47 protein-coding genes and 1 pseudogene (2 of these 48 only partly in view) are annotated in these 57,104 nt (G+C 73.1%); 14 read left to right on the forward strand and 34 right to left on the reverse strand.

Annotated elements, in window-relative coordinates:
* Positions 1-1,428, reverse strand: the 5' portion of a protein-coding gene (locus ACFYQQ_RS12190) for a hypothetical protein (protein WP_355782646.1). 186 nt of this gene lie to the left of the window's left edge; the window shows 1,428 of its 1,614 coding nt (coding positions 1-1,428); it begins with the start codon at positions 1,426-1,428; its stop codon lies beyond the left edge, outside the window.
* 255 nt (positions 1,429-1,683) lie between these two features.
* On the opposite strand from ACFYQQ_RS12190, the pseudogene ACFYQQ_RS12195 reads away from it, so the two are divergent.
* A pseudogene (locus ACFYQQ_RS12195) lies at positions 1,684-2,575 on the forward strand (DUF4429 domain-containing protein).
* 155 nt (positions 2,576-2,730) lie between these two features.
* On the opposite strand, the gene ACFYQQ_RS12200 reads toward ACFYQQ_RS12195, so the two are convergent.
* The gene (locus ACFYQQ_RS12200; protein WP_355782643.1) at positions 2,731-3,525 is read right to left on the reverse strand and encodes a class II aldolase/adducin family protein; all 795 of its coding nucleotides are present in this window, start codon (positions 3,523-3,525) and stop codon (positions 2,731-2,733) included.
* Positions 3,526-3,710: 185 nt separating this feature from the next.
* Between ACFYQQ_RS12200 and ACFYQQ_RS12205 the strand changes: the two genes are divergently transcribed.
* Positions 3,711-4,199 carry a pyridoxamine 5'-phosphate oxidase family protein gene (locus tag ACFYQQ_RS12205; protein WP_355782640.1) on the forward strand — a complete coding sequence of 163 codons (489 nt, stop codon included), beginning with the start codon at positions 3,711-3,713 and terminating at the stop codon, positions 4,197-4,199.
* 252 nt (positions 4,200-4,451) lie between these two features.
* Here ACFYQQ_RS12205 and guaA read toward each other — a convergent pair whose 3' ends face one another.
* Complete coding sequence (guaA, locus tag ACFYQQ_RS12210) at positions 4,452-6,038, reverse strand: glutamine-hydrolyzing GMP synthase (protein WP_355782637.1); 1,587 nt, start codon at positions 6,036-6,038, stop codon at positions 4,452-4,454.
* Positions 6,039-6,403: 365 nt separating this feature from the next.
* Between guaA and ACFYQQ_RS12215 the strand changes: the two genes are divergently transcribed.
* Positions 6,404-6,688 (forward strand): chorismate mutase, encoded by a 285-nt coding sequence (locus ACFYQQ_RS12215; protein ID WP_355782634.1) that lies wholly within the window; start codon positions 6,404-6,406, stop codon positions 6,686-6,688.
* A gap of 520 nt (positions 6,689-7,208) precedes the next feature.
* Here the strand turns inward: ACFYQQ_RS12215 and ACFYQQ_RS12220 are convergent.
* A complete protein-coding gene (locus tag ACFYQQ_RS12220; protein WP_355782631.1) occupies positions 7,209-8,012 on the reverse strand; it encodes a hypothetical protein in 804 nt (267 codons plus the stop codon).
* A 288-nt stretch (positions 8,013-8,300) separates the two neighbouring features.
* Between ACFYQQ_RS12220 and ACFYQQ_RS12225 the strand changes: the two genes are divergently transcribed.
* Entirely contained in the window at positions 8,301-9,293 is a 993-nt protein-coding gene (locus ACFYQQ_RS12225) for an LAETG motif-containing sortase-dependent surface protein (RefSeq protein WP_355786980.1), read from the forward strand.
* A gap of 104 nt (positions 9,294-9,397) precedes the next feature.
* Here ACFYQQ_RS12225 and ACFYQQ_RS12230 read toward each other — a convergent pair whose 3' ends face one another.
* The 7 genes from ACFYQQ_RS12230 to ACFYQQ_RS12260 all read right to left on the reverse strand — a co-directional run bounded on the left by ACFYQQ_RS12230 (position 9,398) and on the right by ACFYQQ_RS12260 (position 24,452).
* Entirely contained in the window at positions 9,398-11,263 is a 1,866-nt protein-coding gene (locus tag ACFYQQ_RS12230; protein WP_355786983.1) for a GMC family oxidoreductase, read from the reverse strand.
* 48 nt (positions 11,264-11,311) lie between these two features.
* Positions 11,312-12,973 (reverse strand): succinic semialdehyde dehydrogenase, encoded by a 1,662-nt coding sequence (locus ACFYQQ_RS12235; protein ID WP_355786986.1) that lies wholly within the window; start codon positions 12,971-12,973, stop codon positions 11,312-11,314.
* 156 nt (positions 12,974-13,129) lie between these two features.
* Positions 13,130-14,845, reverse strand: coding sequence for a serine/threonine-protein kinase (locus tag ACFYQQ_RS12240; RefSeq protein ID WP_388904361.1), 1,716 nt, complete (start codon positions 14,843-14,845; stop codon positions 13,130-13,132).
* Between the two features lie 157 nt (positions 14,846-15,002).
* Positions 15,003-16,670, reverse strand: a complete 1,668-nt coding sequence (locus ACFYQQ_RS12245; protein ID WP_356243061.1) for a serine/threonine-protein kinase — start codon at positions 16,668-16,670, stop codon at positions 15,003-15,005.
* Between the two features lie 154 nt (positions 16,671-16,824).
* Positions 16,825-18,681 (reverse strand): serine/threonine-protein kinase, encoded by a 1,857-nt coding sequence (locus tag ACFYQQ_RS12250; RefSeq protein ID WP_388904417.1) that lies wholly within the window; start codon positions 18,679-18,681, stop codon positions 16,825-16,827.
* Positions 18,682-18,958: 277 nt separating this feature from the next.
* The gene (locus ACFYQQ_RS12255) at positions 18,959-22,060 is read right to left on the reverse strand and encodes a protein kinase (RefSeq protein ID WP_388904364.1); all 3,102 of its coding nucleotides are present in this window, start codon (positions 22,058-22,060) and stop codon (positions 18,959-18,961) included.
* Positions 22,061-22,265: 205 nt separating this feature from the next.
* Complete coding sequence (locus tag ACFYQQ_RS12260) at positions 22,266-24,452, reverse strand: serine/threonine-protein kinase (RefSeq protein WP_388904419.1); 2,187 nt, start codon at positions 24,450-24,452, stop codon at positions 22,266-22,268.
* Between the two features lie 213 nt (positions 24,453-24,665).
* Between ACFYQQ_RS12260 and ACFYQQ_RS12265 the strand changes: the two genes are divergently transcribed.
* Positions 24,666-26,018 carry a serine hydrolase domain-containing protein gene (locus ACFYQQ_RS12265; protein WP_388904366.1) on the forward strand — a complete coding sequence of 451 codons (1,353 nt, stop codon included), beginning with the start codon at positions 24,666-24,668 and terminating at the stop codon, positions 26,016-26,018.
* Between the two features lie 666 nt (positions 26,019-26,684).
* Here the strand turns inward: ACFYQQ_RS12265 and ACFYQQ_RS12270 are convergent.
* Positions 26,685-28,391 (reverse strand): glycerol-3-phosphate dehydrogenase/oxidase, encoded by a 1,707-nt coding sequence (locus ACFYQQ_RS12270; protein WP_355790412.1) that lies wholly within the window; start codon positions 28,389-28,391, stop codon positions 26,685-26,687.
* A 272-nt stretch (positions 28,392-28,663) separates the two neighbouring features.
* Here ACFYQQ_RS12270 and ACFYQQ_RS12275 point away from each other — a divergent pair, with 272 nt between their 5' ends.
* Both ACFYQQ_RS12275 and ACFYQQ_RS12280 read left to right on the forward strand, forming a co-directional pair.
* Positions 28,664-29,872 (forward strand): nucleotide sugar dehydrogenase, encoded by a 1,209-nt coding sequence (locus tag ACFYQQ_RS12275; RefSeq protein ID WP_356170029.1) that lies wholly within the window; start codon positions 28,664-28,666, stop codon positions 29,870-29,872.
* A 122-nt stretch (positions 29,873-29,994) separates the two neighbouring features.
* Positions 29,995-30,561 carry a hypothetical protein gene (locus tag ACFYQQ_RS12280; RefSeq protein WP_355794078.1) on the forward strand — a complete coding sequence of 189 codons (567 nt, stop codon included), beginning with the start codon at positions 29,995-29,997 and terminating at the stop codon, positions 30,559-30,561.
* Positions 30,562-30,626: 65 nt separating this feature from the next.
* On the opposite strand, the gene ACFYQQ_RS12285 is transcribed toward ACFYQQ_RS12280, so the two are convergent.
* The 4 genes from ACFYQQ_RS12285 to ACFYQQ_RS12300 all read right to left on the reverse strand — a co-directional run bounded on the left by ACFYQQ_RS12285 (position 30,627) and on the right by ACFYQQ_RS12300 (position 35,230).
* Entirely contained in the window at positions 30,627-31,751 is a 1,125-nt protein-coding gene (locus ACFYQQ_RS12285) for a GuaB3 family IMP dehydrogenase-related protein (RefSeq protein ID WP_355794079.1), read from the reverse strand.
* A 128-nt stretch (positions 31,752-31,879) separates the two neighbouring features.
* Positions 31,880-33,382 (reverse strand): IMP dehydrogenase, encoded by a 1,503-nt coding sequence (gene guaB / locus ACFYQQ_RS12290; protein ID WP_356170024.1) that lies wholly within the window; start codon positions 33,380-33,382, stop codon positions 31,880-31,882.
* A 368-nt stretch (positions 33,383-33,750) separates the two neighbouring features.
* Positions 33,751-34,338 (reverse strand): sigma-70 family RNA polymerase sigma factor, encoded by a 588-nt coding sequence (locus ACFYQQ_RS12295; RefSeq protein WP_355793823.1) that lies wholly within the window; start codon positions 34,336-34,338, stop codon positions 33,751-33,753.
* Positions 34,339-34,618: 280 nt separating this feature from the next.
* Positions 34,619-35,230, reverse strand: coding sequence for a response regulator transcription factor (locus ACFYQQ_RS12300; RefSeq protein ID WP_003948568.1), 612 nt, complete (start codon positions 35,228-35,230; stop codon positions 34,619-34,621).
* A 387-nt stretch (positions 35,231-35,617) separates the two neighbouring features.
* Between ACFYQQ_RS12300 and ACFYQQ_RS12305 the strand changes: the two genes are divergently transcribed.
* On the forward strand, positions 35,618-35,950 hold the full coding sequence (locus ACFYQQ_RS12305; protein ID WP_355789683.1) for a WhiB family transcriptional regulator: 333 nt from the start codon (positions 35,618-35,620) through the stop codon (positions 35,948-35,950).
* 87 nt (positions 35,951-36,037) lie between these two features.
* Here ACFYQQ_RS12305 and ACFYQQ_RS12310 read toward each other — a convergent pair whose 3' ends face one another.
* On the reverse strand, positions 36,038-36,934 hold the full coding sequence (locus tag ACFYQQ_RS12310; protein ID WP_355789680.1) for a LysR family transcriptional regulator: 897 nt from the start codon (positions 36,932-36,934) through the stop codon (positions 36,038-36,040).
* Between the two features lie 80 nt (positions 36,935-37,014).
* On the opposite strand from ACFYQQ_RS12310, the gene ACFYQQ_RS12315 reads away from it, so the two are divergent.
* From ACFYQQ_RS12315 to ACFYQQ_RS12325, 3 genes are all read left to right on the forward strand, one after another.
* Positions 37,015-37,683: an MOSC domain-containing protein gene (locus ACFYQQ_RS12315; protein ID WP_355789677.1), complete on the forward strand. Its 669-nt coding sequence runs from the start codon at positions 37,015-37,017 to the stop codon at positions 37,681-37,683.
* Positions 37,684-37,788: 105 nt separating this feature from the next.
* Complete coding sequence (locus tag ACFYQQ_RS12320; RefSeq protein WP_355789674.1) at positions 37,789-38,562, forward strand: SDR family oxidoreductase; 774 nt, start codon at positions 37,789-37,791, stop codon at positions 38,560-38,562.
* A gap of 126 nt (positions 38,563-38,688) precedes the next feature.
* Entirely contained in the window at positions 38,689-39,396 is a 708-nt protein-coding gene (locus tag ACFYQQ_RS12325) for an ester cyclase (protein WP_355789671.1), read from the forward strand.
* Here ACFYQQ_RS12325 and ACFYQQ_RS12330 read toward each other — a convergent pair.
* Entirely contained in the window at positions 39,393-40,301 is a 909-nt protein-coding gene (locus ACFYQQ_RS12330) for a helix-turn-helix transcriptional regulator (protein ID WP_355789668.1), read from the reverse strand. The genes ACFYQQ_RS12325 and ACFYQQ_RS12330 overlap by 4 nt on opposite strands.
* A gap of 114 nt (positions 40,302-40,415) precedes the next feature.
* Here ACFYQQ_RS12330 and ACFYQQ_RS12335 point away from each other — a divergent pair, with 114 nt between their 5' ends.
* Positions 40,416-41,114: an SDR family NAD(P)-dependent oxidoreductase gene (locus tag ACFYQQ_RS12335; protein ID WP_356170008.1), complete on the forward strand. Its 699-nt coding sequence runs from the start codon at positions 40,416-40,418 to the stop codon at positions 41,112-41,114.
* A 127-nt stretch (positions 41,115-41,241) separates the two neighbouring features.
* Here the strand turns inward: ACFYQQ_RS12335 and groL are convergent, their stop codons facing one another.
* The 4 genes from groL to ACFYQQ_RS12355 form a co-directional block, all read right to left on the reverse strand.
* Positions 41,242-42,870: a chaperonin GroEL gene (groL, locus tag ACFYQQ_RS12340; protein WP_356170005.1), complete on the reverse strand. Its 1,629-nt coding sequence runs from the start codon at positions 42,868-42,870 to the stop codon at positions 41,242-41,244.
* Between the two features lie 111 nt (positions 42,871-42,981).
* Entirely contained in the window at positions 42,982-43,290 is a 309-nt protein-coding gene (groES, locus tag ACFYQQ_RS12345) for a co-chaperone GroES (RefSeq protein ID WP_019066754.1), read from the reverse strand.
* Between the two features lie 225 nt (positions 43,291-43,515).
* Complete coding sequence (locus tag ACFYQQ_RS12350; RefSeq protein WP_388904374.1) at positions 43,516-44,292, reverse strand: polysaccharide deacetylase family protein; 777 nt, start codon at positions 44,290-44,292, stop codon at positions 43,516-43,518.
* 49 nt (positions 44,293-44,341) lie between these two features.
* Positions 44,342-45,313, reverse strand: coding sequence for a polysaccharide deacetylase family protein (locus ACFYQQ_RS12355; protein ID WP_355794891.1), 972 nt, complete (start codon positions 45,311-45,313; stop codon positions 44,342-44,344).
* A gap of 90 nt (positions 45,314-45,403) precedes the next feature.
* On the opposite strand from ACFYQQ_RS12355, the gene ACFYQQ_RS12360 reads away from it, so the two are divergent.
* Positions 45,404-46,582: a class I SAM-dependent methyltransferase gene (locus tag ACFYQQ_RS12360; protein ID WP_356170001.1), complete on the forward strand. Its 1,179-nt coding sequence runs from the start codon at positions 45,404-45,406 to the stop codon at positions 46,580-46,582.
* Positions 46,583-47,175: 593 nt separating this feature from the next.
* Here ACFYQQ_RS12360 and ACFYQQ_RS12365 read toward each other — a convergent pair.
* From ACFYQQ_RS12365 to tsaB, 10 genes are all read right to left on the reverse strand, one after another.
* The gene (locus ACFYQQ_RS12365; RefSeq protein WP_355780656.1) at positions 47,176-48,384 is read right to left on the reverse strand and encodes an RNA polymerase sigma factor; all 1,209 of its coding nucleotides are present in this window, start codon (positions 48,382-48,384) and stop codon (positions 47,176-47,178) included.
* Positions 48,385-48,488: 104 nt separating this feature from the next.
* A complete protein-coding gene (locus ACFYQQ_RS12370; protein ID WP_355780647.1) occupies positions 48,489-48,845 on the reverse strand; it encodes a YciI family protein in 357 nt (118 codons plus the stop codon).
* Between the two features lie 169 nt (positions 48,846-49,014).
* Positions 49,015-50,085 (reverse strand): LCP family protein, encoded by a 1,071-nt coding sequence (locus tag ACFYQQ_RS12375; RefSeq protein WP_388904377.1) that lies wholly within the window; start codon positions 50,083-50,085, stop codon positions 49,015-49,017.
* A gap of 112 nt (positions 50,086-50,197) precedes the next feature.
* Positions 50,198-51,430: a sigma-70 family RNA polymerase sigma factor gene (locus tag ACFYQQ_RS12380; protein ID WP_356169998.1), complete on the reverse strand. Its 1,233-nt coding sequence runs from the start codon at positions 51,428-51,430 to the stop codon at positions 50,198-50,200.
* Between the two features lie 13 nt (positions 51,431-51,443).
* Entirely contained in the window at positions 51,444-51,845 is a 402-nt protein-coding gene (locus tag ACFYQQ_RS12385) for a YciI family protein (RefSeq protein ID WP_356169995.1), read from the reverse strand.
* A gap of 180 nt (positions 51,846-52,025) precedes the next feature.
* A complete protein-coding gene (locus ACFYQQ_RS12390) occupies positions 52,026-53,081 on the reverse strand; it encodes a LacI family DNA-binding transcriptional regulator (RefSeq protein ID WP_388904380.1) in 1,056 nt (351 codons plus the stop codon).
* A gap of 135 nt (positions 53,082-53,216) precedes the next feature.
* A complete protein-coding gene (locus ACFYQQ_RS12395) occupies positions 53,217-53,480 on the reverse strand; it encodes a hypothetical protein (protein WP_355787111.1) in 264 nt (87 codons plus the stop codon).
* On the reverse strand, positions 53,477-54,583 hold the full coding sequence (gene tsaD / locus ACFYQQ_RS12400; RefSeq protein ID WP_355787114.1) for a tRNA (adenosine(37)-N6)-threonylcarbamoyltransferase complex transferase subunit TsaD: 1,107 nt from the start codon (positions 54,581-54,583) through the stop codon (positions 53,477-53,479). The genes ACFYQQ_RS12395 and tsaD overlap by 4 nt, the downstream gene beginning before the upstream one ends.
* Positions 54,576-55,082 (reverse strand): ribosomal protein S18-alanine N-acetyltransferase, encoded by a 507-nt coding sequence (gene rimI / locus ACFYQQ_RS12405; RefSeq protein WP_355787125.1) that lies wholly within the window; start codon positions 55,080-55,082, stop codon positions 54,576-54,578. Before rimI ends, tsaD begins: the two co-directional genes overlap by 8 nt.
* Before the next feature lie 17 nt (positions 55,083-55,099).
* A complete protein-coding gene (gene tsaB / locus ACFYQQ_RS12410; RefSeq protein ID WP_355787117.1) occupies positions 55,100-55,753 on the reverse strand; it encodes a tRNA (adenosine(37)-N6)-threonylcarbamoyltransferase complex dimerization subunit type 1 TsaB in 654 nt (217 codons plus the stop codon).
* Positions 55,754-55,875: 122 nt separating this feature from the next.
* Here tsaB and ACFYQQ_RS12415 point away from each other — a divergent pair, with 122 nt between their 5' ends.
* Positions 55,876-56,430 carry a L,D-transpeptidase gene (locus ACFYQQ_RS12415; protein ID WP_355787120.1) on the forward strand — a complete coding sequence of 185 codons (555 nt, stop codon included), beginning with the start codon at positions 55,876-55,878 and terminating at the stop codon, positions 56,428-56,430.
* A 42-nt stretch (positions 56,431-56,472) separates the two neighbouring features.
* On the opposite strand, the gene ACFYQQ_RS12420 is transcribed toward ACFYQQ_RS12415, so the two are convergent.
* Together ACFYQQ_RS12420 and tsaE are read right to left on the reverse strand one after the other, a co-directional pair.
* Positions 56,473-56,640: a hypothetical protein gene (locus ACFYQQ_RS12420; protein ID WP_356169988.1), complete on the reverse strand. Its 168-nt coding sequence runs from the start codon at positions 56,638-56,640 to the stop codon at positions 56,473-56,475.
* Positions 56,641-56,800: 160 nt separating this feature from the next.
* Positions 56,801-57,104 carry the 3' portion of a tRNA (adenosine(37)-N6)-threonylcarbamoyltransferase complex ATPase subunit type 1 TsaE gene (gene tsaE / locus ACFYQQ_RS12425; protein WP_355785348.1) on the reverse strand. It continues 230 nt past the right edge of the window, so only the last 304 of its 534 coding nucleotides appear in the window; the start codon falls outside the window, past its right edge; its stop codon occupies positions 56,801-56,803.

The raw sequence follows: 57,104 nt of genomic DNA on the forward strand, positions 1-57,104 counted from the left end.
GACCATCCGGGACAGCCGGTCCGCCGTCCCCGCCCCCGGCGGCACGAACCCGGCCCCGCGGATCTCGATGTCGTCCCCCGTACGGATCGGCGCGTCCAGATCCCCCGCCTCCCGCGCACGGACGACCGACAGAATCACCGGGCGCCCACCCTCCGCGTACTTCCCCGCGACATACGTCGCCGCCGAGACGAGCACCAGCACCGCCAGCCCCCACGGCAGATCGGGCAACTGCTCCGGCCGCCGGGCCAGCCGTACCACCGCGAAGACCAGCGCGACGGCACCGACGACCACGTACTGGATGTCGGCGAAGCTCCCGCGCCCCGAGTCGTCGGTGAGCAGATCGGCGGCCCGGGGACGATCGGCCCGCACCTTCTGCAGACGCTGCCCGAGCACCCGCAGCCCCACCACACGCCGCACGAGCACAGCGATCCCGCACACCACGGCGACGACGGTCACCACACCCGCGCCCCGGGCGAGTTCGAGCCCGGAGATGAGCCGGTCCCGCTCGGCGTGCCCGGACGCGAGGGCCAGCTGCCCCACGAGGACGAGAACGGCGTACACCACGAGGACGACCCAACTCGCGGCCACCGCACGGGAGGTGGAGAGCCGGTTGTCCTCGCCGACGACAGGGGCGAGGACCCCGCCCCGCGCCCGGTGGAAATACCCCGCACCGGTCAGCAGCCCGCCCACGAGAACCGCGGCCACCAGCCCTGAGGTCCGCGCGGGCGACCACCCCGCGCCGATCGCGGTCAGCGCCTGCCCAAGGAGCAGTACGCCGACGACACCCCAGACGGCGAACGCGGTACGGCGCCACAGCCGCGCCAGCCAGGCCTCGCCCTCGACGCGTCCGCGCTCGGCGACGAGGGCCGCCGACTGGGTCAGCTCGTCCGAGACCCACTGCCGGGACGCGGTGACGGAGTGCGCGACCGCGGCGGGCAGCCCCTGCCCGGCCGCGAACTCGTCGCGCTTGGCGAGGAATTCGGCGACCGCGCGCCGGTGCCCCTCGCGGGCGCCGTGCGGACAGTCCCCGCACGTGCAGCCACCGTCGTGGCCCTCGCGCCCGGAAACCGGCCCCGACCCCCACCCGGACCGGAACCCGGAACCCGCCCCGGCGCCGTGCCCGGACCCGGAACCCGAACCAGCCCCGTACCCGTACCCAGAACCCGCCCCGGCGCCGTACCCAGCCCCAGAACCCGCCCCGTACCCGGCGCCCGACCCGGCCCCAGAACCCGCACCAGACCGCGAGCCCGTACCGGCCCCGCCCCCCGAACCAGCTCCCGAGCCGGCCCCCGCGCCGGCCCCCGAACCCGCGCCGGCGCTCGCCCCCGAGCCGGCCCCGACCCCGGCCCCGGCCCCGGAACCCGACCCCGACCCCGACCCGGTTCCGTCGCCGCGCTCCCCGCCCTGTCTCGCCTCCTGCACCGCCACGCCCGCTGCCGCCTTCCCCGCAACAAAGAGAGGTCCCGCAGGTTCCTGCGAGTCCCACGAGATCCCCGAGGACCTCGCGTCACATGCTCCCGCGTCGCCGGGCCTCCCGTACGCCTGACTGCCGTACAACTGCGTGACAACTGCCCCGCGACGACGACGCATTGTGCCGCACGGAACACGGTCCGCGTTCGCCGGGTGTGGTCAGCGAGGGTGAGACGCCGGGCTCCGTGTTGACCCGGCTGGGAGAATTTCCGTATGGCCGAGATCATCCAGCGCGACGGGACCTGGGCGTTCGACGGCAGCACGGTCCGCATCACCCCGGGACTGCACCGCTCCGTGCCGCTGTTCCGGCAGACGTACGGAGAGATCACGGTGCCGCTGGAGGCGGTCGCCGGGATCGTCCTCGAACCGGAACGCAGGCGCGGGCGGCTCCGGTTGAGGCTGCGCGAGGGCGCCGACCCCCTGCTCCAGGCGACGGGGGGCCGGCTCCCGGAGACGGCGGACCCGTACCGCCTGGCCGTGGACGTCGACCGGGCGGGCATCGCGGAGTACCTCGCCGAGGAGATCCGCCGGGCCCTGCTGCTGGAGCAGATCCCGAAGGAACCGGCCGAGGCGTACCTGCTGCCGGGGCCGCAGGTCCCGGTGTCCGTCCGTTCCAGCGACGGCACGGTCTCCTTCGACGGCGGCCGGGTGCGGATCGACTGGGCGGACACGTCCGACCGGGTCAAACGGGCGACGGGCCCCAGGATCATCGGGGTCGGGGACGTCGTCCAGGTCGAGTGGCTGCCCAACTCCGGTCACGGGGACGGCTTCCTGCGGTTCGTGACCCGTGAGGCGGTGTACTCGAAGCTGCCGCCGGAGAAGGACCCGTACGCGCTCGACCTGTGGGGCAGCACGCGCCGGGACTGCTCACGGCCTTGGTGGCGGCCGCGGTCACCGCGCGGTTGCCGCACCCCTCCACGCACCCCTCCACCCACGAGGGCGAGCACACGGGCCACCCCCGGCCGGCGACCGTCTTCCCGCCCTCGGCGGATCACCACGACGTACTCCTGCGCAGGCTGCGGGAGTTGGGCGAGCTGTACCGCGACGGCGTGCTGACGGACGAGGAGTTCGCGGCGACGGGGCGGCCGTACTCCGGGACTTCTAGCCCACCCCCGGTGTCTCCCCGCCCCACCTCGCGCAGCCCGACCACACGCCCCCGCACCACCTCGCCCCGCGCAGCCCCAGTACCCGCGGTCGCCCCCTGCCCGCAGCGCCCCGCGCAGCCCGACTACGCCCGCCCCTGCCCGCAGCGCCCCGCCGCTAACTCAGCAGATCCGGCTCGCTGCGGCTGATGTCCGTCCACAGGGGTTGGTAGTTGATCCAGGCCACCAGGTCGCCGCCGAGCTGCTCGCGGGTCGCGACCGCCTGCCTGTGGTCGATGACGATCGGCCGTCCCGCCGCCCGCGCGGTGAGCTGGACCTGGCAGGACCGCTCCATGGACAGGAACCACCAGGCCGCCGCGTCCACGGAGTCGCCGACGGTCAGCAGGCCGTGGTTGCGCAGGACGAGCGCCTTGCGGCTGCCGAGCGCGGAGGCGATCCGGCGGCCCTCCTCGGCGTCGACGGCGACGCCGGTGTAGCTGTCGTACAGCGCGTGGTCCTCGTAGAAGGCGCAGGACTCCTGCGTGATGGGGTCGAGCAGGTCGCCGAGCGCGGCCACGGCCCGTCCGTGCACGGAGTGGCAGTGGGCGACGGCGACCACGTCCGGGCGGGCGGCGTGCACCTGGGCGTGGACGGTGAACGCCGCCTGGTTCACGTGGTACCTGCCCTCGATCACCTGCCCGTCCTGGTTGGCGAGGACCAGGTCGCTCACGGTGACGTGCTTGAAGGGCATCCCGAACGGGTTGACCCAGAAGCAGTCGCTGTACTCCGGGTCGCGGGCGGTGATGTGGCCGGAGACCCCGTCCTCGAATCCGAACCGCCCGAAGATCCGCAGCGCGCCCGCCAGCCGCTCCTTGCGGTGGCGCCGCTCGTCCTCCAGCGACTCGTGCATCGGCGGCATGGCGAACCGCAGCCGGTCGGTGGGTACGGGCAGGGGCGGCTTGGGCCCGTGCATATGTCCTCCAGCACTGGCGTGTTCGGTACGGAGCGGAAGTTACCCGCGGTCAGCGCAGGAGAACAGGGCCGTTCCGGGAAGAGAGTGCACAACCGTTACGCGAGATGTCCCGACCGTCGGGTACCCGCGCGGCGACCCCCGAATACCCGACAGCAGGTGTCCGGTATGGGGACGAGACTTGTCGTATGACAGGTACCACGTCGAACTGGGCGGCCTTCGCCGCCGCCGAACCCGAACTCGCCCGGACGGCGGAGGCCCGCTTCGGAGCCTTCACCCACCACATCCTGGCCACCCTCCGCAAGGACGGTTCGCCCCGCACCACCGGGATCGAGGTGCGCTTCCTGGACGGCGAGCTGTGGCTCGGCATGATGCCGGGCTCGCTCAAGGCGCTCGACCTGCGCCGCGACCCGCGCTTCGCGCTCCAGGCGAACCCGGGGCCGGGGACGGACATGGCAGGCGGCGACGTGCGGGTCGCCGGTCGGGCCGTCGAGGTGCGGGACCCCGAGGTCGTGGGGCGCTACACCGAGGCGGTGAACCCGCCGGGCCCGGAGGCGTTCCACCTCTTCCGCACCGAGCTGACCGAGGTCGTGCGGACGTGCGTGGAGGACGACACGTACCTGGTGGTGCGGATCTGGCGGCCGGATTCTCCGCTGCGGACCTTCAAACGCACCTGACCACCGCGGACCACCGGACGCCGCAACCGCCACGGACCGTCCGACGCCCCGACCACTGCGGACCGTCCGACGCCCTCGCCCCGTCGCGGACCGTCAGAAGCCCCCAACCGCCACGGACCGCAGACGCACCTGACCGCGCCGGTCCGCACCCGGACGCACGAGAAGGGGCGCCGTCCGGTCCGGACGGCGCCCCTTCTCAGCTCTCCCCCGGCACGCCGGGCGCTCACGCCGGCCGGTGGCCGACGGGGAGGGCTACTCCCACTCGATGGTGCCCGGCGGCTTGGAGGTCACGTCGAGGACGACACGATTGACGTCCGCGACCTCGTTCGTGATCCGGGTCGAGATCTTCGCCAGGACGTCGTACGGCAGCCGCGACCAGTCCGCCGTCATGGCGTCCTCGGAGGAGACGGGGCGCAGCACGATCGGGTGGCCGTAGGTCCGGCCGTCGCCCTGGACGCCGACGGAGCGGACGTCCGCGAGCAGGACCACCGGGCACTGCCAGATGTCGCGGTCGAGGCCCGCCTTGGTGAGCTCCTCGCGGGCGATGGCGTCGGCGTGCCGGAGCAGGTCGAGCCGCTCCTTGTTGACCTCGCCGACGATGCGGATGCCGAGGCCCGGGCCGGGGAACGGCTGCCGCTGGACGATCTCGTCAGGCAGGCCGAGCTCCTGGCCGACCATGCGGACCTCGTCCTTGAACAGCTTGCGCAGCGGCTCGACGAGCTGGAACTCGATGTCCTCGGGGAGGCCGCCCACGTTGTGGTGGGACTTGATGTTGGCGGTGCCGGTGCCGCCGCCGGACTCGACGACGTCCGGGTAGAGGGTGCCCTGCACCAGGAAGGCGACGTCCTCGCCCTCCGCGGCCTCGGCGATGATCTCCGCCTGGGCCTGCTCGAAGACCCGGATGAACTCGCGGCCGATGATCTTCCGCTTCTCCTCGGGGTCCGAGACACCCTTGAGTGCGGTGAGGAAGCGCTCCTCGGCGTCGACGACCTTCAGCTGGACGCCGGTGGCCGCGACGAAGTCCTTCTCGACCTGCTCGGTCTCGCCCTGGCGCATCAGGCCGTGGTCGACGTACACACAGGTCAGCTGGGAGCCGATGGCCTTCTGCACGAGGGCCGCGGCGACCGCGGAGTCCACGCCGCCGGACAGGCCGCAGATGGCGCGCTTGGTGCCGACCTGCTCGCGGATGAGCGCGACCTGCTCCTCGATCACGTTGCCGGTCGTCCAGCTCGGCGTGAGGCCCGCGCCGCGGTACAGGAAGTGCTCCAGCACCTGCTGGCCGTGCGTGGAGTGCATGACCTCGGGGTGGTACTGGACCCCGTACAGCTTCTTCTCGTCGTTCTCGAAGGCCGCGACCGGGACGACGTCCGTGGAGCCCGTGACCGTGAAGCCCTCGGGGGCGGCGGAGCAGGCGTCACCGTGGGACATCCAGACCGACTGCTCGTCCGGGGTGCCCTCGAAGAGGGTGGAGCCGGACTTCGAGACGTGCAGCGGGGTGCGGCCGTACTCGCGGGCGCCGGTGTTGTCGACGGTGCCGCCGAGGGTCGTGGCCATCAGCTGGAAGCCGTAGCACATGCCGAAGACGGGGACCCCGGCCTCGAAGATCGCGCGGTCGAGGCGGGGGGCGCCCTCCGCGTACACCGACGAGGGACCGCCGGACAGGATGATCGCCGCCGGGTTCTTGGCGAGGATCTCCTCGACCGGCATGGTGCTCGGCACGATCTCGCTGTAGACCCGGGCCTCGCGGACGCGGCGGGCGATGAGCTGGGCGTACTGCGCGCCGAAGTCGACGACCAGGACGGTGTCGGGGCTGGCGGCAGCGGAGGGTGCTGATGGCACGGTTTGCCTTCCGGCGGTCTACGGGGTCTGTACCTCCGATTCTAACGGGCCCGCGGAGAACCCCTCCCGTCCCCGGAAGCACCGCCCAAGCCCCCCGTTCCGGGCCCGTGACGCCCGGTCTCGCGAGCTGAGATCCCGCCCGGCCGGGCTTGGACCGCCGTGTTCCCGGGGTGCATACTGCACGCATGCTCTCGCACCAGACCTTCGTCTTTACCTATGGCAACCGGCCCACCGGCTGCCATGGTCGTGCTGCTTGAGCCACTGACAAGCGACATCCCAGGCGCCCCGGGCCGACAAGGCCCGGGGCGTCTGGCGTTTCCGGGTCCTGCCGCCCCGGGGCACCTCTTCCGAGAAGGAGCCCCACCATGGCCGACGTACTGGACAGGACCGGCGCCCGCACCGACGAGGCCGCCGGTGTCATCACCGGTGCCCGTGAACGCATCGACGCCCTGGACGACCGGATCATCGGGCTCGTCCAGGAGCGGATGGCCGTCTCCGCGGTGATCCAGGAGGCGCGGATCACCTCCGGCGGCCGCCGGGTGAATCTCTCCCGCGAGATGGAGATCCTCGGTCACTACAGGGACGCGCTGGGCAAGCCCGGCACCTCACTGGCGATGCTGCTGCTGGAGCTGTGCCGGGGCCGCGTCTGACGCCGTCCGCGCCCCGCTGCCACGGGCGTCCGGTGCACCTACGTTCGTATGCCCTCTCACCCGTACGGCGCGTGACCGGGGCGGCGCGGGCTTCGTTGTCCCCGGTGTCCGTGCCAGCCAGGGGCGGGCCCGAAAGAACCACGCGTGGCTCCGTTGGGGCGATGAGACGTGCGGATCGTGCCGTGCGTCGTGGGACCTCGTCCCAGGACTGTGACCGGACGGCAGGGGACAGCAGCCCGGTCACTCCAGAGAACGGTCGGCTCCGGGGACGCCCGGGGCCGGCCGGCGGAATCCTCCCGAGGGTGGCGCAACGGTTGCGGAGGCCGCGGCCCACCCAGCACGATGCGGGAACAGCCCCACGTCCCACAGCAGACAACAGCATCGTTTTCGTACGGCGGCGCGACCCCCCGGCGCCGCTTCTCAGGCACCGGCGCTGCCCTGACGCCGGTGCTGACGAAGGAGGGCCCCGCGGATCCGTCCCGCGGGGCCCTTCGCTCTGCCCGGAGGCACGCGGTGCGTCCTAGCCGACGGCCTTCTCGACCTTGGCCAGCTGCTTCTCGACGATCTCCGTCGGCACCTTCACCTTGTCCGGGTCCAGCATGTTCATCGAGGTGAAGGACACGACGACGGTCCCGACCCGGACGACGGTGAAGGTCGTGGGCACCTCCGTGTCCTCGATCGACGCCTTGAGCCGGTACGCGACGGACTCGTCACCGAGGTGCGGGTCCTTGAGCGGCTTCACCTCGCTGTAGCGGTAGCCGGTGTGCTTGTACGACGTGCACGTGTCCGCCGCCTTGCGCAGTCCCGCGAGGACCTCGTCGGCCTCGCCGGGCCGGTACGAGAGGAGGGCGAGGGAGGTGACCGAGGCGTCCAGGTCGTCCTTCGTGGTGAAGCCGCGGCCGACGCCGGCGTGGGCCGTGGGGCGGGTGGTGAACAGGAACATGTCGGCGACGGGCTGGCAGGCGGCCGGGGTGGCCGGCACGGAGTCCAGCGAGATGTCCGAGGCGGGCGTCCGGTCGACCGTGTAGCCCTTGACCTCGCCGTCCGCGAGGGCGGCCTTGTCCAGCTGGGCCCGGGACAGCGCGGCGGGCGCCCCGGCGGTGGCGCTCTTCTCCGGCGCGCCGGTGTCATTCGCCCCGTCGGTGCCCTTCGCGTCGCCGCCTTCCTTCGCCGGGCCGGAGGCCTTCCCGCTCGCCGTCGCCGTCGCCGTGGCCGCCTTCGCCGGCTTGCCGCCCTTGTCGTCGCCACCGCCGCACGCCGCGGTGCCTCCCAGCGCCGCCATGACCGCGACCGCCGCCGTGACGCGCGACACCTTTGACTTCACGTTCCCCACCTTCACGTTTTCCGGACGGGGCCGCGTCGGACAGGACGGGCCCGGCGCGTCACGATCGCACAGGTGCCGGGGCGGACGGCGGCGGGGCCCCGGTCGCGGAGCGCGATCACCGTGTGACTCAGCCCACATAAGGATTCTGTGAGCGAGAGTGCAACCATCGGCGGCCGACGCGGGTCACACCTGCTGACACAACGGCCACACCCGCGCCCCGCCGCGGAGGCCTCCTGACACTTTTCGCGTGCTGCGTCACCGCGGTGCGCCGGACTTCCCGAGGTCTTCATGAAGCTTCGCCGTGCCATGGCCGTCGCGGCCGCGACGGCCGTCATAGCCCCGCTGGCCCTGCTGTCGGCGCCGTCCGCGTTCGCGGACGAGCCGACCGGTACGCCGACAGCCGGCACCACGGAGACGGCGCCCGCGCCCAGCTCCCCGGAGTCGACGCCGCCCGCCACGACGGAATCGGCCTCCACGCCGCCGGCCTCGACGCCCCCGGCCTCCACCCCGCCGGCCTCCACCAGCCCCTCGGTCACGCCCTCGGCGACGTCGAGCGAGGAGCCGGACGACCCGGAGGTCCCGTACTGCGAGGACCTGGACGAGGAGTACGGCGACGCCAGGGTGTCCGCGGACATCAAGGGCCTCCCCGGCAAGATCGTCGCGGGCAGCGGCTACCACGCGTTCGAGCTGACCGTCACCAACGACTCGAAGATCGACATCGAGGGCGTCGCCTTCTACGCCGAGATCGAGAACTACGAGCTCGACGAGTCGAAGTACCTGAGCCAGTACGTGGACCTGGAGTTCAAGAACCCCGAGTCCGGCAAGTGGACCCGCATCGGCGACGACTCGTGGGCCGGTGACTACTTCTTCTACGTCGAGGAACTGAAGGCGAAGCAGACCGAGTCCGTCGACCTGCGCGTCAGCATCGACAAGAACGCTCCCGCGGGCGACGCCTACTCCTTCGGCTCCGGCGCCTACCTCGACAACGTCGACGGCCAGGAGTGCGTCGCCGAGGGCTGGGCCCAGTACGACTTCGTGGTCCTCAAGGCCGGCTCCGAGAACCCGAACCCGGGCGAGGCCGAGCCGGGCGACGACGACGAGAAGGACCCGATCAAGAAGCCGCAGGGTGACGTCTCCGAGCTGCCGACCGGCAACCTCGCCGAGACCGGCTCCAGCTCCGCCCTGCCGGTGATCGGCCTCGTCGGCGGTGCCGCCGTCGTCGCCGGTGCCGGTGCGGTGTTCGTGGTGCGCCGCCGCAAGTCCGGTGACGCCGCCGCGTAACGCGGACCGTCCGGGGCCCACGCCCCGCACATGAAGAAGGACCTGGGCTCGGAGGGGGGCACAGGTCCTTCTTCATGTCCTGCGGCGGCCGGGCCGCGGCCGGTTCAGTTCTTCGGCGGCACCGTCGGCATCCCGAGGAACGGCAGCCTCAGGGCGCCGAACGCGTCCGCGGGGACGGCGGGCGACCGCGGCTCGACCGGCTCCAGCCGCTCGTACGCCGCCCCCTGGGCCGGACGCGGGTCGGCCTCGCCCTTGTTGGGCCAGTACGACATCGCGCGCTCGGCCTGGGCGGTGATGGTGAGCGACGGGTTGACGCCGAGGTTCGCGGAGACGGCGGCGCCGTCCACCACGGAGATGCCCGGGTGGCCGTACAGCCGGTGGTACGGGTCGATCACGCCGGTCTCCCGGGAGTCGCCGATCGCGCAGCCGCCAAGGAAGTGCGCGGTGAGCGGCGTTCCCATCAGCTCGCCGACGTTGCTGCCGGCGAAGCCGTTGATCTCGGCGGCGATGGCGGTGGCGGCCTCCGAAGCGGCCTTGATCTGCTTGGGGTTGGGCGCCCCGTGCCCCTGACGTGCCGTCAGCAGGCCCTTGCCGGCGCCCGAGGGCTTCAGGTACGTGGTCAGCGAGTTGTCCAGGGACTGCATGACCAGGCCGATGATGGTGCGCTCGGACCAGCGGCGGTTGGAGAGCGAACGCAGCATCTGCACCGGGTGCTTGGCCGCGTTGACCAGCCAGCCGAGGGCGCGGGAGGAGCCTTCCGCGTAGGGGACCTGGAGGATGGACAGACTGCCCATCGCGTTCGAGCCCCGGCCGTAGCGGACCGGTTCGATGTGGGTGTTGGCGTCCGGGTGGATCGACGAGGTGATCGCCACCCCGCGCGTGAAGTCGGCCTTCGGCGCGCCGTACGCCTTGCGGTAGCGGCGGTTGTCGGTCTGCGCGCCCACCAGCGCCTCGGAGTTGGTGCGGGTCAGCTCGCCCAACCGCTCGGACAGGTACGGCAGTTGCCCTCCGGCCTTCATCCGGTGCAGCAGGGTCTGCGTCCCGTAGGTGCCGGCCGCGAGGACGACCCGGCGGGCGGTGAACGTACGGCCCGCTCCCTTGCGCCGGTCGTCGGTCGGCAGCGTCCGGACCGCGTACCCGCCACGTGAGTCGTCGGTGACCGACACGACGGTGGTCATGGGGTGGACGACGGCGCCCGCCTTCTCGGCGAGGTGGAGGTAGTTCTCGTTCAGCGTGTTCTTCGCGCCGTGGCGGCAGCCCGTCATGCACTCGCCGCATTCGAGGCACGCCCGGCGCTCCGGTCCCGCGCCGCCGAAGTAGGGGTCCGCGACCCGCTCGCCCGGGGCCGCCTTCGCGCTGCCGTCGGCGTCCTCCCCGTCGCCGAAGAAGACGCCCACCGGCGCCATGTGGAAGGTGTCGCCGACGCCCATCCGCTCGGCGGCCGCCTTGAGGTGGACGTCGGAGGGCGTCGTCGTCGGGTTGAGCCGCACGCCGAGCATGCGCCGGGCCTGGTCGTAGTACGGCTTCAGCTCCTCCTCCCAGTCCGTGATGTCCTTCCACTGGGGGTCCTCGAAGAAGGGCTTCGGCGGTACGTAGAGGGTGTTGGCGTAGTTGAGGGAGCCACCGCCGACGCCCGCGCCCGCCAGCACCATGACGTTGCCCAGCAGATGGATGCGCTGGATGCCGTACATGCCGAGCTTCGGGGCCCACAGGTAGTTCTTGACGTCCCAGGAGTTCCTGGGCAGCGCCTCGCGGGTGAAGCGGCGGCCCGCCTCCAGCACGCCGACCCGGTACCCCTTCTCGGTCAGGCGCAGGGCGGTGACGGACCCGCCGAAGCCGGAGCCGACGACAACGACGTCGTAGTCGTACGTCTCCTCGGGGCGCTCCGCGGGGGCGCCCGCGGGGCCCCCGGCGGGGACGTCCGCGGGAGCGGCCGCGTCCGGCTTCTGGACGGAGTTCTCCTGTGACACGTGCTCTCCTCGTTGAGAAGCGGGTGCTGACCGGGGGCCGGGGTCTCCCTAGCGCAGGCGCAGGGCTTTCATCGCCCGCAGGCTGCGGCTCATGAACGCGGCGTACTTCTCGTCGTCCATGCCCAGCGACGGCGCCATCGGCAGCAGCCGCTGGTGGGCGACGGTCTGCGCCTCGGTGTACTTGAGGATGCCCTCGGAGCCGTGGCGGCGGCCGAGACCGGAGTCCTTCATGCCGCCCATCGGCGACTGGACGCTGCCGTACGCCGACGCGTAGCCCTCGTTGACGTTGACGGTGCCGCTGCGCAGCCGGGCCGCGACGGCCCTGCCGCGACGGCCGTCCTTCGTCCAGACCGAGGCGTTCAGGCCGTACGGCGTGGAGTTGGCGAGCTCGACCGCCTCGTCCTCGGTGCGGAAGCGGTAGACGGACACGACCGGCCCGAAGGTCTCCTCGGCGCAGACCGCCATCGGCGCCTCGACGCCGTCGAGGATGGTCGGCTCGAAGAAGTACGGGCCGATGTCCGGGCGGGCCACGCCGCCGGCGACGAGCGTGGCGCCCTTGGCGACGGCCTCCTCGACGTGCCGGGTGACCGTCTCCAGCTGCCGTTCGCCGACCAGGGACCCCATGTCGGCGCCGTACGCGAGGGAGGTGCCGAGCCGCATCGCCCTGGTGCGGGCGGCGAACCGGTCGAGGAACGCGTCCGCTACGGACTCGTGGACGTACAGCCGCTCGATGGAGATGCAGAGCTGGCCCGCGGAGGAGAAGCAGGCGCGGACGGCACCGGCGGCGGCCTTGTCGAGGTCGGCGTCCTCCAGCACCAGCATGGCGTTCTTGCCGCCGAGTTCGAGGGAGACGCCGACCAGGCGGGCGGCGGCGCCCTGCGCGACCTCGCGGCCGGTGCGGGTGGAGCCGGTGAAGGACACGTAGTCGGCGTACCGGACGACCTCGGGGCCCACGACCGGGCCCTCGCCGATGACGACCTGGAAGACCTCGGCGGGCAGGCCGGCCTCGATGAGCAGGTCGCGCGCCCACAGCGCCGTCAGGCAGGTCTCCGTGTCCGGCTTCATGACGACGGCGTTGCCCGCGACGAAGGCGGGGAGCGCGTCGCCGACGGACAGCTCCAGGGGGTAGTTCCAGGGCGCTATCTGCCCGACGACGCCGCGCGGGTGGCGCAGCTCGGTGACCTTGGTGAGCGTCGGGACGGCACCGGTGTGCCGCTTGGGCTTCAGGTACGAGGGGGCCTTGCGGCCGTAGTGCCGGGCGGCGACGGCGACCGCCTGCACCTCCTCGTGGGCGTGCAGCCGGGCCTTGCCGGTCTCCAGCTGGATCAGGTCGAGGACCTCGGCCTGCCGGGCGAGCACCAGGTCGTGGAAGCGCAGCAGCACGGCGGCCCGCTCGCGCACCGGGACGGCGGCCCAGACGGCCTGCGCCTCGCGGGCCCGCTCGAAGGCCGTACGAACGTCCTCGGGTGTGGACTCGGGCAGGTCGGCCAGCTTCGCGCCGGTGAGCGGCGTGTGGTTGGCGGTGCGGCCGGAGCCGACGACGCCCTTGGTGAGCTGGGCGACCAGCTCGGGCGTGACGACGTCGGCGGCGGTGCGGGCGCCGCGCGGGGCGGGCGCGAGGGGGTTGGTGCCGAGGGCACCGGTGCCGGTGGTGCCCGTCCCGGCCGTGTCGTCGGTGCCGGTCTTCTCCGGGGCCTGCGAGTCCGTCATGAGCCGCAGGGTATGCCCGCCCGGACGCTTTGGGTACCCGTCGGTAACGGGGTTTCACGGAGTACACACACGGCGCCAGTGATCGCTGGCAACGAATACGCTGATCAGGGCGTTGTGGGTCCGGCGATCACGGATTGGTCACTCGAGGGCTTCCTCTCAGGGCTTGGCGATGTCCAGGTTCGCGATCGCGGTCCTGGCGACCTCCCGGCCGCGCTCCGTGAAGTCGCCCTTGCCCGGGTAGCTGACCGTCAGCTTGTACATGTCGCCGGTCTTGGCGGACTTGTAGTAGAAGATCCGCAGCTCGCGGGGGCGCGGGTGCTCGCTGTCCGTGGTCTTGTAGACGAGCGTGTTCACGGCGGACTTCCCGCCCTGGTGGGTGGACTCCTGCGGATCGGTCCTCGGCGCCGCGGGCATGTCCAGCCGGTACTCGCCGCTCTGCTTGAACTCCGCGTTGTCGGCCCACATCTGGTCCCGCGCGGAGTCCTTGATCTGCTTGCTGGAGTCCTCGGCCCTGCGGGCCACGTTCAGGCCGATCCAGACGCTGCCGCTCGGGTCGCCGTACGTGACCCAGTTCTGGTCGGAGTCGTCCTCATCGGGGCGGCCCGCCTCGTAGCCCGCCGGGACGGCCAGCGTCACGCCGAGCGCTTTCTCCGGCTTCTTCACCCAGCCGTCGGGCAGCGGACCCGCGAACGGGTCGGCGATCACCAGGTACGCCGCCAGCGCGACCGCGACGAGCGCCGCGCCCACCCCGAGCCACGCCTTGCGGCCGAGGCGGACGCTCCTGCCGCCCGGGACGGCGAGCTGGACGACCTGGGTCTCCCGCGGCGGTCTGGCGGCCTCCTCCAGCAGCGCCCTGACCCGGCCGGCGGCGGGGCGCCGGGCCGGGTCCTTGTCCAGCAGGCCGTTGATCACCTCGGCGAGCGGGCCCTTCGCGGCGGACGGTGCGGCGGGCGTCGCGTTGAGGACGGACTGGAGGGTCGCGGGGGTGTTGCTGCGGCGGAACGGGGAGACGCCCTCGGTGGCCGCGTACAGCACCACGCCGAGGGACCAGAGGTCGGAGGCCGGTCCGGGGCGCTGGCCCAGCACGCGCTCCGGGGCGATGTACTCGGGCGAGCCGACGAAGCCGCCGGTGTCCGTCAGGTTCGTCTCGCCCTCGATCTGGGCGATGCCGAAGTCGGTGAGGACGACGCGGTCGTGCCGGCCGAGCAGGACGTTGTCGGGCTTGACGTCGCGGTGCAGGATGCCCGCCGCGTGCGCGGCCTCCAGGGCGCCGAGGATCTCCAGGCCGATCGTGGCGGCCTCGCGGACACCGAGGGTGCCCTCCTGGAGCGCGGCGCCGAGCGAACGGCCCTGCACCAGCTCCATGACGATCCACGGCTGCCCGTCCACGACCGCCACGTCGTGCACGTTCACGACGGCGGGGTGGTCGAGCCGGGCGGCGGCCCGGGCCTCGCGGCGCATCCGCTCGAAGGCGTTGGCGCGTTCACGCTCGGGAAGGTGGTCCGGGACGCGGGGCTCCTTGACGGCGACCTCGCGGTCCACCGTCTCGTCCTTGGCCCGCCACACGGTGCCCATGCCGCCGTGACCGAGCTTCGACAGGAGCCGGTAGCGGCCGGCGATCAGGCGCCCCGCGCCCGGGTCCTGCACGGCCTGCCGCGGCGCCGGCGGCTGCGGCTGCGGCTGCGGCTGCGGCTGCGGCTGCTGATCAGGGATGACGCGGGTGGGGGTCGCGTAGGGATTGCCCGGGTAGGGCACCGCGGGCTGCTGCCCGGGAGCGGCTGCCTGCGCGCCCGGCACGGCCGGTCGCGGCGGTTGCAGCCCAAAACTGGTCGGCTCGTCGGCCCCGTGGAGGGCTCCCCCGTCGCTGCTCATGAACCCATGCATATCGTGGCGGGAGCCGCCGATCCACCCTGGTCGTCCCGCGGTCACAGACCCGTGACGCGGACCGCCCCATATCTCCTCTTTGCGGCGGTACGCCCACACCGCCGGCCCCGCCGGGAACGAGCGCCCACGCGGCGGGGCGCGCCCGTCACGACGGCTCGAAGCTGTCCACGGCGACGTCGAAGTACCTCTTCGCCTCGGCGACCCTGCCGACCGGCGCCGACACCCACACGTCGTACATCCGCCCGTCCTGCTCCCAGCACAGGTCGTACGTGTGCCGCGCGCCCTCCGTCCTGGTGAAGCCGTCCCAGCTGAACTCCCAGAGGGCGGCGGGGTCCGTGCCGCGTGTGGTGGCGGTGACCCGGCCGTCGCGGTAGCCCGGGTTGGTGGAGGGGCCCTCGGCGGCGGAGTGGCGCATCACGGCCAGGGGCCCGCCGGACCGGGGAACGGCGATCTTGATGCCGAGCCGGAAGGCCGAGCCGGGCGACAGGTAGAAGACGCGCTCCCCCTGCGGTTCGCGGGTGAAGCCCTCCGGCACCGCGAGCGTGAACCCGCCGGGGTCACGGGCCAGGCGGTACCCCTCGGGCACCGTTCGGGAGGCGGGCGAGGCGCCCGACGAGCGTGTCACGGTCACCGTGGGCGTGGGCAGCGCCGGTCCTGACGTGCTCGGCGCGGCGCTGCTCGGCGTCGTACGGGTCGCGCCGTGCGGCGCCGATCCCGCGGGTGGGTCCCCGCCGTCGCCGCCGTCGCGCATCAGCAGCGCCGCCGCGGACAGACCGGCCCCGGCCATCGCGGCCACCAGGGCGGCGGCGACCAGCATGCTTCGCGCGGAGTGCCGCCGCGGCGGTCCGGCCGCGGGGGCCTCGGGAGCCGAGGGGCCGGTGCCGGCGGGCGGGGCGGGGGGCGCGGGCGGCGCCGGGACGCGTCCTCGCGTCGGCACGTCCCGCCGGGTCGGCGTGTACCCGGTCCCCACGTGCGGTGTGCGCCCCGTCTGACGGAACGTCCGCAGCATCCCCTCCGCCTCCACCGCGCCGAGCCGTCGGTCCGGATCCCGCTCCAGCAGGCCGCGTACGACGGGCAGCAGGGGTTCGGCCTGGGCGGGCGGACGTACCTCGTCGACGACCACCGCGTGCAGGATGCCGCCCAACGAGTCGCGCCGGAACGGGGATTCACCGCTCAGGGCCGTGCACAGCAGGGCGCCGAGCGACCACAGGTCGGACTCGGGGCCGGTCCTCGCGCCGGACATCCGCTCGGGCGCGGTGTACTCGGGGGAGCCGACGAAGGCCCCGTTCTCGGTGAGCGTCGTCGCGCCCGCGACCTGGGCGATCCCGAAGTCGGTGAGGACGACGCGGCCGGTGCCCGCCTCCATCAGGACGTTGGCGGGCTTGAGGTCACGATGCAGGACCCCGGCGTCGTGCGCGTGCCGCAGTGCGCCGAGCAGGTCGGCGCCGATGCGGGCGGCCTCGGCCGCGTCGACGGGCCCCGCCGTGGCGATGCGGTCGGCGAGGGAACCCCCGACGATCAACTCCATGACGATGTACGGGCGTTCGTCGTCCTCGACCACGTCGTGCACGACGATGATGTGCGGGTGCCGGAGCTGGGCGACCGCCCGGGCCTCGCGCAGGGAGCGCTCGCGCTGCGTGCGGCCCTCGTCCGCCGACAGCGACTCGTCCAGGCGCAGCTCCTTGACCGCGACCTGCCGGCCGAGCAGCTGGTCGGTCGCCCGCCAGACGACGCCCATGCCGCCCCGGCCGATTCTGGCCTCCAGCCGGTAACGTCCGGCGATCACGCGGACGTTGTCCCCCTCGGTCCCCATGCGGCCCATCATGCCGCACCGGACAAGGGGCCTTGGGTACTGCGGTACGCGGTGGCCGACATGTGACACGGGCCGATCGGAGCCGGACTCCGGACGGCGTCCGAGGAGCCCGGACACCGCCGGCCCACCGCCCGGCCGGACTCGCCGACACCGCCTAGCCGTTCGGGCGCCAGCCCCGCAGTATCGCGTCGAACTGCTCCCGCGTGGTGTCCCAGTCGGCGGCGGGGGCCGACATGTAGATCGCGTACTCGACGCCGTCACGGCCCAGATACGTCTGCTCGATGGCCCGGCGCGGCCCGGGGAAGGACGTGTCCTTGCCGAGCGCCGTCCAGGTGAAGTCCCACAGGGCGCCGCGGCAGTCGCGGTAGGTGTTGGACTGCAGGCTCATCCGCCGGTAGTCCCGCAGTTTCTTCAACTGCTGCTCCAGGTCGAGCTGGTGCGCGTAGGGGTTGTCGAAGTCCGGCGAGTCGTCCACGGCGATACGGACGAAGTGCTTGCCGCCGTCGGGCGTGTAGTCGATCTGGTTGCCGTTGACCTGGCGCTTCCAGTCCTTCGTCGGCAGGGCGAGGCTGAACCCCTCGACGTCGTCGACGCGCACCCAGTCGGCGGGCACCGCGCCGTTCTTCCGCTGCCCCTTGCCGTCGGTGCCACCGGTGCCGGTCGTGGTGCCGCCGCGCTGCTCCCCCATGCCCTGGGTGTAGTGCAGGGCGAGGGCGCCGCCGCCTCCGACGAGGGCGGCCAGGACGGCGACGAGGACGAGCGTGCGGCCCAGCCTGCGCTTCTTCGGGGCGCCCGGAGCGCCGTCGCCGTACGGGTGGGCGAGGGGCGGGCCGTGGAGGGTGGCTCCCGGCGCCCCGGGCATCTGGTGGCCGGGCACGTGGGTGGTCGTCCAGGAGGGTGCGCCCGGTCCACCGGGCGCACCCGGGCCACGGGGGTCGGTCGCGTAACCGGACGGCCCGTACCCGACTGCCGCGGGTGCGGACGCGCCATGTGCGACGGAACCATGTGCCGTGGACCCGTGGGTCGTGGACCCATGTGCCGCGGACCCATGTGCCGTCGGCCCGTGTGCGGCGGCACCGTGACCGGCCGGCCCGTGGGTGTGGGCGCCGACCGCGCCCGTCCCCTCGCGCCGGTCCGCCGTCATCCGGCCCGTGTCCACGTGCTGCGTCGGCACATGGGCCTGCGCGGCACGCGGCCGCCGTCCCTCCGCGGCCTCGGCGAGCATCTGCTCGGTCTCCTCGGAACCGGGCCGGGCGGCGGGATCCTTGTGCAGCAGCGCCTGGATGACCGGCCCCAGCGGTCCCGCGCCGCGCGGTTCGGCGGGCTCCTCGTCGACCACCGCCTGCATCGTGGTCAGCGGGGAGGTGCGCCGGAACGGCGACGTGCCCTCGACCGCCGTGTAGAGCGTCGCCCCGAGGGCCCACAGGTCCGAGGCGGGCCCGGGATCGTGCCCGCGCACCCGCTCGGGGGCCAGGAAGTCGACCGAGCCGACGATCTCACCGGTGCGGGTGATCGTCGTGTCGCCCTCGACCTGCGCGATGCCGAAGTCCGTGAGCAGCACCCGCCGGTCGGCGGCGAGCAGCACGTTGCCCGGCTTCACGTCGCGGTGCAGGACACCGGCGGCGTGCGCGGCGCGCAGCCCGCGCAGCACCCACAGGCCGATGCGGGCCGCCTCGACGGGCTCCACCCGCCCTCGCGCCTTGACCTCGTCGGCCAGCGAGTTGCCCTCGACCAACTCCATGACGATCCAGGGCCGGTTGTCGTGTTCGAGGACGTCGTGCACGGTGACGACGGCCGAGTGGTTGATCCGGGCGGCGGCCCGGGCCTCGGCGTGTGTCCGGGCGAGCAGGACCGGGCGGTCACTCTCCGTGACGTATAGCGCGGCCGTCAGCTCCTTGACCGCGACGGCGCGGTGCAGCACTTCATCGTGCGCACGCCACACCCGGCCCATGCCCCCGCTGCCGATGGATTCGACGAGGCGGTAGCGGCCCGCGAGGAGCAGGCCCTGCATCTGATTCACGTTTCCCCGCAATGGTCTTGACAGGGTCACCCTAGGGACCACGCCGTCCCGCAGGGAACCGGCGCGGTCGTACGGAGACCGCACTGTGACGGTTCTCGCTTCCGCGACCGTGAGGCAACCGTGGGGTCAACTGCGCGTCACGGGACGTCCGCAGACATGAGGGAGCCCTCTCGGACGCGGTACGCGGAAGGGGGGAGTCGGCCCTCGGACGCACCGGACCGCACCGGACGCGTGGCCGCAGCCGCCGTGGCCCCGGGTGCCGGACGCCTCAGCCGGTGACCTGATACGTCGCCGACGCCTGCTCGAACAGCCGTGTCACCTCGTCGCGTTCGGCCTCCGGACCGCGCACCTGCACCACGTGGTACCGGCCGCCGACCACCATCGCGAGGTTGCGCACGAACAGCTCGCGGCCCTCGCCGTCGGTCCAGGTGAACTGCCCCTCGGCCATGGTCCGGCCGCCCACGTCGATGGTCCGCATCCCGCTGGACGTGGCCCACGTCGAGTCGCGGAACGGCTGGAGTTCACGCTCCCGCTCGCGCTGGTACGCCATCGGGTCCTTGCCGTACGCCTCCGTGCTGTCCCGCCCCGGCACGACGATGAGCTGGAAGTCCCCGTGCGAGTAGACGACTTGGCCGCGGCCGTTCTTCGGCGCCCGGTCCCAGCCGCGGGCCACGGCGACCCGGAAGCCCTCGGCGTCCTTGCGCACGGTGAAGCCCTGGGCGACGTCCGGGTCGGAGGACTTCTGCCCCGAACCGGCCGACTTCGAGGGGCTCTTGCCGTCCCCCGGCGAGGTCTGGTCGGGACGCGGCTCGCTGCTCGCCTCGCCGCCGTCGCCCGCACCGGTGTCGGAGCTCGGCTCCGCCTTCTCGGCGGCGCCCGTGCGCTCGCCGTCCGTGCCGCCGGTGGTGTCCGCCTTCGGCATGAAGTACAGCGCGTAGGCGACCGCCGCCGCCAGCATGAGCAGCACCAGCAGGACCAGGTTGCGGCCCAGCCGGCGGGGCGGGGCCGAACGCTCCTGCCTGGCGCGCTTGTGGCGGGCGTGCGGGCTGGTCGCGGGCAGCCCGGCCCGGCGCCTGCGGACGAGCTCGCCCCGGCGCCGTACGATCGGCAGCCGCCGCGGGTCGACGGGGGGCGCGGCGATGACGTGCGCGCCCGCCTCCGGCTCCGGAGCCGACCGGACCAGTGAGCGCAGCCAGCCGCGAAGGTCCTCGAAGTCCAGCCGCTCCGTGGGGTCCTGGCGCAGCAGCGACTCCACGACCGGCCGCAGCGGACCGCACTCCTCGGCGAACGCCGGGGGCTCCGCGCACACCAGCTGGACCAGCTCGGCCGTGTTCTCCTCCGGGTAGGGCGCGTGCCCCTGCACGGCACGGAAGAGGAGCGCGCCGAGCGCCCACAGGTCGGTGGCGGGCCCGATCGGTGCGGCGAGCTGCCAGTTCTCGTGCACGGGGCCGGCCTGCTCGGGCGCCCAGCGCTCGGTCACCGGGCCGACGACGGCCATCCGCGCCTGGCGTGCCCGCTCGGCGGCCAGCGCGGTGGCGGGCCCGCGGCGGGGCGCCGAACCGGCGACCAGGTGGTCCCAGCGGGCGGTGTCCTGGGCGGGCTGCGGGGCGGACCCCTGCGGTGGCACCTGGCGGCGGCCCTGCTGGTGGGGCAGGCCCGTGGCGGGTGCGGGCGTCGCGGCGGCGGCGCCGAATTCGTGGACGGACTCCTGCGCCGGTTCGAGCAGCGGGGCGCCGCCGTTCCCCGGGTCGTGGAACGCCGTGTGCGCCTGGTCGCCGGCTCCGCCCGGGAGCGCGGTACGCCCCTGGGCACCGGGCCCGGTCCGCGGTACGGCGCCGTGCCAGGGGTTCGCACGGCCGACTCCGTACGGGTCGGCTATCTGCCCGGGCGGCGGGTTGCCGGGCGTGTACTCCACCCCTTGCCCACCGTCGCCCCGCCGGTTCGCACCTCCACGCCCAGCCTCCGGACCGGCACCGTAGCCAGTGCCCTGCCCGCGCTCGGGCCCGTACCCCGACGCCTGACGGGACCCGCCCCCGTAACCGGAACCCGGCCCGGACTCGGCACCGTACCCAGGCCGCTGACCGGCATCAGGACCCTGACCAGGTCCCCGACCGCCCCCGGCACCGTACGCAGGCAGCCCCTGCCCGCCCTCGGGCCCGTACCCTGACGCCTGACGGGACCCGCCCCCGTAACCGGAACCCGGCCCGGACTCGGCACCGTACCCGGGGCGCCGACCGGTCTCGGGGTCGTGGCCGGGGCCTCGGCCGGTCCCGGGGCCGTAGCCGCCCGGTGCCGGGAGGGAGGGGTTCGTGGTGGAGGACGGGGGCTCGGCGGGGCCCGGCGCAGGGCGGGGGCCGGGCAGGGCGGCGCGGCTGTCGCGCTCCTCGTCCTGGACCCGGGCCGCGGCACGCGCACCGGCCCGGTACGCGGCGATCGCCCCGGCCCTTGCCGCCCGTACGTCGTCGCCCTCGGGCGCGTGGCCACCGAGGGCCGGAACACCTCCGCGGGGGCCCTCCACGGCGGGTGCACGCCCCGCGGCCCGCGCCTCGACGCCGGCCGCCCGCGCCTCCATGCCCTTCTCGCGGGCCTCGATCGCGGCCCGCCGAGCCGCTTCGGGGTCCCGGCTGAGCGGGCCGCCGCCCCCGGCGCCCGCGCCGAGCGAGTGGCCCGCGACTCCTCCGGCGACCGGGCCGCCGTACGCGCCGCCGGGACCGGGGACGCTCTCGCCCCCGGTGCCCGCCTCCCCGTCCCGGGGCGGTACGGGGTCGTACCCGCACAGCGCCTCCTCGGCGGCGCCGACCGCCAGGCCGCTGAGCATGACGCGGCCGTCGTCGCAGACGAGGACCGTGCGGGCGGTGATGTTCCGGTGCACCCAGCCGTGCGCGTGCAGCACCCGCAGGGCCATGAGCACGTCCGAGGCGACCTCGGCCGCCCGGTACGGCGTCAACGGTTTCTCGGCGAGCAGCGCCGCCAGCGGCCGGGCGGCCACCAGCTCACTGACGACCCAGAGCGAACCACCCTCGGCGAACACGTCGAAGACCTGGTCGAGCCGGGGGTGGTCGGGTATCTGCGCGGCGGCCTGCGCGGCCTCGATGGCGCGCCGCACGGCCGGTTCGGCGGGACGCCGGGTCGGCCGGGCGGTCCGGCCGCGCCGGTCCTGGACGCCGTCCCGCGCCACGAACCCTTCCGGCAGCCCGTCCGCGTCGAGCACCTCCGCCTCGACGACCTCGGGCAACGGCACCTGGCGGACCAGGACCTCCTGCCCGCTGTAGGTGTCGAAGGCGCGGGTCTCGGCGAGTTCGTACTCGTCGGACGGCGGCAGGGGCAGGCGGTAGCGGTCGGCGAGTACCCGTCCCGCGTAGTCGTCCACGACGCCTCCCCCGGCCGCCCGGTGGTCAATTCCGTTCGGGTTGCGCTCCGTTGTGATTCCGTACGGTCCGCAACCACTCACGATACGTGCCGGAGGCAACTCGCAAGGAGGTGATGCGAGATCTCAGGCCCTCAACTCCTACCCACACGCGGCCGGGTGAACAATCCCCTCCGAACTGTCCACCCCCACCGGCCCCGTCGCGGCGTCACGACTTCGGCTTGAACGTCCTCGTCAGCGTGCGCCAGGTGTCCCTACGCAGGTCGCTGCCCCATTTGGCGTCCTTCGCGGTGTACATGAGCCCGTACCCCTGATGCGAGTTGACGACGAATCCGCGGTCTATCGACCGGTACTTCGTCCCGCTCTCCACGTAGGTGAACTCCCAGTCGGCCGTGTTCCAGCCGCGGTAGTCCACCTTCTCTATCCGTATGCGCTGGTACTGGGGGCGCGTCATGTAGCGCTCCTGGTTCTTCCAGTCCGCGACCGGGTCGTCCTTGGGCGTGGACGTCCAGCCGACCAGCAGCTTCTGCCCGTCGGGGCCGGTGAAACGAGCCCCAGCAGCGCCCGTGGACTGGTACTTCCAGCCCTTCGGCAGTCCTATGGAGAACCCCTGACCGGAGCGGTACGTCTGTACGGCGGTGTAGTCGTCCGACTTCGTCTCGTCGTCCGAGTCCGAGTCGCCCGACGCACTCGCGCTCGGCGAGCTTCCGGCTGTGCCGTCTCCGGCCGAGCCGTCCGAGGCGCCGGCCGAAGGCTTCTTCTCGTCGCCGTCCGCACCGGCGCCGGAACCCTTGTCCTTGTCACCGCTGCCGGCCGCCGTACCGCCGGACGAGGACTTGGCGTCGCCGCCCTTGCTGTCCTCGGAGCCGCCGTCACCGCCCCCGAGGGTCAGCGCCAGCACAATGCCGATGATGGCGAGGACCACGACGACCGCCGTTATCACCAGCGTCCGCCGCGGCACCACGTCGGTGAGCGACGCCTTGGGCGCCGGCCTCGCGGGAGCCGGGGGAACCTCCGGCCAGCCGGAACCCCGGCCCGCCGTCGCCCCCTTGTCCAGGCCGGCCGTGGCACCGTCCCCGACACCGGACGACCGGGACACCGTGGTCGCCGCACCGGCGCCTTCTCCCGAACCGGCGTCACCTGCCCGGCCCGCGCCGACCGCCGCCGCACCGGCGCCGACCGCACCCGCGGCACCCGCCCGGGACGCGGCACCGGACGTCGCGTCACCGGAACCGGGCTTGCCCGCACCGGACTTGGCGGAACCCGTCGTGCCGGAGGCCAGCGCGCCCCCGCCGGTCCCCGCGGCACCGGTGCCCGCGACGGGCGTGGAACCGGACGTCCCCGTGGAGCCGGACTTGGCGCGTGCGGCCCCCGCGGCAGCTCCCGCCGCCGTGGCCGCCTTCCGCACGGAACGCAGGGCCCCGCGCAGCCGCTCGCCCGCGTCCTCCCGCTTGGCGCCCCTGCCCGAGTCCGCGTCCGGAAGCGGCGGCATCGCCACGACCTTCGTCGCGTCCGGCGGCTCCGGCGCCGAGTCCCCGGCCTCGGTCGCGCGCAGCACCTCGGTCAGCATCGCCCGGGCGCCCGCGTCGTCGAGCCGCTGCTCGGGATCCTTGGCGAGCAGCCCGTAGATCACCTTCTCCAGCGGTCCCGCGTGCTTCGGCTGCTCCACCGGCTCGGTCATCACCGCGGTGAGCGTCGCGATGGCGGAACCCTTGTCGTACGGCGGAACGCCCTCCACCGCCGCGTACAGCAGACCGCCGAGCGACCAGAGGTCCGCCGCGGGGCCGGGCTTGTGGCCGCGTGCCCGCTCGGGCGAGATGTACGAGGGCGCGCCGACGAGCATGCCCGTCGAGGTGATGGAGGGATCGCCCTCCACCTGCGCGATGCCGAAGTCGGTCAGCACGACCCGGCCGTCCTCGGAGATCAGCACGTTGGACGGCTTCACGTCCCGGTGCAGGATGCCCTCGCGGTGCGCGGAGCGCAGCACGTCGAGGATCGCCAGGCCGACCTCCGCCGCCCGCCTCGGCGTGAGCAGCCCGTCCTCGCGGATGGCCTCGGCGAGGGACTTGCCCTCGACGAGCTCCATCACGATCCAGGGCCGGTCGTCCTCGTCGACCACGTCGAACACGGTCACCGCGCCGTTGTTACGGATCCGCGCGATCGCCTTCGCCTCGCGCAGGGTCCGTGTGATCAGCCGCCGCTTCTCGTCCTCGTCAATGCTCGACGGGAACCTCAGCTCCTTGACGGCCACCGTGCGACCCAGGGTTTCGTCCTCGGCGCGCCACACCGTGCCCATGCCGCCGCGGCCGAGTACGTCTCCCAGCCGGTACCGCCCGGCGAGGAGACGCCCGCTCTTGTCCTGACGGGATGCTCCCGCCCGCTCCGCCTCCGACATGCGTCCCCTCATGCAACCCGCCCTGACAGAGCCTTCATTGTCCCCCACGTATGGACCACCCGACGCCCAGGGTGCCTCTGGACTCCGGGCGGGACCGGGCCTCGGTGCGCCCGACCAGGGGGACTGCCTGCCGCGCGACGCCATTCGTCCCGCATGATGGGCCCCCGACAAGGGAGGTTCGCGATGCCGCTGCTCCGGACACGCCGGACACTCGTGACCATTCCGGTTGCCGCCGTCCTGCTCGGCCTGACTCCGACCGGCGCCCCCGCCGACGCGAGCGTCGCCGCGGACTCCGCGCTGACCCTGCTCGTCTCCCGGGGAAAGGCCCCGGCCGCGGCCCTCCTGGCCCGCGAGGAGACGGGTACCCGCTACGCCCACGCCGAAGCCGTCACCGACGCAACCACTTACGGCGCACGGACCCCGTCGGCACCGGGCGCCCCCTCAGCCCGCGGCATCTCCGCGGCACCTGACGCCGCGTCGGCCTCGGCCGCACCCGCCGCCACGTCCGGCCGGACCGGCGTCCGGACCGAGGCCGACTCCGCGCCCGTACGGGACACCGGCCCGACCGCATCTGACGCCACCTCCGGAACAGCCACCCCCTCCCCTCCCGGAACCTCCCTTCCCGACACCGTCCGAGGCCCGACCGCCGGAACCCGCACCGAGACCGCCCTCCGCCGCGGCGACCACTTCCGCGCCGGCAGCATCACCAAGACGTTCCTCGCGACGGTCGTACTGCAACTCGCCGCCGAACACCGCCTTTCCCTGTCGGACTCCGTGGACCTGCACCTGCCGGGACTGGTGGCGGGAGCGGGCAACGACGGTCGCGCGCTGACCCTGCGTGCCCTGCTCACCCACACCAGCGGTCTGTACGACTTCACGGCGGAGACCAGGGGGGCCGTCCCCGTCACCCCGCGTCAGGCTCTGCGCATCGCCGTCACCCACCCCCCGGCCGACCCCGGCCGCTTCTCCTACTCGAACACCAACTACGTACTGCTGGGCCTGGTCGTACGACAGGTCACCGGCCACTCGTACGCCACCGAGATCCGGCGTCGCCTCATCACCCCCCTTCATCTGACGGGCACCTCCTTCCCCGGCGCCCGCACCTCGCTCCCCTCCCCGCACGGCCGCGCGTACGCCGCCGACGGTTCGGACGTCACCGAACTCGACCCGCGCGTGGCCGGCGCGGCGGGCGAGCTGGTCAGCACCCTGGCCGACCTCGACCGCTTCTACGCGGCCCTGCTGGGCGGTGAGCTGCTCCCGCCGGACCGGCTGCGGGAGATGCTCGACACCCGGGCCGCACACGGCCGGTACGGCATGGGTCTCTATCCCGTGAAGCTGCCGTGCGGCACGACGGTGTGGGGCCACAACGGACGCATAGCCGGCAGCTACGTGCGCACCGCAGCCACCGTCGACGGCCGTCGTGTCCTCACCTTCCGGGTGAACACGGACGGGATCGCAGACCCGAGCCTCGAACCGGCCCTGCTCGCCGCCGAGTTCTGCCCCCGCACCCCTCAGAACGCCCGGGTTCCGAGCAAAGATCCCAGCCCACGACACCCGTTCGAGTGACATCTCGCCGGGACGGCACCCGTCTGAGCGGCGAGCGCGAACCGCGAGTCGCGAACCGCGAGCCACGAACCGCGAGCCACGAGCGGCAGCCCGCTAGCCCGCCCCACCGATGTCACCCGCCGCGAGGCCTCGACAACGTCTCCGCCGACCCCAGCGCCACCCGCCGCCCGCCGCCCGGTGAGCGGGGCCGACCGGACCCCGTGACAGTGAGCGGGGCCGGGGGCCGCCGCCCGCATGGACCACAGCGCCGCCCGGCCACCCGGCGCTCACCACTCGGCGCCCGCCAGACGGTGAGCGGGGTCGGAAGGGGTCGGGCAAGCCCCCACATGACAGTCAGCGGGGCCGCGTGCCGGCGCCCGCATGGACCACCGCGCCGCCCGGCACCCGGCACCCGGCACCCACCGGACGGTGAGCGGGGTCGACCGGACCCCCACATGACAGCGAGCGGGGCCGAGTGCCGCCGCCCGCGTGACCGTGCCCGGAGTCATGGCGGCGACGACGTCCGCGACCCCCAACGCGCCCCCACGACACGGCATCCGGTACGGGATCGCCCCGCACCGGACACCCTCAACCACCGCAGCAGCCTCACAGCACAACGCGGCTCGCCCCACCCGAAGCCACCGTGGCCGTCTCACCGGGCCACGGCACGACCCCCGCGCCCGCGCGTCACCGCGCCACGATGTCCGGAGCCCCCAGACGGGCCGCGTCCGCCGTCAGGTCGTCGGGCTGGCGCTGCGACTCCCGTTCCGCCTCGACCCGCTTCTCGTAGTGCTCGACCTCGCGCTCGATCTGGTCCTTGTCCCAGCCGAGAACCGGCGCCATCAGCTCCGCGGCCTCACGGGCGCAGCGCGTGCCCCGGTCGAACGTCTCGATGGAGATGCGGGTCCGGCGGGTGAGGACGTCGTCGAGGTGGCGAGCACCCTCGTGCGAGGCGGCGTAGACGACCTCGGCGCGGAGGTAGTCGTCCGCGCCCTGCAGCGGGGCGCCGAGCGAGGAGTCGGCGGCGATGAGGTCGAGGAGTTCGTCGGCGAGGGAGCCGTAGCGGTTCAGCAGGTGCTCCACCCGCACGACGTGGATACCGGTCTCGGCCGCGATGCGCGCCCGCGCGTTCCACCGGGCGCGGTAGCCCTCGGCGCCGAGCAGCGGGATGTCCTCGGTGACGCACTCGGCGACGCGCTGGTCGAGCCCGTGCACCGCCTCGTCCACCGCGTCCTTGGCCATCACGCGGTACGTCGTGTACTTGCCGCCCGCCACGACCACGAGTCCCGGCACCGGATGCGCGACGGTGTGCTCGCGGGAGAGCTTGCTCGTGGCGTCGGACTCGCCGGCGAGCAACGGCCGCAGTCCCGCGTAGACGCCCTCGACGTCGTCACGGGTCAGGGGCAGGGCGAGGACCGCGTTCACGTGCTCCAGCACGTAGTCGATGTCGGCGCTGGAGGCCGCCGGGTGCGCCTTGTCGAGGTCCCAGTCGGTGTCGGTGGTCCCGACGATCCAGTGCCGTCCCCACGGGATGACGAAGAGCACGGACTTCTCGGTGCGCAGGATCAGACCGGTCGTGGAGTGGATGCGGTCCTTCGGTACGACCAGGTGGACGCCCTTGGACGCCCGTACGTGGAACTGGCCGCGCTCCCCCACCATCGCCTGGGTGTCGTCGGTCCACACCCCGGTCGCGTTCACCACCTGCTTGGCGCGGATCTCGTACTCCCCGCCGCTCTCGACGTCGAGCACCCTGGCGCCGACGACGCGTTCGCCCTCGCGCAGGAAGGCGGTCACCCGCGTTCGGTTGGCCACCTTGGCGCCGTAGGCCGCGGCCGTGCGCACCAGCGTGGCCACGTAACGGGCGTCGTCCATCTGCGCGTCGTAGTACTGCAGCGCGCCGACCAGCGCGTCCTTCTTCAACGCGGGAGCGACGCGCAGGGCGTGGCGGCGTGTCAGGTGGCGGTGTCCGGGCAGGCCGCGGCCGCGCCCCCGGGCCATCGCCATGACGTCGTAGAGGGCGACGCCGGAGCCCGCGTACAGCCGCTCCCAGCCCTTGTGCTGCAACGGGTAGAGGAAGGGCACGGGCTTCACGAGGTGTGGAGCGAGCCGTTCCAGGAGCAGTCCGCGCTCCTTGAGGGCTTCGCGCACCAGTGCGAAGTCGAGCATCTCCAGGTAGCGCAGACCTCCGTGGATCAGCTTGCTGGACCTGCTCGACGTGCCGGAAGCCCAGTCGCGCGCCTCGACCAGTCCCGTGGACAGGCCCCGCGTCACGGCGTCCAGCGCGGTCCCCGCACCGACCACGCCCGCGCCCACGACCAGCACGTCCAGCTCCCGCTCGGCCATTCCCGCAAGTGACTCGGCGCGCTCCGCCGGCCCCAGTGTCGCTGTCCTCACCGCTGCCTCCCGCTATCCGTTGCGCTGGCCGCACCCGTCCGGCGAAGCCCGGCTCTCATCCCCCATGCCCAAATTCTGACCGTGCTGCCCACCTTCGGCCACTGCCCGCCGTACCGCCTGTGGAGATCAATCGGGGACTCTCGAGAAAACACAGTCGAGTAATCCCGCAAATCGGTCATATTTACTCCTAGTCTGACATTGCGCTCGCCCGTTCTGTCCACCGGGCTTGCACACCTGTCCCACTACGGCTACTGGGAAGGACGGCCCACGCCATGCCCGCAGATCTCGCCGTCATCGGACTCGGTCATCTCGGCCTGCCCCTGGCCCAGGCCGCCGTCGCCGCCGGCATCCCCACGGTCGGCTACAAGACCGGCCCCGAGGGCGGCTCCCTCACGGCCGCCGAGCTGCGCCGGATGCACTCGGAGGGCTTCCGGCCGACCACCAACGCGGCCGAACTCGGCCGCGTACGCACGGCGGTCATCTGTGCGCCCACTCCACGCGGCGCGGACGGGGCCCCGGACATGAGCCAGGTGGCCGGCGCCGCCCGCACCCTGGCCGCCCGGCTGCGCCCGCACACCACGGTGATCCTGGAGTCCCCGGTGCACCCGGGGACCACGGAGGAGTTCCTGCGCCCCCTCCTGGAGGAGGGCTCGGGCCTGCGTGCCGGCCGCGACTTCCACCTCGCGTACTCGCCCAGCCGGGTCGACCCGGGCAACCGCGACTTCCACCCGTCCAACACCCCCAAGGTGATCGGCGGCCTCACCCCGGCCTGCACCGAGTCGGCCGCCGCCTTCTACGGGCGCCTCACCGACAAGGTCGTACGCGCGCGTGGACCACGCGAGGCGGAGACCGTGCAGCTCCTGGAGACCAACTTCCGGCACGTGAACATCGCCCTGGTCAACGAGATGGCCGTGCTCTGCCACGACCTCGGCGTCGACCTGTGGGACGTCATCCGGTGCGCCGAGACCAAGCCGTTCGGCTTCCAGGCCTTCCGGCCGGGACCCGGCGTCGGCGGCCACGCAGTCGCCCAGGACCTCACCGGACGCTCGGGCCGCACCCTGCGCATGGTCGAACTGGCGCGGCAGGTCAACGACCACATGCCGCAGTACGTCATCCAGCGCGCCGCCACCCTCCTCAACGAGCACGGGAAGTCGGCCCGCGGCGCGCGCGTGCTGCTGCTGGGCGTCACCTACAAGCAGGACCTCGCCGACCAGCAGGGCTCCCCCGCGCACGAGATCGCGCTGCGCCTGATGGAACTCGGCGCGTCCGTCAGCTACCACGACCCGCTCATCCCCGCCTGGAGCGTCCTCGACCGCCCGATCCCGCGGGCCGACTCGCTCTACGAGGCCGCGGCCGACGCCGACCTGACGATCCTGCTCCAGCAGCACCGCACGTACGACCTCCAGGGCCTGTCCGTGAAGGCGCAGCTCCTCCTGGACACGCGCGGCGCCACGCCGACCGGGGCGGCACACCGCCTCTGACCTCCCGGAAATCCCCGTACGGACTGTCGGTGCGGCCTGCTACTGTGCGGCAGCTCTCGCACACACGTGCGCTCGCGTTCTCGGCGCACCCGTCGTGCGCCGCTGTCCCTGGGGGGATCCACATGAGCCAGTCGTCCACGCCGCCGCCCGTGCCGCCGGCCGAGCAGTCCGGGAACCCGTACGCGCAGGGTGCGGGCCCGCAGGACACGCCGCCCGCGCCCGGCTTCCCGCAGCAGCAGGGCGGCTCCGCCTTCCCGATGGCCCCGGTCGCCCCCACCGGCCCGGTCTTCACCAACCTCGGCCTCGGCCTCGCGGCCGCCGTCGGCGCCGCTCTGGTCGGGGCGGTCGTCTACGGCGTCGTCATCGGCCTCACGAAGCACCAGATCGGTTGGGCGGCCGTGGGCGTCGGCTTCCTGATCGGTCTCGCGGCGGGCCGTGTGGGCGGGCGCAACCCGGTCCTGCCGGTCGTCAGCGTCGTGCTGGCCGCGGGGTCGGTCTACCTCGGCCAGCTGGTCGGCGAGGCCATGATCGGTGCCAAGGAGATCGGCGTCGGCTTCAACGAGCTCTTCTTCGACCACCTCGACCTGGTCCAGGAAGCATGGAAGGCGGACGCCGATCCGCTGACCTTCGTCTTCTTCGCGATCGCCGCGTACGTGGCCTTCTCCAGCGCCAGGAAGGCCGGTCACTGACGGCGGACAGCACGCGGAAGGGCCCGGTCACCCCAAGGCGACCGGGCCCTTCGACGTCGTACGGGCTAGCGCTTGTGCTGCGCGTCCGCGACCGTGACCTCGACGCGCTGGAACTCCTTGAGCTCGCTGTAGCCGGTGGTGGCCATGGCGCGGCGCAGGGCGCCGAAGATGTTCATGGAGCCGTCGGGGATGTGCGAGGGACCGGTGAGGATCTCCTCGATCGTGCCGACGGTGCCGAGGTCGACCTTCTTGCCGCGCGGCAGCTCCTCGTTCACCGCCTCCATGCCCCAGTGGTGGCCCCGGCCGGGCGCGTCCGTGGCACGGGCCAGCGGGGAGCCCATCATCACGGAGTCGGCACCGCAGGCGATGGCCTTGGGGAGGTCGCCGGACCAGCCGACGCCGCCGTCGGCGATGACGTGCACGTACCGGCCGCCGGACTCGTCCATGTAGTCCCGGCGGGCCGCGGCGACGTCCGCCACCGCGGTCGCCATCGGGACCTGGATGCCCAGGACGTTGCGGGTGGTGTGCGCGGCGCCGCCGCCGAAGCCGACCAGCACACCGGCCGCGCCCGTGCGCATCAGGTGCAGGGCGGCGGTGTACGTGGCGCAGCCGCCGACGATCACCGGGACGTCCAGCTCGTAGATGAACTGCTTCAGGTTCAGCGGCTCGGCGGCACCGGAGACGTGCTCGGCCGACACCGTCGTACCGCGGATGACGAAGATGTCGACGCCCGCGTCCACGACGGCCTTGGAGAACTGCGCCGTCCGCTGCGGGGACAGCGCCGCCGCTGTGACCACGCCCGAGTCGCGCACCTCCTTGATGCGCTGCCCGATCAGCTCCTCCTTGATGGGAGCCGCGTAGATCTCCTGGAGGCGGCGGGTCGCGGTGTCCGCGTCCAGCCCGGCGATCTCGTCGAGCAGCGGCTGCGGGTCCTCGTACCGCGTCCACAGCCCTTCGAGGTTGAGGACGCCCAGGCCGCCCAGCTCGCCGATGCGGATCGCGGTGGCCGGGGAGACGACCGAGTCCATGGGGGCGGCCAGGAAGGGCAGCTCGAAGCGGTAGGCGTCGATCTGCCAGGCGATCGAGACCTCCTTCGGGTCCCGGGTCCGGCGGCTCGGGACGACGGCGATGTCGTCGAAGGCGTACGCCCGGCGGCCGCGCTTGCCGCGCCCGATCTCGATCTCAGTCACGTGTGTGGCCTTTCCGTCTGCGTTCCAGCGCCTACCAGTATCCCCGACGCATACGGCGAGAGCGGCCCCGAAGGCTCCGGGGCCGCTCTCGATCGCACATCGGGACGCGCTTCACGCGCGCGGGGACCTCACGGGCGGCTGTAGTTGGGGGCCTCGACCGTCATCTGGATGTCGTGCGGGTGGCTCTCCTTGAGACCCGCCGAGGTGATCCGCACGAAGCGGCCCTTGGTCTCCATCTCGTCGATGGTGGCGGCGCCGACGTATCCCATGGTCTGGCGCAGACCGCCGACGAGCTGGTGCAGCACGTTGGCGAGCGGGCCGCGGTAGGGCACCTGGCCCTCGATGCCCTCGGGCACGAGCTTGTCGTCGGAGGCCACCTCGGCCTGGAAGTAGCGGTCCTTCGAGTACGACCGGCCCTGGCCGCGGGACTGCATGGCACCGAGGGAGCCCATGCCGCGATAGGACTTGAACTGCTTGCCGTTGATGAACTGCAGCTCGCCCGGCGACTCCTCGCAGCCCGCGAGGAGGCTGCCCAGCATCACCGTGTCGGCGCCGGCGGCGAGCGCCTTGCCGATGTCACCGGAGTACTGCAGGCCGCCGTCGCCGATGACCGGGACGCCCGCGGCGCGGGCCGCGAGGGCGGCCTCGTAGATGGCGGTGACCTGGGGGACGCCGATGCCGGCGACCACACGGGTCGTACAGATGGAGCCGGGACCCACGCCCACCTTGACGCCGTCGACGCCGGCGTCGATCAGGGCCTGGGCGCCGTCACGCGTGGCGACGTTGCCGCCGATCACGTCGACGCCGACGCTCGACTTGATCTTGGCCATCCAGTTGAGGGCGTTGCTGTTGTGCCCGTGGGAGGTGTCGACGATCAGGAAGTCCACACCGGCCTCGGCGAGCGCCTGGGCCCGCTCCAGCGCCTCGGGGCTGGCGCCGACGGCGGCACCCACGAGGAGGCGGCCCTCGGCGTCCTTCGCGGCGTTCGGGTACTTCTCCGCCTTGACGAAGTCCTTGACCGTGATGAGGCCCTTGAGGATGCCCGCGTCGTCGACCAGCGGCAGCTTCTCGATCTTGTGGCGGCGGAGCAGCTCCACCGCGTCGTTCCCGGAGATGCCGACCTTGCCGGTGACCAGGGGCATCGGGGTCATGACCTCGCGCACCTGACGGGAGCGGTCGGTCTCGAAGGCCATGTCGCGGTTGGTGACGATGCCGAGCAGCTTCTTGTTGCCGTCGGTGACGGGCACGCCGCTGATGCGGAACTTGGCGCACAGGGCGTCCGCCTCGGCGAGCGTCGCGTCCGGGTGCACCGTGATCGGGTCGGTGACCATGCCGGACTCGGAGCGCTTCACGAGGTCGACCTGGTTGACCTGGTCCTCGATGGACAGGTTCCGGTGCAGCACGCCGACACCGCCCTGGCGGGCCATGGCGATGGCCATCCGGGACTCGGTGACCTTGTCCATCGCCGCCGAGAGCAGCGGGATGTTCACGCGCACGTTGCGGGAGATGCGGGACGAGGTGTCGACCGCGTTGGGCAGCACTTCCGATGCGCCCGGCAGCAGCAGCACGTCGTCGTAGGTCAGCCCGAGTGTCGCGAATTTCTCGGGCACTCCGTCGACGTTTGCAGTCATGACACCTTCCCCAAATGGCCTTGATCGGTGCGGATGTCCATGCTAACGGGAAGCACGGCTCTCTCATTCCACGGTTTCCGGCGCCCGTCGGCTTCGTAGCTTCGTACGAGCCGGGAGCCGGCTCCGTTCACGCGCCGCCCCGGGAGGGTCTCCCGGGCACTCGGCGCCGACCTGGCCCGCCCGGCGCTTCCGCGTCCCGCCCGTCACGGTCCTCGCCGACGCGGCGGAACGCAACTGCCGTCCCCGCGCGAGGTCCCGCACCGGCGGACGCCGGCGCGACGCCGTCGTCCCGGTGCCGCGAACAGCGGCGACCGCCGGGAAGCCCGCGGCTCCCGGAGCGGAGGCGGTGCGTGCCCGACGGGGAGCCGTTACTGCTCCGCCAGGGCCCGCAGGCGGCTCAGGGCCCGGTGCTGGGCCACGCGGACCGCACCGGGTGACATTCCCAACATCTGCCCCGTCTCCTCGGCCGTGAGCCCCACCGCGATGCGCAGCAGGAGCAGCTCCCGCTGGTTCTCCGGGAGGTTGGCCAGGAGCTTCTTGGCCCACTCGGCGTCGCTGCTGAGCAGGGCGCGCTCCTCGGGACCGAGCGAGTCGTCCGGCCGCTCGGGCATCTCGTCCGAGGGCACGGCCGTCGAGCCGGGATGGCGCATCGCGGCGCGCTGGAGGTCGGCGACCTTGTGCGCGGCGATGGCGAAGACGAAGGCTTCGAAGGGGCGCCCGGTGTCCTTGTAGCGCGGCAGCGCCAGCAGCACCGCGACGCAGACCTCCTGCGCCAGGTCCTCCACGAAGTGCCGCGCGTCGCCCGGGAGCCGGGAGAGACGCGTGCGGCAGTACCGCAGAGCGAGAGGATGTACGTGGGCGAGCAGGTCGTGTGTGGCCTGCTCGTCGCCGTCGACCGCACGATGGACGAGCGCACCGATTGCCCCTTGGGCAGTGGCCGCCTCGTCGTCACGCATCGGTCCATGGTGCCTCGGCGTCGTTCGATCCGTGGCACCGCGTCCGTAGTTGTGCACCGAAGCGTTATGAGCAGGTGCGCCGGAACTCATCTCCTGCGCCCTCCCCTTCCGCTCGACCGAATCGTCCCCGAGGAACTCCACACCTCAAGGATGCGGCATCCGCCGGGAAACGGGGATCGGGCATCGGAGGGACCGTGTGAATGGGCCCGGCCCCGCCCGCCCGGAGGCGGACGGGAGGCGCCGTACGGCGGGTGGGGATCGCCGTCCCGGGGCAGCTCACCTAGCGGACCAGGCCCCAGCGGAAACCGAGCGCCACGGCGTGCGCGCGGTCGGAGGCGCCGAGCTTCTTGAAGAGCCGTCGCGCGTGGGTCTTGACGGTGTCCTCGGAGAGGAACAGCTCACGTCCGATCTCCGCGTTGGAGCGGCCGTGGCTCATGCCTTCCAGGACCTGGATCTCACGCGCAGTGAGCGTCGGCGCGGCGCCCATCTCGGCCGACCGCAGCCGGCGCGGGGCGAGCCGCCAGGTCGGGTCGGCGAGCGCCTGCGTCACCGTGGCCCGCAGTTCGGCGCGCGAGGCGTCCTTGTGCAGGTAGCCGCGGGCACCGGCGGCGACGGCGAGCGCCACACCGTCCAGGTCCTCGGCGACGGTGAGCATGATGATGCGGGCGCCCGGGTCGGCGGAGAGCAGCCGCCGGACCGTCTCCACGCCGCCCAGACCGGGCATGCGCACGTCCATCAGAATCAGGTCGGAGCGGTCGGCGCCCCAGCGGCGGAGCACTTCCTCGCCGTTGGCCGCCGTCGTCACGCGCTCGACGCCGGGCACGGTAGCAACCGCGCGGCGGAGCGCCTCTCGGGCAAGCGGGGAGTCGTCGCAGACGAGGACGGATGTCATGGCCGCCCTCCGCAGCTGATGCGCGTCACCTTGAGCCTCCAGGCTGGTACGAATCGTCACCTGTGCGGTCGACACTCGTGGACGGATACTGCCGTCTGCCCGAGCGCTTGTTCCTTCAACCGCCTCGCACTCTCAACGATGGTCACTCGAAAGAGTTACGGGGCCGTCCGCCATCTTCGGCACTCTACGTGAGGGGGCGGACACGGTGCAGACATGCACAACGGACCCTCAACCTTTCATCACAAGCCATGCCCCATTTAGCCGGTTTTCTTCCCTTTTGCTGGTGTCTATGGCTAGATTCGCAATGAGTCATATTTTCATCTCCTTAGATCGTAGATGTACGGTCGGTGGGCACAGAGGCCCAGAACGGCAACAAGGGGACACGCAATGGCAGATTTCTCCCGCCTTCCCGGTCCGAACGCGGACCTCTGGGACTGGCAGCTCCTCGCGGCCTGCCGCGGGGTCGACAGCTCGCTCTTCTTCCACCCGGAGGGCGAGCGTGGTGCGGCACGGAGCGCTCGCGAGAACTCGGCCAAAGAGGTCTGCATGAGATGCCCCGTACGCGCCCAGTGCGCGGCCCACGCCCTGGCGGTGCGCGAGCCGTACGGCGTGTGGGGCGGGCTGACCGAGGACGAGCGCGAAGAGCTGATGGGACGGGCGCGCAACCGGCTGGTCTCGGCGGCGAGCAGTGGTGGGCCGGCAGACCGGCCGCACAACTGAAGGAACGTTTCTCCAACGACGGGCACGCGCAGGCGTGCCCCTGCTTTTGGTGCCGCGGAGCGTGCCGCTGAGCCGGCGCCGCGCGCGTCAGCGGGCCGCGGCCCGGGCCAGCCGGTCGAGGGTGGCCGCCACGGCGGGCACCTGGGCGAGGTCGGGCAGGGTGAGCGCGACGATCTCCCGCCGCACCGGGGGTTCCACCGCCACCGTGCGCACCCCCTTGGGGCGTACGGACTCCACGGCCAGCTCGGGCAGGACCGCGACGCCGAGGCCCGCGCCGACGAGGCCGACCACCGCCGGGTAGTCGTCCGTGGCGAAGTCGATGCGGGGCACGAAGCCGGCGCTCTCGCAGACCTCGACCAGCTGGCCGCGGCAGCGCGGGCAGCCCGCGATCCACGGCTCCCCGGCGAGTTCCGCTATGGCCACCGAGTCCGCCGTCCCCAGTCGGTGGCCCGCCGGGACGAGCCCGACCAGCCGGTCCACCAGCAGCGGCCGTACGACCAGGTCGTGCCACTCCTCGGCGCCCGCCGCGCCCTCGTAGCGGAAGGCGAGCGCGATGTCGCAGTCGCCCTCGCGCAGCATCTCCACCGAGCGCGGCGGTTCGGCCTCCTCCAGGGAGACGCGGGTGCCGGGGTGGTCGGCGCGCAGGGCCGCGAGCGCGGTCGGCACCAGGGTGGAGCTGCCGCTCGGGAAGGAGACCAGGCGGACGCGGCCCGCGCGCAGTCCGGCGATGGCGGCCACCTCCTCCTCGGCGGCCGTCAGCCCGGCGATGATGCCCGCCGCGTGCCGGACGAGGGCCTCGCCGGCCTGGGTCAGGCGCATCTCGCGGCCGGCGCGGATCAGCAGCGGCGTGCCCACGGAGGATTCGAGGGCCTTCATCTGCTGGCTGACGGCGGGCTGGGTGCAGCCCAGCTCGCGCCCCGCCGCCGAGAACGAGCCGGTGGCGGCCACGGCGCGCAGGACACGGAGATGACGGGCCTCGATCACCCGTCGAGCATAAGTGACGCTTGGGTACGCCGCCGAATATTGCGTCGACGCTTTGGCCGCCCGTCGCCTAGCGTGCCGTCATGAAGCTTCTGTCGCTGAACATCGGCCGCCCGCGGGCGGTCACCTACACGGACCAGCCCGAGGGCCTGACCGGCATCGACAAGCGGCCGGTGGACGGGCCCGTGGCGGTCTCGGCCCCCGGGCCCAAGGGCGTCGGGGCCGGCGGGCTGGCCGGGGACGCGGTGTGCGAGAAGCGCCATCACGGCGGGGACGACCAGGCGGTGTACGCGTTCGCGCGGGAGGACCTGGACGAGTGGGAGCGCGAGCTCGGCCGCCCGCTGACGAACGGCTCGTTCGGCGAGAACCTGACCACGTCGGGGCTCGACGTGTCCGGCGCCCGGATAGGCGAGCGGTGGCGCGTGGGGCCCGAGGCCGTCCTGGAGGTCACCTGCGGGCGCATCCCCTGCCGCACCTTCCAGGGCCACCTGGGCGAGCGGGGCTGGGTCAAGCGGTTCACCCAGCGGGGTGCACCCGGCGCGTACCTGCGGGTGGTCCGGCCCGGCGAGATCCGCGCGGGCGACCCGATCGAGATCCTGCACCGCCCGGACCACGACGTGACCGTGGCGCTCCAGTTCCGTGCCGTCACGGTCGAGCGGACCCTGCTCCCGCGGCTGCTCGCGGCCGGGGACGCGCTGCACCCGGAGGTGCTGGCGGACGCGCGGAAGTACGTGGAGAAGTACGGCCGCTGACGCGGGCGGGGGACGCGGGAGACCGGTGCCGACGCGGGTACGGCGGGCGCGGCACCGGGCGGTGGGGGGCGTCGGGACGTGCGCCCCGGTCACTAACCTTGGCCCATGACAACGGCTCTGATTACGGGATCGACCGCGGGCATCGGCGCCGCGTTCGCGCGGCGGCTGGCGGCCGACGGCCACAACCTCGTCCTGGTGGCGCGCGACACCAAGCGGCTGCGCGAGCAGGCGACCGAGCTGCACGACCGGCACGGCATCGAGGCGGAGGTGCTGACGGCGGACCTGGCGACGGACACCGGCATCGAGGCGGTCGCCGCGCGTCTGGCCGACCGCAGAAGCCCGGTGGACCTGCTGGTCAACAACGCGGGCTTCGGCAACAAGGGCCGCTATCTCGACGTCTCGATGGCGGACGAGCTGAAGATGCTGAAGGTGCACTGCGAGGCGGTGCTGCGGCTGACCTCGGCGGCGTCCGAGGCGATGCGCGAGCGCGGCCGGGGCGGTGTCGTCAACGTCGCCTCGGTCGCCGCCTTCGTACCGCGCGGGACCTACGGGGCCTCGAAGGCGTGGGTCGTCCAGTTCACCCAGGGCGCGGCGAAGGACCTGGCGGGCAGCGGCGTACGGCTGATGGCCCTGTGCCCCGGCTTCGTGCGCACCGAGTTCCACCAGCGGGCCGGGATGGGCACGGACAACATCCCCGGCTGGATGTGGCTCGACGCGGACAAGCTGGTCGCGTCGGCGCTGGCGGATCTGGCCCGGGGGAAGACCGTGTCCGTCCCGGACCCGCGGTACAAGGCGCTGATGGGCGTGGTGAAGCTGACGCCGCGCGCCCTGCTGGGCGGGGTCACGTCGCGGACGGGACGCAAGTACGGGCCCCAGTAGGGGCGTACGCGCGCCGACCCGCCCGGCGGGCCGGTGCGGAGCGCGTACCGCGGAGCGGGTGGTGCCGTCCTTCCGGTGGGACGATGGGAAGTGTTCGACCGGACCCAGGGGGCCGGAGGCGGCGCCATGACATTCGTACAGCTCATCGACTGCAGGACCAGCCGGTTCGACGAGATGAACCTGCTGATGGACAAGTGGGTCGAGAAGACCAGGGGCAAGCGGACCGCGACGCACAGCGTCGTCGGCCGGGACCGCTCCGACGGCGACCACTTCGTGGAGATCGTGGAGTTCCCGTCGTACGAGGAGGCGATGCGGAACTCGAAGCTGCCCGAGACCGACGCGATCTTCGAGGAGATGGTGGCGCTCTGTGACGGGATGCCGACGTTCACCGACCTGGACGTGGTCCGGGACGAACGGCTGTTCGCGGCGAACATCCGCCGGTTCTTCGAGACGGCGGCCGCCGAGGGCGAGCTGTCCCCGCTGAACGACCTGGTCGCGGAGAACTACCACGACCACGATCCCGGCAACGAGCAGGACACCATCGGCCTCGACGGGATGCGGCGCGACCTGAGGATGTGGCGCGCCGGGTTCGACTTCCGGTTCACCGTCGAGGACCAGATCACCGAGGGGGACCGCGTCTGCACGCGGTGGACCTGGGACGGCACGCACAAGGGCGACTTCATGGGTATCCCGGCGACCGGCCGGAAGGTCTCCATGACGGGGGTGACCGTCTTCCGCTGCCAGGAGGACGGGAAGATCACCGAGGGCTGGTGGCAGTACGACCGGCTGGGCTTCATGTCGCAGCTCGGCGCCCTCGACGGCTTCGAGAACTAGGGCCTGGCACCCGGCAGTTCGGACGTCGGCGTCTCCTGGTGCTGTCGGTCGGCGGTGGCCGGCGGGCCCGCGACGGCGGCGAGGCGGAGCCTGGTCTCGTCCTCGCCGGGCGCGGCGGTCATGACGACGATCTTCAGCTCGGAGTCGCCGTCGGACAGCACGTCGCAGTCCACGGTGACCGGTCCCACCGAGGGGTGCTCGATCGTCTTGTGGTCCTCGCGGTGGGCCGCCACCCGCCCGGTCGCCCACAGCTCGGCGAACCTCGCGTTGCCCGCGTCCAGCTCGCGGACCAGCGCGGCCAGGCGGGCGTCCCCCGGGAAGCGGCCCGCGGCGCGGCGCAGGTCGGAGACGACGGCCGCGTCGGTGGCGGCGCGGTCGGTCTCGGTGACCGGCCACTGCGCGAGGCGGGCGGGGCCGCCGTCCACCGGGAACCTGTCGCGGGCGAAGTTGCGCAGCCGGGGCGGCGTGGCCGAGGGGTCGCCGAGCAGGGCGGCCCATCCCTTGTTCCACCACACGAGCTGCCAGTCCGCCGCGAAGACGGCGACGGCGACGTCCCCGAGGCGGGCCAGCACCCGCCGCACGCCAGGCGGGACGTGGTCGGAGATCGCGCCGTCCGCCGGCGGGACCAGCCGGGCCAGCCGGTACAGGTGGTCGCGCTCGGCGGTGGACAGCTGAAGCGCACGGGCCAGGGACGCCACCACCGACGCCGAGGGGGTCGTGGCCCGCCCCTGCTCCAGACGTACGACGTAGTCGACCGACACCCCCGCCAGGTCGGCCAGTTCCTCGCGCCGCAGTCCGGCGGCGCGGCGTCCGACCGCCACCGGCAGTCCGGCGGCCGACGGGGGCAGCCGGTCCCGCCAGGTGCGGATCATCGCGCCCAGTCCGGTTCCGGGGATCGTCGCCATGATCCCCATGCTCCCGCATCACCGGCCGTACGGGCGGCGGCGAGGGTGGTACTGCTCTTCCCTGTGTCGGACCGTCCCTGGAACGACTTCCGGACCGGGGCCATGGTCGGACGTATGACCATCACTTTCATCACCGGAGCCAACAAGGGTCTCGGCCGCGAGACCGCCCGCCGCCTGGCCGAGCACGGGCACACCGTGCTGGTCGGGGCCCGCGACCGCGAAGAGGGCGAGAAGGCCGCCGCGGCGGTCGGCGCGCGCCACGTGCTGATCGACGTGACCGACGACGCGTCCGTGGCCGCCGCCGCGGCGGACGTCGCCCGGCACGAGGGCCGGATCGACGTCCTGATCAACAACGCCGGTGTGCACGGCCCGCTCGGCGACCCCGGTGACCTCACCGCCGCCGAGGCGCTCGCCGTCCTCGACGTCAACGTGGTCGGCGTCGTCCGCACCACCACCGCGTTCCTGCCGCTGCTGCGCCGTTCCGACGACCCCGTGATCGTCAACGTCAGCAGCGGTATGGGCTCCCTCGCCCTCACCCACGACCCGGCCCGGCCGGAGTCGCGTGTCGTCGCGCCCCTGTACACGTCCTCGAAGGCGGCGCTGACGATGCTGACCACCCAGTACGCCAAGGCGCTCGAGGGCGTCCGTGTCAACGCCGCCGACCCCGGCTACACGGCGACCGACCTCAACGGGCACAGCGGCCCGCAGACCGTCACCGAGGGCACGGACGCGATCGTGGCCCTCGCCACCGAAGGGCCCGGCGCCGGCACCGGACGCTTCGTCTCGCGGCACGGCGAGATCGCCTGGTCATGAGCCCGGACCGGCCGCCCGCCGGAACGGAGGAAGCCTCCCTCGCCCCGGACGGGGAGAGGGAGGCTTCCGGAAGGTGTGCCGCTCCTCCCCCGCGGGGGAGGAGAGCCGCCTCGGTGCGCTAATGGCCTCAGTGGGAGTGGCCGTGACCGTGACCGTGGCCCGCGTCGCCCTCGTCCTCGGCCGGCTTCTCGACGACCAGGGTCTCGGTCGTGAGGAGCAGGGAGGCGATGGACGCCGCGTTCTCCAGGGCGGAGCGGGTGACCTTGACCGGGTCGATGACGCCGGCCTTGACCAGGTCGCCGTACTCGCCGGTCGCGGCGTTGAAGCCCTGGCCCTTGTCGAGCTCGGCGACCTTGGAGGTGATGACGTAGCCCTCCAGGCCGGCGTTCTCGGCGATCCAGCGCAGCGGCTCGACGGCGGCGCGGCGGACGACCGCGACACCCGTGGCCTCGTCGCCGGTCTTGCCGAGGTTGCCCTCCAGGACCTTCACGGCGTGGACGAGCGCGGAGCCACCACCGGAGACGATGCCCTCCTCGACCGCGGCGCGGGTCGCGGAGATGGCGTCCTCCAGACGGTGCTTCTTCTCCTTCAGCTCCACCTCGGTGGCGGCGCCGACCTTGATCACGCACACGCCGCCGGCCAGCTTCGCGAGGCGCTCCTGGAGCTTCTCGCGGTCCCAGTCGGAGTCCGTGGCCTCGATCTCGGCCTTGATCTGGTTGACCCGGCCGACGACGTCCTCGGAGTTGCCGCCACCGTCGACGATGGTGGTGTCGTCCTTGGTGACGGTCACGCGGCGGGCGGTGCCGAGCACGTCCAGGCCGACCTGGTCGAGCTTGAGGCCGACCTCCTCGGCGATGACGGTGGCACCGGTGAGGGTGGCCATGTCGCCGAGCATCGCCTTGCGGCGGTCGCCGAAGCCGGGGGCCTTGACCGCGACGGCGTTGAACGTGCCGCGGATCTTGTTCACGACCAGGGTCGACAGGGCCTCGCCCTCGACGTCCTCGGCGATGATCAGCAGCGGCTTCGAGGAGTTGGTCTGGATGACCTTCTCCAGCAGCGGCAGCAGGTCCTGGATCGAGGAGATCTTGCCCTGGTGGATCAGGATGTACGGGTCGTCGAGGACGGCCTCCATACGCTCCTGGTCGGACACCATGTACGGCGACAGGTAGCCCTTGTCGAAGGCCATGCCCTCGGTGAAGTCCAGCTCCAGACCGAAGGTGTTGGACTCCTCGACGGTGATGACACCGTCCTTGCCGACCTTGTCCATCGCCTCGGCGATGAGCTCGCCGACCTGGCTGTCCTGGGCGGACAGACCGGCGACGGCGGCGATGTCGGACTTCTCGTCAATCGGGCGGGCGGTCGCGAGCAGCTCCTCGGACACGGCCTTGACGGCGGCGTCGATGCCCTTCTTGAGCAGGGCGGGGGACGCGCCGGCGGCGACGTTCTTCAGGCCCTCGCGTACGAGCGCCTGGGCCAGCACGGTGGCGGTGGTCGTACCGTCACCCGCGATGTCGTTGGTCTTGGTCGCCACCTCCTTCACCAGCTGGGCGCCGAGGTTCTCGTACGGGTCCTCGACCTCGACCTCACGGGCGATGGTCACGCCGTCGTTGGTGATGGTGGGGGCGCCGAACTTCTTGTCGATGACGACGTTGCGGCCCTTGGGGCCGATCGTCACCTTCACCGTGTCGGCAAGCTTGTTGACGCCGCGCTCAAGGGCGCGACGGGCGTCCTCGTCGAACTTCAGGATCTTCGCCATGGAGCGATTCAGCCCTCTCGGAAAACTTGGGAGAAACGAACTGCGCCCCCAGCGCCCGGCTGATTAGGTCGCGGGGGCCAGGGGCGCAGCTCACTGCAAAACTGGGATGAACTACTTCTCGATGATCGCGAGCACGTCGCGAGCCGAGAGGACGAGGTACTCCTCGCCGCTGTACTTCACCTCGGTGCCGCCGTACTTGCTGTACAGCACGATGTCGCCGGTCTTCACGTCGAGCGGCAGGCGCTCGCCGTTCTCGAAGCGGCCCGGGCCCACGGCCAGGACGACGCCCTCCTGGGGCTTCTCCTTGGCGGTGTCCGGGATGACCAGGCCAGAGGCGGTGGTCTGCTCGGCGTCGAGCGGCTGGACCACAATGCGGTCCTCGAGCGGCTTGATGGCAACCTTGGAGCTGGTGGTCGTCACGATCCGACCTCCCCCTTCGGAGATCTCACGGGGTTAACTGTCTGAGGTGGCGACCAGGTGGATCCGTCGTCGCGGGTGCCGGACCTGCCCGTCGCTATTGGCACTCTCCAGGGGGGAGTGCCAGACCAGAGACTATGACCGCGATTAGCACTCGGTCAAGCGGAGTGCCAAACGGGCGGCGGCGCGGCGTCGGATTCCCACCCCGCGGGTGACCCCCCGGAGCCCCTACAGGTAGTCCTCCAGTCGGGCCGGGGTGAGGCCCTGGGCCCGGATGCGCCGCAGCAGGCGGGTGGTCGTCGCGGCGAGGTCGGGCTCGTCGGTGCCGAGGAGGATGTCGCCGGGGCGCAGGCGGCCGGGGCCGGGCTCGCGGCCGAGGACGACGGCCGAGATCCCGCAGTCGGCGGCGGCGCGCAGGGTGGTGGCGTCGTAGGTGCCGTACGGCGGGCGGAGCAGGCGGGGCCGGACGCCGAAGCGCTCCTTGAGCTTGTCCTGCTGGCCGCAGATCTCGGCGCGCTGGCCCGCGTACGGCAGGCCGCGCAGGGAGGTGTGGTCGAGCGTGTGGTTCTGCACGCTCACGCCGACCGCCCGCAGCCGGGCGAACTGCCCGTACCCCGGCCCGACGACCCGGTCGGTGAGGAACATGCTGACCGGCAGCCGGAGCTCGCGGACCATGGCGGCGAACCGCGGATCGCGCTCGGCACTGTCGTCATAGGTCAGGAAGACCACCTTGTCGCGGGTGGCGACGCGGTCGACGACCGGCGGCAGCGCCGGGTCGCCGGTCCCGCCGGGCGGCAGCGGGCCGGGGTCGAGCGGGGCCGCCGGCTGCCCCTGGCGGCGGTGGACGCCGGCGGGCGGCCCCTGCTGTCCGTGCGGGCGCACGCGCTGCGCCGCCTTCTTGCCGAGCCGCTCGATCGGGTCGACGGACTGGGCGCAGCCGGTGGCGCCGGTCAGCAGGGCGCAGGCCAGGAGCGTGCCGAGCAGGGTGCGCGTCCGCCCGGTCACCGCCGGTGCTCCGATCGCGCGGGACGGGCCGCCGGGCGGATCGCGCTCCTCACAGGTAGTCCTCCAGCCGCGCCACGGCGTACCCCTCGTGCGTGACCTTCTTCAGGAAGCGGCGGAGCATGTCGGGCATGGTGCCCTTCCAGTCCTCGCGGCCCCGGAAGTGGGTGAGCACGATGTCGCCGGGGTGCAGGGACCGGTCCCACTCGCGGTAGTCCCAGTGGTCGGGGAAGACCTCCTCGTTCCACAGCGGGGCGGCCTTGATCCCGCAGGAGCGGGCGGCGCGCAGGGTGTCCTCGTTGTAGTTGCCGTAGGGCGGCCGGAAGAGCGTCGGGCGCTTGCCGAACTGCTTCTCCATGGTGTCCTGCATCCCGCAGATCTCCCGTTTCTGCTGCTTGTACGACAGGTTCGGCAGATACGGGTGGTGGAGCGTGTGGTTGTTCAGGCCGACGCCCCCGGCCTGCATCCTCCTGAAGTAGCCGTAGTCCTCCTTCGCCAGGTAGTGGCTGAGGAAGGCGGTGTACGGGATCTTCAGCTCGCTCGTCATCCTCAGGAACGCGGGGTCCTTCTCGGCTCCGTCGTCGATGGTGAGGAAGACGACCTTGTCCTTGGTGGGGACGGTGGTGAAGACGGGCGGCAGCTCGTCCTGGCCGTCGACCTCGAAGCCCTTGCGGGTGCCGATCACCGGCTTCTTCTCCGGCGCCGGCGGCGCGGTCAGCGGTGTCCGGGCGAGCCCCCAGCGCTTGGCGGCGGCGACCCGCGCGGCGTGCGCGGCGCGCAGTTTCGAGGCGTACGCGTCCAGCGCGCGGGCGGGCGGGGCGTTCAGTGGCTGCTGCCCGGAGGCCGGGCGCACGCCGGAGCCCGCGTCCGCGCACCCGGCGGCGAGCACGGCGGCGGTGAGCACGAGGAGACCGCCCCGGACCCCGCGCAGCGCCCTCCCGGCGGTTGCCGCACCGCGCAGCGCCGCACCACAAAACAGCGTCCGCTCCGTGCGATTTCCGTCATTTTGTCGTACTGGTCGCATGGTGCCGGATCCTCGCAGGTGACCGTCCGCCGCCCGGGCCGACACCGCCGCCGGACGCGCGCCGTCCACCGACTGGCCCACAATGGGCCGGTGACCGACCTGGACCCGCTGGCCTCCTTCGCCTCCCTGCACACCCCCGGGGGCCGTGCCCTCCTCGACGAGGTGCGCGGCACCGACCCGGCGCGGGAGCTGGCCGTCGCGACCCGGCTGCGCCGCGAGCACCCGGCGTCCCTGGTCACGGCGGCACTCGCGCAGGAGCGGCTGCGGCAGCGGGCGGTGGCGAAGTTCGGGGCCGGGGACGCGGAGCGGATGTTCTTCACGCCGGCCGGGGTGGAGCAGTCCACGCGGACGAGCGTCGCGACGTACCGCGCGGAGCGCTTCCGCGCGCTCGGCGTGCGCTCGGTCGCCGACCTGTGCTGCGGCATCGGCGGGGACGCGATCGCGCTGGCCCGCGCCGGTATCCGGGTCCTCGCGGTCGACCGGGACCCGCTGACGGCGGCGGCGGCCCGCGCGAACGCCGAGGCACTGGGCCTCGCGGAGCTGATCGAGGTGCGCGAGGCGGACGTCACGGAGGTCGCCACCGACGCGTACGACGCGGTCTTCGTGGATCCCGCCCGGCGCGGCGGCCGGGGCCGGATCTTCGACCCCGAGGCGTACTCGCCGCCGCTGTCCTGGGCGACCGCGGCGGCGCTGAAGGCACCGCGGGCCGCGCTGAAGATCGCGCCCGGCGTCCCGCACGAGGCGGTCCCGGCCGAGGCGGAGGCCGAGTGGATCTCGGACGGCGGGGACGTGAAGGAGGCCGTGCTGTGGTTCGGCACGGAGCCCGGGCTGATCCGGGCCACCCTGCTGCCGGGCCCGCGCGGACTGCGCGGCCGGGGTCTGCCCGACCCGCCGGTGCGTCCGCTCGGGCGCTACCTGTACGAGCCCGACGGCGCCGCGATCCGCGCCCATCTCGTCGCCGAGGTGGCCGAGGAGCTCGACGGGGGTCTGCTCGACGAGACGATCGCGTACATCACCTCCGACCACCTGCGCCCGACCCCGTACGCGACCGCGTACGAGATCACCGACCGGCTGCCCTTCAACGTGAAGAAGCTGAAGGCGCTGCTGCGGGAGCGGGAGGTCGGCATCCTCACGGTCAAGAAGCGCGGCTCGGCCGTCGAACCGGAGGAACTGCGCCGCAAGGTGAAGCCGCAGGGCCGCAACTCGGCGACGGTGTTCCTCACCCGGGTGGCGGGAGCGCCGACGATGCTGGTCGGCCACCCGGCGTAGGCCGACGCGAGCCGGGGCTCACGGCGCCGGGGCCCGGGTTCGGCGGCGCCGAGGGCTTCCCGAGGTACGGGTTCCGGGCCGGTCGGGCCGGTGTCGCTCCCCCGGCCGCGGGCACGGCTCGGGCGGCCCTCCGGCCGGCGCGGGTGCTGAACCGGCCGGGCTCCCCCGCGTACGGTTCCGGACCGTCGGCGCTCCCCCGGGCTGCGCGCACGGCGCGGGCGGCCCTCCGTCCGGCCCGGGTGCTGAACCGGCCGGGCTCCCCCGCGTACGGTTCCGGACCGTCGGCGCTCCCCCGGGCCGCGGGCACGGCGCGGGCGGCCCTCCGTCCGGCCCGGGTGCTGAACCGGCCGGGCTCCCCCGCGTACGGTTCCGGACCGTCGGCGCTCCCCCGGGCCGCGGGCACGGCGCGGGCAGCCCTCCGGACGGCCCAGGTGCCGGAACTCCACCGCGTACGGGTTCCGGGCCGTCGACGCCCCCCCCCCCGGCCGCGGGCAGGGCGCGGGCAGCCCTCCCGGCAGCCCGGGTGCGGAACCGGCCGGGCTCTCCCGCGTACGGTTCCGGGCGCGCTTCTCCCGGGTGGCGGGGGCGAGTTCTCAGCCGCACTCCGCCGCGCGGGCCCGCAGCAGGTCGCGTTCGCGTTCGTTGCGGGCCAGGGACGCGGCGCGTTCGAACTCGGCGCGCGCCTCGGACGTGCGGCCGAGGCGGGCCAGCAGGTCCCCGCGCACGCTGGGCAGCAAGTGGTAGTCGCGCAGGGCGGGTTCGGCGGCCAGGGCGTCCACCAGGACCAGGGCGGGCCCGGGACCCTCGGCCATCGAGACGGCGACCGCGCGGTTCAACTCGACCACCGGGGACGGCGACCGGGCGGCGAGCAGCCCGTACAGGGTGGCGATCCGGCGCCAGTCCGTGTCCTCGTACGCGTACGCCTGAGCGTGGCAGGCGGCGATGGCGGCCTGGAGGGCGTACGGCCCGGGCACCCCGGCGGAGACGGCGTCGGCGCGGGCGAGCGCCGCGAATCCGCGCCGGATCAGCATCCGGTTCCAGCGGCGGCGGTTCTGGTCCCGGAGCAGCACGGGCTCGCCGGACGGGCCGGTGCGGGCGGCCGACCTGGACGCCTGGAGTTCCAGCAGCGCCGCCAGGCCGTGCACTTCGGGCTCCTTGGGCATCAGCCCGGCCAGCACGCGGGCCAGCCGCAGCGCGTCCTCGCACAGGGCCGGGCGCAGCCAGTCGTCCCCCGCGGTGGCCGCGTAGCCCTCGTTGAAGATCAGGTAGATGACCTCCAGGACCGACCCGAGCCGGGCCTCGCGCTCGGGGCCGTAGGGCACCTCGAAGGCGACGTTCCTGGTGGCCAGCGTCCGCTTGGCGCGCACGATGCGCTGGGCGACCGTCGCCTCGGGGGCGAGGAAGGCGCGGGCGATCTCGGGCGTGGTCAGGCCGCCGACCAGCCGGAGGGTGAGGGCGATGCGGGCCTCGGCGGACAGGACCGGGTGACAGGCGGTGAAGACGAGCCGGAGCAGGTCGTCGTCGATGTCGTCGGGGTCGGCGGGTTCGTCGAGGTGGGGCGGCGCCGTCTCCAGGTCCCGGCCGACCTCCGCCAGCTTGCGCGCGTAGCGCTCCCTGCGGCGTACGAGATCGACGGCGCGCCGTCTGGCCGTGGTCATGAGCCAGGCGCCGGGGTTGTCGGGGACCCCCTCGCGCGGCCACTGCTCCAGCGCGGCGACCAGCGCGTCCTGCGCCAGTTCCTCGGCGATCCCCACGTCCCGGACGACGCGTGCGACCCCGGCGATGATGCGGGCCGACTCCATCCGGAAGATCGTGTCGACGGCCTCGGCGGCGGCGGGTGCGTCGGTGGGCTGCTCGGTCACAGCCCACCATGACACATCCGCCCTGCCGCGGGCCGGGCGCCGGCTCAGCCCTCCATGATCTCCCGCACCTCGGACGTGACCGTCCAGTGCTCCTCGTGGATCTTCAGGAACCGCTTCGCCCACTCGATCGCCTCGGCCTTGTCCTTAGCCTGGATCAGCGCGTAACCGCCGACGACCTCCTTGGTCTCGGTGAACGGGCCGTCCGTGACGGAGATCTGCCCGTTCTCCCAGCGGACGCGGGTGCCCTGCGCGGTCGGGGCGAGCCCGGCGGTGTCGAGCAGGACGCCGGCCTTGGTCATCTCTTCCAGCAACTCGCCCATCCGCTGCATGAGTTCGGGGCTGGGGCCCTCGGCGGGCGCGTTGTTCTCGTCGATACGGACCATCGTGAGGTAACGCGGCATGGTGGCTCCTTCGGTACGGCGGCCGGGGTGTTACCGGCCGTCCCGAGCGGGGCCTGTCCCCGCTCTCACCCGTGCGTCGACCAGGAGACACCGGAATCGACACCCGCTCCGGGATTCCCCGAAGTTTTTTTCCGAGGCGGCTCCGCCGGCCCGCTGGGGCCGCCGCGGGTCACCGGAGCGACGCCCACAGCCTCCCCGCCTCCGGCTCGTCGGCCACCACCCGGTTCGGGTCCGAGGGGGCCGGCACGACCGGCATCGTCACCGTCCTGACCTCTTCGGTCGACAGGGCTCCGAGACTGCGCCCGAGCCGCGTCAGCTCGCCCAGGGAGTCGAGGCCGGTGTCCGTCGTGAGGCTTCCGGTGACGGCGTCGGCGGCCCGGTAGAGCCTGGCCGGGTCGGTGAGCAGGCCGGCCGAGGCGGTCTGCTCCAGCAGGGCCTTCACCAGCTTCTGCTGGAGCCCTATGCGGCCGAGGTCGCTGCCGTCGCCCACGCCGTGGCGGGTGCGGGCCAGCGCCAGCGCCCTCGTGCCGTCCAGGTGGTGGGTACCGGCGGCCAGGTGCAGGTGGCTCAGGTCGTCGTCAATGTCCTCGTCCGTGGTGACGGTGACCCCGCCGAGCGCGTCCACCAGGTCCGCGAAGCCCGAGAAGTCGATCTCGACGTAGTGGTCCATGCGTACGTCCGTGAGGGCCTCCACGGTCTTGACGGCGCAGACGGGACCGCCGACCGCGTACGCGCTGTTGAACATCGCGCCGGACACCGCCGGTGCCGATCCGCCGGACTCCAGCGGGCAGGCGGGACGCGTCACCAGCGTGTCGCGCGGGATGCTCACCACCGTCGCGCTCGTCCGGCCCTCGTCGAGATGGACGACCATCGCCGTGTCCGAGCGCGCGCCACCGCTGTCGCCGCCGCCCAGCGCGGCGTTCTCCGCGCCGCTGCGCGAGTCCGAGCCGAGCACCAGGATGTTCAGGGCGCCCGTGGACGGCGGGACCGCCGGGGCGGACGTGGACGCGGACGCCGAGGGGGCCGGCTCCATCGCCGGGCGGTCGTCGCCGAGCGCGCCGTCGATGTCGACGCTCTTGATGTTGCCGTTCAGGTGCCGGTAGGCCCAGCCGGCCCCGGCTGCGGAGAGCACCAGGACACCGGCGAGGGCGATTCCGGCGGCCTTGAGCAGGCCCCGCCGTCCGCCCGCCGCTCGCGCGGGGGCGCTCCGCCCGTCCCCGGGCTCGTCTTCTCCAGTCACACGGGGGAACGTAAGTCCGAATTATGACGAGCAGGAACCTCTTCTCGGCTTTCCTTCGGAAATTCTCAGACTTCTCAGGCCGGCTTCAGCCCGCTCCGGCACGAGCGGCACGTCACGTGATGTCGCCGAGGCGGGCCGCGCGGGCCCGGAGGTAGCGCTGTTCGGGGAGGCTCAGGGTCTTGGCGGCGGCCGACTCGTAGGCGGCCCGGGCGGCCTCGGGGTCGCCGGCACGTTCCAGGAAGTGGGCGCGGACCGAGTCCAGACGGTGGCCCGTGGTCAACTCCGGGGCGAGGGCGTCCAGTTCGGCCAGGCCGGCCGCCGGTCCGTGGACCATGCCGACGGCCACCGCACGGTTGAGCCGTTCGACAGGGCTGGGGACGAGGTGGACGAGGACGTCGTACAGGCCGAGGATCTCGGGCCAGTCGGTGCTGTCGGGCGAGTCCGCCTCGTCGTGGACGGCGGCGATCGCGGCCCTCAACTGGTAGGGGCCGGGGCTGCGTCGGGACAGAGCCCAGGTCACCAGGGCCACGCCCTCCTCGATCGCCGCCTTGTCCCACAGCCCGCGGTCCTGCTCGTCGAGGGGGATCAGTTCACCGCCCGCCCCGGTCCGCGCGGCGCGGCGGGCGTCGGTGAGGAGCATCAGGGCGAGCAGGCCGGCGACCTCGCAGTCACCGGGCAGCAGGCGGTGCACCGTTCGGGCCAGCCGGATGGCCTCGCCCGCGAGTTCGGCCCGCTGGAGGGAAGGGCCGGAGGTCGCCGTGTAGCCCTCGTTGAAGATCAGGTAGAGCGTGTGGAGGACGGCGGGCAGCCGCTCCTCCCAGTGATCGGGGCGGCCGAAGCGTGTGCCCTTCACCCGCTGCTTGGCCCGGCTGATCCGCTGGGCCATCGTCGCCTCCGGCACCAGATGCGCGCGGGCGATCTCGGCCGTCGTCAGACCGCCGACGGCCCGCAGCGTCAGCGCGATCTGCGCGGGCTGGGACAGCTCCGGGTGACAGCAGAGGAAGAGCAGGGTCAGCGTGTCGTCCTCGGAGGGCGCACGGTCGGGCCCGGGCGGCGGCGCGGTGAAGGCGTCGCGCGGTGTGAGCGCCGCCGCCCTCTCCTCACGCAGCCGCCGTGCCCGATCACTGCGCAGCGCGTCCGTGAGCCGCCGGGAGGCGACCCTGATCAGCCAGCCCCGCGGATTGTCCGGAACCCCCGACCCGGGCCACTGCCCGGCCGCTGCCAGCAGCGCCTCCTGTACGGCGTCCTCGGCGGCGTCGAAGTGCCCGTACCGGCGGACGAGCGCGCCGAGGACCTGCGGCGCGTGCAGGCGCAGCAGGTCCTCGACCTCGCTCGTACGTCTCACGTGTCTCCCCTGCTCACGCTCCGCCGAGCGGCCGGATGACGACGGGGTACGTGTTCGCGCCCTCGGGAACGGGGCACTGGACGACCCGCGCGGCGATCTCCGTGACCCGCTCCAGGCTCGCGCACTCCAGGAGCCAGTAACCGGCGATCACTTCCTTGGTCTCGCCGTACGGCCCGTCGGTGATCACGGGCTTGCCGTCCGCGCCGGCGCCGACCAGGCGGGTCCTGGCGGGCTCGGCCAGTCCCTGGGCGTCGATGAACTCGCCGCTCTCGGCGAGGTCGTCGTTGATCGCTCCCATGTGCTGGAACATCGCCTGCATGTCCTGGTCGCTCCAGGCCGGGAGACCAGCAGTGGGCTTGCCCGCCTGGGCGTCGTAGTCCGCCTGCGTGCCCTGCACCATCACCAGGTACTTCATGAGTCCGCTCCTTCGGCTCGGGCCGCCCGTGGCGGGCGGCTCTCAGAGGGGACGTCGGAACCGGCCCGCGTTTCTCTACATGCTCGCGGAAGTTCTTCGGGCTCGCGGGACGAGCGTCGGGAGTTCCCGCTGTTCGGCCCTGTCGGCCGCCGTCCGCTCGCCCGCGCGGACGGGCAGCCTTCAGCCCGCGGACTCCGCGGGCCGCTCGCCGGTCGGGGGCGGGGCCGTACTGCTGCGCACCACCAGACTCGTGGCCAGTTCCACCCGGGTCGCAGCCGACGACTCCTCCTCGCGGCCCAGCTCCAGCACCAGTCTGGCCGCCGCCTCCGCCATCTCGGTGAGCGGCTGCCGGACCGTCGTCAGGGGCGGGCCGACCCAGCGGGCGACCGGCAGGTCGTCGAACCCTACGACGCTCAGGTCCTCCGGGATGCGCAGTCCCAGCTCGCGCGCGGCCTCGTACAGGCCGAGGGCCTGGAGGTCGTTGCCCGCGAAGACGGCCGTCGGGCTGTCGGGCGAGCGCAGCAGTTCGAGGCCGGCGCGGTAGCCGGTCTCGTGGTGGAAGTCGCCGGCCCGGATCAGCGCCGGGTCGACGGGCAGCCCCGCCGTCTCCAGCGCGGCGCGGTAGCCGTCGACCCGGGCGCGGCTGCACATCATCCGCGAGGGCCCGCTGATCGCGCCGATCCGGGTGTGCCCGAGCTCGACCAGATGCCGGGTCGCGGCCAGGCCGCCCTGCCAGTTGGTGGCGCCGATGGAGGGCACGTCGGCGCCTGGGTCGCCCGCCGGGTCCATCACGACGAAGGGGATGGAGCGGCTGGTGAGCAGCGCCCGCTGCGACTCGTCCAGGCCGGACAGGACGAGGATCACGCCGTGCGGCCGGCGGGCGGCGACCTGGTCGGCCCAGGACCGGCCGGGGGTGAGCCGGCCCGCGCTCTCGGAGAGGACGACGCTGAGGCCCGCGTCCCGCGCGACGTTCTCGACGCCCCGGATGACCTCCATGGCCCAGGCGCTCTCCAGCTCGTGGAAGACCAGGTCGATGAGGGGCGAGCGGCCCGCCTCGGCCCGGCGGCGCCGGTAGCCGTACGCGCGCAGCAGTTCCTCGACGCGGGTGCGGGTCGCGGGGGCGACGTCGGCCCGCCCGTTGAGCACCTTCGAAACAGTCGGAGCCGACACGCCGGCCTCGCGGGCGATCTCAGCGAGCGTCGCGGACTGCGACTCAGGGCTCTTCACGGGTTTCATGGCCGCGATCGTATCCCCGCGGCCCCGTCGGACGGACCCCCCTGACCGGCTCACGTTCCCGTAACATTCGGCGACACGACCGAAACATTCGCGCACGGGTCCGGCCGAGGGGCCCGCGACGGAACTGCCGAGCGTCTAGGAGGAGGCTTCGGGGACCGACTCGAACCGCCAGCGGTGCACCGCCCGGGCGACCAGGTCACCGGGCGGCTCGGGCAGTTCCGGGAGCACGGCGTCGTACGCCGCGTCCCACCACGTGATCACCAGCACCCGGTCCTGCGGCGCCCGCAGGACCTCCTGGCGCAGGGGCCGCTCGGCCGGCCGCCGCGCCCGCACCCAGGCGAGCAGGTCCTCGCCGCGTCCGGCGACGGCACGGGCCTCCCACATCAGCGCCACGGTCACGAGTACAGGTTCTCCCCGTCCGTCTCGTGCATGTGGTCGTGCGTGTGGGAGCTGCCCGGCACGTGCGGGTCCGTCACCGGCAGCGAGGAGTCCGCCGACAGGTCCCAGTCGGAGGGCGCCCGGTTGCGGGCGACCATCTCCGCGCCGAGCGCGGCCACCATGGCGCCGTTGTCCGTGCACAGCTTGGGCCGCGGGACCCGCAGCCGGATCCCGGCCGCCTCGCAGCGCTCCTGCGCCAGCACGCGCAGCCGCGAGTTGGCGGCCACCCCGCCGCCGATCATCAGGTGGTCGACGCCCTGGTCCTTGCAGGCACGGACGGCCTTGCGCGTCAGCACGTCCACGACCGCCTCCTGGAAGGACGCCGCCACGTCGCGCACCGGAACCTCCTCCCCCGCAGCCCGCTTCGCCTCGATCCAGCGGGCCACGGCGGTCTTGAGACCGGAGAAGGAGAAGTCGTACGCCGGGTCGCGCGGGCCGGTGAGACCGCGCGGGAACGCGATCGCGGCCGGGTCGCCCTCCTTGGCGTACCGGTCGATGACCGGGCCGCCCGGGAAACCCAGGTTCAGCACGCGGGCGATCTTGTCGAAGGCCTCGCCCGCCGCGTCGTCGATGGTCGCGCCCATCGGCCGCACGTCGGAGGTGATGTCCGTGGACAGCAGCAGCGAGGAGTGGCCGCCCGAGACCAGCAGCGCCATCGTCGGCTCGGGCAGCGCGCCGTGCTCCAGCTGGTCCACGCAGATGTGGGACGCCAGGTGGTTCACGCCGTACAGCGGCTTGCCGAGCGCGTAGGCGTACGCCTTCGCCGCCGAGACCCCGACGAGCAGGGCGCCCGCGAGGCCGGGCCCCGCGGTCACGGCGATCCCGTCCAGGTCCTTCGCCGTCACGCCCGCGTCCTTCAGCGCCCGCTGGATGGTGGGCACCATCGCTTCGAGGTGGGCGCGGGAGGCGACCTCCGGCACGACCCCGCCGAAACGGGCGTGCTCGTCGACGCTGGAGGCGACCGCGTCCGCGAGCAGGGTGGTGCCGCGGACGATGCCGACGCCGGTCTCGTCGCAGGAGGTCTCGATGCCGAGGACGAGGGGTTCGTCGCGCGCGTCAGCCATTGATCTCGGTTCCTTGTGTTCCTTGTACGGAGGTCGGGCCGGCGGCGGGGCCGCCGTCGGAGGCCGTGTTCAGCCGCATCACCAGGGCGTCGACGTTCCCCGGCTGGTAGTAGCCGCGCCGGAACCCGATGGCCTCGAAGCCGAAGCGCTCGTAGAGCTTCTGCGCCCGGACGTTGTCGACTCGGCACTCGAGCATGACCTCGGCGCACTCGAAGGCGGTCGCGGCCCGCAGCAGCTCGGTGAGCAGCCGTGCGCCGAGGCCGGTTCCCCACTGGTCGCGGGTGACCGCGATGGTCTGCACGTCACCCAGGTCCCCGGCGGCGGCCAGTCCCGCGTATCCGACGAGCCGCTCCCCCTCGACCGCGACGACGTAGCGCCGGGTGGCCTCGGGGCCGCGGGAGTGGGCCAGCTCGGACCAGAACATCCCCCGCGACCAGGCGTCGTCGGGGAAGAGGTCCTTCTCCAGCTCCAGTACGGGATCGATGTCCCACCAGCGCATCTCGCGCAGCTCCGCGGTCACTTCGGGGTGACCACCTTGTAGTTCTTGGGCACCTGGGCGTCCGGGCGGCGCAGGTACAGCGGTCGGGGGGCGAGCAGTTCCTCCCCCGCGGCGAGCCGCTCCGCGGCGAGCGCGGCCAGCGCCGCCGCGGCGACGTGCTCGGGTTCGCGGGCCACCGGGAAGGCGTCGGGGTAGAGCAGCGCCCCGGCGCCCACGGCGGGCAGCCCCGCGACCGCCTCCGCGATCTCGGCGGGCCGGTCCACGGCGGGTTCGCTCACGCGCGTCCGGGCGTCGGCGTACCGCGCCCAGTAGACCTCTTTGCGGCGCGCGTCCGTGGCCACGACGAAGGGCTCGTCGAGGCCGGAGGCGTAGGCGAGCCCGTCGAGGGTGCACAGGCCGTGCACCGGGACGCCGAGGGCGAGTCCGAAGGTGTCGGCGGTCATCAGGCCCACCCGCAGTCCCGTGTAGGGGCCGGGGCCCACACCGACGACGACGCCGGTGACGGAGTCGAGCCCGGTACCCGCCTCGGCGAGGACCCGGTCGACGGCGGGCAGCAGCAGTTCCCCGTGCCGTCGTGCGTCCACCTGGCTCGACGAGGCGACGACGGACGTCCCGTCGTGCAGGGCGACGGTGACGGCGGGGGTGGCGGTATCCAGAGCGAGCAAGAGCACGCAAACAGCCTACGGCGCCGGGGACCGGGGCACGGCCGCCCCGGTCAGCCGCGCCCCTGCTGCTACCGTCACTTCAAAGGACGTACAGGGCAGGTACGTGGTACGAGAGGTGGGCACACAAGGTGGCTAGGAGCAGCTCGGGATTCGTGGCCGGGCTCACCGCGGCGGCCGTCGCCGCAGTCGGATTCCTCGCCTACCAGGCGTCGGCCAACGTGCCGGACACGCTGGGGAAACCGCACGCGGCCAAGTCGCCCTCGGCCACCACGTCGAAGGCGCCCAGGGACAAGAAGAACCCGGCGGCGCTGCCCGCCCGGTCCGGCACCGGCGAGCGGGTCGTCTACTCGATCGACGACGACCGGGTCTGGCTCGTCGGCGCGGGCGACAAGGTCAGGCGCACCTTCAAGGTCACGCCCAGCGCGGTCGACCCGCTCCCCGCCACCTACACGGTCACGTCCCGGTCGAACGCCGTGACGGGCTCCGACGGCACGCCGATCGAGCACGTGGTCCGCTTCGCCTCCAACCAGGGCGTCGCCATCGGGTTCAGCGCGGCCGTCAGCGGGTCCACGGCCAGGCCGTCGTCGGCCGCGAAGACCGGCGGCATCCGCGAGTCCCGCGAGGACGCCGACGCCATGTGGGACTTCGCGACCATCGGCCAGAAGGTCGTCGTCATCAAGTAGCCGCGTGTGCGGCGGCCCTTCCCGGCGGGCCGGGCCCGGAGGTCAGGCGGCTTCCGGGCGCCGTACCTCGGCGGGCTCGGCGCGGGGCGGCGCGGGCGCGGGAGGCGGGGTGGACACCGCGTCGGCCGCCGCGCGCGAGGCCAGCAGGTCCCGCACGGACACGGCGGCCGGCACGCGCGGCAGTGCCTCGTCTCGTTCTGAAGTCGGCATGGACGCCTCCTGGGGCCGCGGGGGCGGGCGTGGTTAGGTAGACCTAACCACGATCTGGTGTCCATGTGACCACGGCCGGGACGCCCTGTGCAACATGTTGCCGACGTCCTGTCGGAACGTTCCCGTCCTCATCGCCCGCGACGGCCCCGGCAAGGCTCCGTCAGAGCGCGAGCACGCCCAGATCCGCCGTCGCCCAGCGCCCGCCGAGCCCGGTCAGCGTGACGTGCCGGACCTCGTCCGTGGTGTCGCCGACGGCACGGTGGATCACCACGTGCAGCCGGTCGTCGGTCAGCTCCTCGACCTTGCCCTCGCCCCACTCCACGACGATCAGCGAGTCGGACAGCGACACGTCGAGATCGAGGTCCTCCATCTCGTCCAGCCCGCCGCCGAGCCGGTACGCGTCCACGTGCACCAGCGGCGGCCCGTCGCCGAGGGACGGGTGGACGCGGGCGATGACGAAGGTC

Origin of the sequence: Streptomyces sp. NPDC005496, assembly GCF_042872045.1 — a bacterium.
Lineage (GTDB): Bacteria > Actinomycetota > Actinomycetes > Streptomycetales > Streptomycetaceae > Streptomyces.

What these genes read in the sequence shown, in the direction of transcription:
- ACFYQQ_RS12200 (WP_355782643.1), bottom strand. Translation starts at nt 3,525, where the DNA reads ATGCACGGGCCCAAGCCGCCCCTGCCCGTACCCACCGACCGGCTGCGG.
- ACFYQQ_RS12205 (WP_355782640.1), top strand. Translation starts at nt 3,711, where the DNA reads ATGACAGGTACCACGTCGAACTGGGCGGCCTTCGCCGCCGCCGAACCC.
- ACFYQQ_RS12215 (WP_355782634.1), top strand. Translation starts at nt 6,404, where the DNA reads ATGGCCGACGTACTGGACAGGACCGGCGCCCGCACCGACGAGGCCGCC.
- ACFYQQ_RS12225 (WP_355786980.1), top strand. Translation starts at nt 8,301, where the DNA reads ATGAAGCTTCGCCGTGCCATGGCCGTCGCGGCCGCGACGGCCGTCATA.
- ACFYQQ_RS12235 (WP_355786986.1), bottom strand. Translation starts at nt 12,973, where the DNA reads ATGACGGACTCGCAGGCCCCGGAGAAGACCGGCACCGACGACACGGCC.
- ACFYQQ_RS12240 (WP_388904361.1), bottom strand. Translation starts at nt 14,845, where the DNA reads ATGAGCAGCGACGGGGGAGCCCTCCACGGGGCCGACGAGCCGACCAGT.
- ACFYQQ_RS12245 (WP_356243061.1), bottom strand. Translation starts at nt 16,670, where the DNA reads ATGGGGACCGAGGGGGACAACGTCCGCGTGATCGCCGGACGTTACCGG.
- ACFYQQ_RS12250 (WP_388904417.1), bottom strand. Translation starts at nt 18,681, where the DNA reads ATGCAGGGCCTGCTCCTCGCGGGCCGCTACCGCCTCGTCGAATCCATC.
- ACFYQQ_RS12260 (WP_388904419.1), bottom strand. Translation starts at nt 24,452, where the DNA reads ATGTCGGAGGCGGAGCGGGCGGGAGCATCCCGTCAGGACAAGAGCGGG.
- ACFYQQ_RS12275 (WP_356170029.1), top strand. Translation starts at nt 28,664, where the DNA reads ATGCCCGCAGATCTCGCCGTCATCGGACTCGGTCATCTCGGCCTGCCC.
- ACFYQQ_RS12280 (WP_355794078.1), top strand. Translation starts at nt 29,995, where the DNA reads ATGAGCCAGTCGTCCACGCCGCCGCCCGTGCCGCCGGCCGAGCAGTCC.
- guaB (WP_356170024.1), bottom strand. Translation starts at nt 33,382, where the DNA reads ATGACTGCAAACGTCGACGGAGTGCCCGAGAAATTCGCGACACTCGGG.
- ACFYQQ_RS12295 (WP_355793823.1), bottom strand. Translation starts at nt 34,338, where the DNA reads ATGCGTGACGACGAGGCGGCCACTGCCCAAGGGGCAATCGGTGCGCTC.
- ACFYQQ_RS12300 (WP_003948568.1), bottom strand. Translation starts at nt 35,230, where the DNA reads ATGACATCCGTCCTCGTCTGCGACGACTCCCCGCTTGCCCGAGAGGCG.
- ACFYQQ_RS12305 (WP_355789683.1), top strand. Translation starts at nt 35,618, where the DNA reads ATGGCAGATTTCTCCCGCCTTCCCGGTCCGAACGCGGACCTCTGGGAC.
- ACFYQQ_RS12315 (WP_355789677.1), top strand. Translation starts at nt 37,015, where the DNA reads ATGAAGCTTCTGTCGCTGAACATCGGCCGCCCGCGGGCGGTCACCTAC.
- ACFYQQ_RS12320 (WP_355789674.1), top strand. Translation starts at nt 37,789, where the DNA reads ATGACAACGGCTCTGATTACGGGATCGACCGCGGGCATCGGCGCCGCG.
- ACFYQQ_RS12325 (WP_355789671.1), top strand. Translation starts at nt 38,689, where the DNA reads ATGACATTCGTACAGCTCATCGACTGCAGGACCAGCCGGTTCGACGAG.
- ACFYQQ_RS12330 (WP_355789668.1), bottom strand. Translation starts at nt 40,301, where the DNA reads ATGGCGACGATCCCCGGAACCGGACTGGGCGCGATGATCCGCACCTGG.
- ACFYQQ_RS12335 (WP_356170008.1), top strand. Translation starts at nt 40,416, where the DNA reads ATGACCATCACTTTCATCACCGGAGCCAACAAGGGTCTCGGCCGCGAG.
- groL (WP_356170005.1), bottom strand. Translation starts at nt 42,870, where the DNA reads ATGGCGAAGATCCTGAAGTTCGACGAGGACGCCCGTCGCGCCCTTGAG.
- ACFYQQ_RS12355 (WP_355794891.1), bottom strand. Translation starts at nt 45,313, where the DNA reads ATGCGACCAGTACGACAAAATGACGGAAATCGCACGGAGCGGACGCTG.
- ACFYQQ_RS12365 (WP_355780656.1), bottom strand. Translation starts at nt 48,384, where the DNA reads ATGGAGTCGGCCCGCATCATCGCCGGGGTCGCACGCGTCGTCCGGGAC.
- ACFYQQ_RS12370 (WP_355780647.1), bottom strand. Translation starts at nt 48,845, where the DNA reads ATGCCGCGTTACCTCACGATGGTCCGTATCGACGAGAACAACGCGCCC.
- ACFYQQ_RS12385 (WP_356169995.1), bottom strand. Translation starts at nt 51,845, where the DNA reads ATGAAGTACCTGGTGATGGTGCAGGGCACGCAGGCGGACTACGACGCC.
- ACFYQQ_RS12390 (WP_388904380.1), bottom strand. Translation starts at nt 53,081, where the DNA reads ATGAAACCCGTGAAGAGCCCTGAGTCGCAGTCCGCGACGCTCGCTGAG.
- tsaD (WP_355787114.1), bottom strand. Translation starts at nt 54,583, where the DNA reads ATGGCTGACGCGCGCGACGAACCCCTCGTCCTCGGCATCGAGACCTCC.
- rimI (WP_355787125.1), bottom strand. Translation starts at nt 55,082, where the DNA reads ATGCGCTGGTGGGACATCGATCCCGTACTGGAGCTGGAGAAGGACCTC.
- ACFYQQ_RS12420 (WP_356169988.1), bottom strand. Translation starts at nt 56,640, where the DNA reads ATGCCGACTTCAGAACGAGACGAGGCACTGCCGCGCGTGCCGGCCGCC.